We start from the raw sequence: 57,671 nt of genomic DNA on the forward strand, positions 1-57,671 counted from the left end.
ACTCGCCGGCCCGCTACGGTGCACGCCACCCAACGCGCGAGCTATGGCGTAGATCACTGACTGTAAGGCAGCGCAACAGAATCTGTCAACAGCAATGTTGACAGATTCTGTTGCTCCCCCCGCTCCCCCCAACCACTACGCCACCCAGCATCTGCAACACAGCTGCACTCCTCCACAGCACGCCGACGTCGTCCCCGTTGGGACGAAGACCTACGACGCGCTCTCACCCAAGACAAACGACGACCCGACCGGCTCGGACTCGTCTAATCGCCGGTAGGGCTTGACAACTGGTCCTGACGCGATGCCGTGGGCGACCGTCCGACGCTCATTTGCGGCCCGCACGAGCTAGCCCCAATGGTTTCCGGTTGATGGTCAGGCGATGTCTTTTCGGGTCAGCGACCGGTCGAGCACAGTGATGAGGAGAAATCCGGCGCTGACAATGACGAGGAACAGCGCGAGGTGGTGCATGCTGCTGGTGTTGGCCCTGTGGCTGTAGAAGCAGCCCTGCGCGGCGGCGGAGGTGATTGCGCCGAGGTAGCTGAAGGTGCGCAGCAGGCCCGCGCAGGCACCCAGGTTTTCGGGGTTGGCCTGTCGATACACCGCATTCTGCAGGGCAATGCCGTTCAGTCCCAGCGGGATGCCGACGATCAATACGACCACGGTGAGCATCCATACAGGGCTGGCGGGATGCAATGTGAGGAGAATCAGGGAAGCTCCGATCTGCCCAAGTGCTCCGGCAATCAATTTGCCGCGCAGTGCTTCCCGTCGCCCGGTGGCTGCCGATACGGCGATGGCAGTGGCGAACATCGGCAGCGTAACCAAGCCCGCATCCCTGGCGGTTAGACCGCGTGCGTCCTCGAGCCATTGCGGGAAGCCGTACACGAAGCTGTAGGTCACGGCAAAGGCCAGCAGTGCCCGGCAGTAGGTAACCAGCAGCGGGATGTTGCCACCCAACACCCGCAGGTCGATGAACGGGTCGTCGTGGTGCAGTTCACGGGCCGCGAAACCCGCGGCAGCGACACCGGTTATCGCAAGCAGATACCACGAGCCGCGGTGCGGGTTCATCAAGAACAGCAGCAGTGCGACGAGCGCGCCTGCGAAGAAAACCACGCCTATGATGTCCAGATCGAGCTTGCGGGCACCCGTGTCGCGGGCACCTTGACTGGGTTCGTCTTTGGGGAAGCGTCGCCAACCGAGCACGCATGCCACTGCCGACAAGGGGATGTTGATCGCCAGCGTGGTGCGCCATCCACCGAGACCGATCAACAGCCCTCCAAGAAGCGGTCCGACCACTGCGATGGTCTGCGTGGAAATCGCCAGGATGGTGAGCACGCTGGTCGGGCTGTCCTTGCCGGTGCGTTCGGCCTCGGCACGAATCAACCGCATCGCCGCGGGATAGCCCGCGCAGGTGCCGAAGCCAAGTACCACGCGGGCCACGATCAGCACCGCCAAATTCGGAGCCGCGGCACCGATCACTCCCGCAACCCCCACTAGCGCCGTGGCCGGAAGAAACAATCGCCGCGGCCCGTACTCATCGATGAGCCGGCCGACAAGGGGCTGACCGACCGCGGTCGCCAGATACAGCGCCGAGACCAGCCACGCCGTCGCCGAGGGTGGTTCGCCGAACGCAACCCCGATCGGAACCAGCGCAACCGCCACGACCGTGGAATTGATCGGGTTCAATACCGCTCCAGCGACCAGTGGTGCGATCAGCTTGCGGTTGAACCCATCGTCAGAGTCCAGTCGCCCACGCAAGCGCTCGATCCCCCGTTTTACGGCGGACGCCGGCCTGGTCCGTTGCGTGTTCACCGGGCCACCGCAGCGTATGGCATCACTTCGGGTTCGCCCCCCTTGCGTTCGCTGTCCCAGGCGCCACGACAGGAGCCGCGGTGATTACTGCTGGGGGCCGCCCGCCTAGTTCAACTGATAGTTTGAAAACAGATGCTATCTCGGGTACTGGCGGATCGCCGCCCCGGCAGTCCCAGCGGTAGCCGTGCGTGATCTCAACTCGCTTATTGGGAAGAAGGTTAGAAGAAACCGCTACGCCTTGGGATTTCGACGTAGCGTCTCTGCCAGTGCTACGCCCGCCAGCCGTGCGAACCGCGGCAGCCTTTCGCTTTGCTATCTTCTTAACGTCTGTGTTGACGACATCGAGCCCTCCGGAACGTCGACATGGATCCCTGCCCCTCATGACCGGTCGACCCGGTCCACGACCTTGGAGTGACCATGGCAGCCCCCAAGTACGGACCCGAAACCACAGCGGCCGAGATCGTCGCGCAGGTAGATCTACACGGGCGGCACGCGGTCGTTACCGGCGCCAGTTCAGGTATCGGTACCGAGACCGCTCGCGCGCTGGCGTCGACTGGCGCCCACGTGACCTTGGCGGTGCGCAATATCGAAGCCGGCAACAAAATAGCCGACCAGATCGCCGGAGCCCTGCCTGAGGACGGTGGAACGGTGAACGTGGCGGCGCTCGACTTGGCCGACCCTGTCTCGGTGGCAGCCTTCGTGCGCGCCTGGACGGGTCCGTTGCACATCCTGGTCAACAATGCTGGCGTGATGGCCCTACCCCAGTTGACGCGGACCACATCGGGGTACGAAATGCAGTTTGCCACTAACCATCTCGGCCACTTCGCCCTTGCCATGGGCCTGCACGGGTCGCTGGCCGCAGCCGGGAACGCCCGGGTGGTGTCGGTGGCCTCGATCGGGCACCTGTTCTCGCCGGTGGTTTTTGACGATCTGCACTATCGGTTCCGCCCATACGACCAGTGGACGTCCTATGGCCAGTCGAAGTGCGCCAACATCCTGTTCGCGGTCGGCGCCGCGCATCGCTGGGCCGGCGATGGGATTGCGGTCAACTCGCTGATGCCAGGCAACGTGGCGGCGACGGCGCTCGCCCGGCACATGCGCCCCGAGGACTTGGCCGCCTTCGGTGAGACGACCGACCTTGCACTGCCGCCGGTAAAGACGGTCCAGCAAGGCGCGGCAACTTCGGTGCTGTTAGCGGCCAGTCCCGACGTCGAGGGTGTCACCGGCCGCTACTACGAAGACTGCGCCGAGGCTGTGACAGTCAGCGAGCGCGCCAACCATACCGGCGGTGTCGCACCGTATGCCCTCGATCAAGACAACGCCGAACGGCTCTGGCAGATCTCCAGCCAGCTCACCCAATAGCGTCGAACTCCGCTGAGCTGGAATCAATCTCGGTTCCGAACGAACGAATAGCGCGGCGCAAATGCGGGTTGAACACAACAGCCGCCGGGCTGGGCAAGCGCAGGCGGTGGCTCGACTCCATTGGTTTACCTCGTGGGTGTCTGAATCAACAGATGGGTAGTCATCCGCTGCGGTCGCTCGACACGCGTCACACCATGTGACTCATCAAACGCCGAGGTCACACCCGGCTGCCAGCGGGCCGGTACGACTCAGGCGCGCGGACACACGCGAACTTTATCAACATTACTGTTGACGATATTGGAGGCAGCTGACATGATCGTCTGGACCGATCGATAGCTACTGGCAGTTCGATCGCATGGCCGGATTGAGGGCCGAGAAACCAGGACGCATGTGCTTAGCCCGATTCGGGACAACACGCTGAATTGGAACGGAGCATTCACCACATGGACCTACAGCTGACGGACCGAACCTGCCTTGTAACGGGCGGCACCAAGGGAATCGGAAAAGCCACCGCGATGATGCTGGCCGGCGAAGGTTGTCGGGTCGCAGTCGTGGCACGATCGAAGTCCGACCTGGAATCGGTTGCCGAAGACTTCGAGAAGGCGGGGCACGACCGTCCAGCACTCATCGCAGAGGACCTGACGTCAGCCGGCGCCGCAGAGCGAGTCCGTGAACAAGTTGAGCAGTCGATCGGCGTCCTGGACATCCTGATCAATAACGCTGGAGGCGCAAGATACCTCGCCTTAAATGCGTCGGATGAAGAGTGGTCCGAGGCGGCAGCGATCAATCTTGATGCACCACGACGATTGGCCGTCGAGTTCCTCGATGGGATGAAGCGGCGAGGATTCGGGCGCGTGGTGAACATCACCGGAAGTAGCGAGCCGTACGTGGGAAAGAGTGAGCCGTACACGATCAACGCCGCCAGCGCGGCAAAGGCCTCTTTGCACGTATGGTCAAAGTCGATGTCCACGGCCGTCGCCAAATACGGCGTCACCGTCAACTCCGTGGGGCCGGGCTTCACCGAGTCAGAGCAAACGGACCTGTCGTTTCCGCCAGGCGACGCTCGTGATGCCCTCATCGCCGACCTGATCCCCTTAGGACGAGCCGGCCGACCGGAAGAGCTCGCGGCGGTCATCACGTTCCTGGCTTCACCGCTTGCCTCATTTGTCACGGGGGCCGTCATCCAGGTCGACGGAGGCACTCGCGAATACGCGTTCTGACTGCGGTCCGCATCGGGCGCGCCGCTCAAACAGGCGGCTCTTGTCCATAACCCGATTTCCTGCATCCCCGCGCCTTCGTCGGTGTCAGGCGCCGGGGTGCCCCTGACGATGCAGCTCACAAACCCGGTAGTGAGGCCACGGTAGACGCGGGCCGACTGGCTCTGCGAGACAGTTCTGGCCGGTCAGCATCCAGTGCTGGCCGACTGTGTCGGGGGTGGTGGCGTGCGGCTCTACGCCGCGTTTACCTTCGGGCGACCAGCACGTTCTGCGGAGATCGATGATGGACCATCAACCAAGGCAAGCACCGTCGCATGCCAACGAGGTTTCGCCCAGTACCTGTTGCAGCACAACGCGATTGAATGACGCCGGGATTGGGCTTTCGATCGTTCAGTCAGATGTCACCTACACCGAAAGGATCATCGATGTTCGTCGCAACAGTTGTCCTGACCATCGTTCTGGCCGCGGTATTCCTCGGCGCGGGAATCCCGAAAATCCTTGGTACCAAGACGTCGTTGCGGATGCGCGACCAGCTGCAGATCAACCCTCAGCTGTATCGCCTCGTAGGTTTCTTGGAGATCGCGGCGGTGGCCGGGCTGTTGATCGGTCTGGTCGTGCCTGTGCTCGGTGCGGCGGCTGCCGGGGGACTCGCACTGTTGATGATCGGTGCGATCGTCAGTCACATCTCGGCCGGCGACGCCAAGGGTTCGCTGCCGGCGGTGGTCATCTTCGCGGCGACCGTGGCCGCGGCCGTGGTGCGAATCTTGTCGATCTAGGCCGATGACGTGCTCGTCGCGGCGGCCCCACGACGCCTCTCCTACTGCGGCCATTTGTGGATCACCGTCAGCCTCAGGCGGCTCGTCTGGACGCACCCGGCCGCATTAACGTCGGTCGCGGCGCGGTTGGCGCAGTCATCGCCTGGATGACAGGAGCCAGCCGCGCCGTCACCAACGCCGGTCAACCAACCAACCTCGGATACGCAGCCCAGCCTTATCTGGCAGATGATCCTGACGCGCGGCGCAGAAAGACACTGAACACCATGATCTTGACGACACAGGTGCCATGGAACTGAATCTTCCCGACTGGGCCACCGACTGGAAAACAGCGTTCTTCACGGCCGAACGGCGGTTGTCTCCCCGCCTAGAGCAGGCCGTACGCAGCGACGCAGTTCTTGATGCCATGACGGTCGCCAATTCCCTTGGCCGACTTGCACACCGGTCAGTTGACGCCGCACGCTATGCAATCGCAGACGCCCTGGGCCTTCCCACCTCTCGCCAGATTGCCCAGCTGCAGTACAGCATCGACCGGCTCGTTGACGCCCAGCAGTCGAAATGGGCAGCCCGCCCCGAGCGCACACGGCGCTCATGATCGGGACGGCATCACTCACTGGATTGGCGGATGCCCTCGCGGTAGCTGCCGACCGGCAGATCAGACGGATCGTCAACGGACTGCGGTTGGCTGCCGGACTGGACCGACCTGGTGTCGGCTGCACACCACGCACCGTGATCTGGTCACGAGGGCGGGCCAGCCTGATGCATTACACCGCCGGGGCGGACACAGGCCGCCCCGCGATCTTATTGGTCCCCAGCCTGATTAACCGCAGCCATATCTGGGATCTGCGCCATGGCGACAGCTTCGTCGAACATCTCCTCGATGCGGGGTATGACGTGTTGTGCCTGGACTGGGGCGTACCCGACGCGCGCGATGCACATAACACCATGTCGACTTACGTCGATGAGTACATGATGGCCGCCGTCGGCGTTGCGACGCGACGCTGCGCAACAGTGCCGATCGTCATCGGACACTGCTTCGGTGGTCTGATCGCCGTGCTGTGGGCCGCGTCCGCCGAGCAGCAGCCGCCGGCATTGATAACCCTGGCGGCCCCCACCAACTGGGACGAGGTGGGACCGTTGTCCTGGTTGACACGGCAGGGCCGGATCGAACCCGAAGACGTTCTCGATGAAACCGGTAACGTGCCTCCGGCGGCGATGCTTGCAGCGTTCCAGATGATCCGCCCGTTGGGAGATCTCGTCACCTACGTGACCCTGTTGGATCGCTTACATGATCGCGAGGCAACACAGGCGATTTGGGCGCTGATGGCATGGGCCCGCGGGCACATTCCGTTCCCGGGCACCACCTTCGTCGAAATGATCCGCAAGCTCAGTCGCGAGAACAGCCTGACCACCGGCAAGGTGGCATTCGGCGGGCGCATCCGCGAATTGTCCAGCATCACTGCACCGTTCCTGAACATCTACGGCAGCAAAGATCACGTCGCGCCGCCGGATTCGGTCAAGCCGCTGACCGGGCTGGTCGGGTCAAACAACGCCGCGGAGCGCGAACTCAACGCAGGCCATATCGGCTTGCTCGTCGGAAGCGCGATGCGGCGTAAGACCATGCCTACGATCCTCGACTGGCTCGATGCAGTTCTGACCCAAGACCAGATCGGTGGACCGTCTGTCCCCCAGTCGAATAGCCCCGAGTCCACGCGGCCTCGCGTCGGGGCGAACGGTGTTCGCCCAAAGGGGTAAACGGTGATTCCATCGCACGCTGAAGTAATCGCAACTCACCTGGCGAGGGCGCTAGGACCATGCACTGCCAGCGAGTCCGTCGCCGTGGCAATGAAAGTCGGGATCCGCAACGAGGCTGCGGTGCGGCGCGCGTTGGCGACCGCCGGCGAGATCGGCTCGGCGGTAATCAGTCACGCGGCGACCGTCACGACGCCGGGCCGGCGCAGGGTGAACGCGCGATTTTTCGAGAGTGAAAAGGCCACCAAGGCACGACCGGTGGTCCACTGGCGCAAAAGCGGCAACGGTCCCCCACTGCTACTACTCAACGGGTGGACGGCCAGCGGCCTGGCGTGGCCGAGCCAATGGTTGAGTCGCCTGGAGGAAAGCTACGACGTCATCCGGATCGACAACCGCGGGACGGGATGGTCACGTTCAGCGCCTTGGCCCTTCACGATCGAAGACTTGGCCGACGATGCCCGCGATGTGCTCGACGACAGCGCTATCGGGCCGGCCGCGGTGCTTGGCATTTCGATGGGCGGGATGATCGCGCAGGAACTCGCAATTCGCCACAGCGACATTGTGGAAAAGCTCGTCCTCGTCGCAACACGGCCACCCACCCCGGCGCACACCCCGATGAGCAGTGATGCGTTGCGCCTGGCATGGGGCCGACCACCCCGGGGTCACTCGCTGCGGGAATACTTCGTCACGACCTGGGCTCAGACGGCCGGCGATGGTTTCGCTGCCGCGCACCCGCAGGTTCTCGAAGAACTCGGTGACCAGATCATGCGGCGAATCACACCGCGAGGCGGCCTTGTCAACCAGGTGAGGGCGATCATGTCCTGGCATGGGCCGCAGCGGCTGCGCCGCATCAGCGCACCGACGACGATCATCCACGGCGCCCAGGATCCTTTGATCACCGTGGACAACGGCCGACGACTCGCCGAACTGATCCCGACCGCCAGATATGTCGAACTCAGCGGCGTGGGCCACCTCGTTGCCCATGAGGCCGGTGACTCCCTCATCGACGCGCTCACTCAATGAGGCGGTAGGGTCGCAAACTTCGTGTCCTGTTTGGTAGTGAGCGCGCCCGTGGTTCAACCAGCGGTATAGAAGAGGTAGAACGCCGAATACGGGATACTCACCCGAGTTCCGTATGCACATGGTCCCTTCGGCGCCAGCCCGCCCTTGGTAGCGAGGCGCTGAATGTAGGTGACCGAGCCGAACTGCCCGGCACCGTGATTCTCGGTGGCCTTCAACAGCAGCTCTGCTATCGCGTCGTCGTGGTTCACGATGGCGTTGGGTACCGGTGTCGCGCTGACTTCACTACCGTCGACCGTCGAAATCCACACTGGGCCCTTGGAATGCAGGGCAACGGGGTTGCCCTTGTCGCTGATGATCGCCGCGGGCTGTAACAACGCCCACAAGTTGTTGGTGCACTGGTAGATCTGCTCCCCCTGGCCCTCGAACGAACTGGCAAGTTTGTTGCCGGAGGGCACCTTGACCGCGTCGGGGATGTGAACCTGCTGTGGCGCTGCGGTTTTGCCGGAGGTCGGCACACCCTGGTGGGGGGACGAGCACGCCGCCAGACCCGCCCCGATCGCGATCGCACCGAATGCCACCGACCGCGCGATACGTTTCATAAATCGGTTCTTCCTCTGCATCGCGTGACGCCCGCTTGAATCCTTCGTCAAGAATACGTACTTCGACAAACTGCAGGTCACTGGTGTGACCCAATCAGTACGCGGACGGGGTGGTCCCGCACCGAGATGGTCGGCACCAGTGGACCAGCTCAGTACTGCATATTCGGTCACCGCCGAGGGCGATGCACTGTTATTTGGTAGATGACTATCAAATAGTTAACATGTGACCGTGCCCACAGGTCAGCGCCCGTTGCCCGCGGATCCGCCAGCTGCTGGAGGACCGCCCGCACCGACCGGGGAACCCTGGCCCGCGTCGACCGCGCGGCCACCTCAGCCAAGCTGGCCTACGGTTCAGCGATTGTCGGCCGGCGATGTCGACGCCGCCACCGACGCGCTGAGCCAGGCTTACAGCACGGTCACCATCCGGCCTGATCCCCGGGTCAAGAACCTGCGCATGGAAGTAGCCACCTGCAAGCTGCCCAACCTCAGCCTCGGTAGCTTGGAGATTTCGACGTCGACGGTGCGCTCGTCCTGCTATCCGCTCATTGCGGTGTGCCTCCCGGTCGGGGGACAGATTTTGATTACGAGCGCCTGCGGCAGTGCGCGTGTCGCCGACGGATCGGCGGTCGTGGTTTCACCGGGCAACCCGGTGATGGTGGAATATCTCACCGACGAATGCCGCATGGAGACACTGCTTTTCGAGCAGTCCGCGGTTGAATCCGAACTTGCCGGGATGTTGGGGGCGCCTGTCACCAAGCCGTTGCGCTTCGACCTGCAATTCAGCGCGTCCCGCTCATCGCCGTTCTCGCGAGCGCTGACGCTGCTGCACAGCGAGCTGAAAGATCCCACCGGGCTGACTACGGTGCCCGCGATGTCCAGACAGCTGGGTCGCTTGATCATGACGGGTCTTCTGGTCAGCCAGACACATAACTACACCGAGGCACTCACCCGCCCCCGGGCCGTGCCGGGCTCCAAACCGATCCGCAACGCGCTGGAGCTGATCGAGAGTCAGCCCACCGAGATCGAGACGGTCACCGACATCGCGGCTTCGGTGGGTTTGAGTGTCCGCGCACTCGACAAGGGGTTTCACCGCTACGTGGGCACACCTCCGATGGCCTACCTGCGTCAGGTGCGCATGGCGCGGGCCCACGACGAACTCCTGGGCGCAGACCCCGAGCGGACCACCGCAAGCACCGTCGCACGCAAATGGGGCTTCGGCCACTACGGTCGGTTCGCCGCTGACTACGCCCGCCGGTTCGGCCGCAAACCCTCCGAAACGCTACGCACCCAGCGCTGACATCCTCAACTCGGATCCAGGACTAATCACGCTGCAGGACAGCGATTTAACGATGCGTCAACACAGCTATACAAGCCTCGCCCAAAACGCCTATGCCGGATCGAGGTTGGCTACCGCCTCAAACGCGTCAAGAGCGGTCGATGTCTGGACTTCGATGTCCAGCACCGTGCAGAACCGGCCGAAGCCCCAGTAGAAGCCGATTAGCTGAAGGATCTCCACGATCTGGCGTGGTGGGTAGAAGCGCTGTACGGCGGCAAGACGCCGCGCGCTTACCCGGGGTCGGTTCAACACATCGGTCACAAACTCGATCAATACCCGTTCGGCCTCAGCCAATCCGGCCGTATCGAGCGTGCCATCCCAGATGGCGCGTCGCAAAGCGGGCTCAACGCCGGCGGCCACTGAGATCGGGATGTGCTGCTGGTATTCGAAATCGCATCTACCCTTGGCGGCCACGCTGAGGATGAGCAATTCTCGGGCACGCTCGGGCAGTTCCAAAGCGGTGAACTGGGCCTGGGCGAGCCGCAGAAAGTGCTCGGTGAGCACCGGTGAGTGGGCCAGCATATCGATGGCGGCAACACTGGGCATCGCGGCGAGTATGCCCGCCAGCGGCTCGGGAATCTCGGCTGGATCGGGATAGCTAATCTTGGCCATCGTTGTTTCGATTCAGTGCAGTCCGGCCATCAGCTCAGCCAGGTCATCTGGCTTGATCATTGACGGCGGCATCGGCGGACCCCAATGGTTGGGTGATTTGTCCAACCCCCAGACACCTGGTTCCCAGATCTGATCGTCGATGATTTCGTCCATGTCGGAGTAGTACTCGGTCATGTTGCCCGCTGGATCACGGAAGTACCAGAAGAAGTTAGACCCGATCCAGTGGCGCCCGATCCCCCAGACGTGCCGCTCGGGATGCTCAGCGAGCAGGTCTTGTGCGCCACGACCGATCTCGTCGATGTCGTCGACTTCCCAGGATGTGTGGTGCAGATGTGGTACGGGCGCGGCCTGCACCAAAACGTTGTGGTGATCAGGCGAGCATCGCATGAACGCGCCGATGTCTTGGACTTCGTCGCTGATCCGAAACCCTAAGCCTTCCATGAAGAATCGTTTGGACGTCTGGTAGTCGGTGGACCCGAACACCACGTGCCCCAGCTTGCGAGGGCGCACTTTTGCCTCGCGGTACAGCGCCGGTGCCCGCACGTCGGGGCGGCGGATGTCTGCGGGGTAGTTCTGTTCGGCGATCTGACACTTCTGCTGCAGCGGCTCGGCCACCGCAATCTTGATCCCGATGCCGGTCGCGGGCTCAACGGTGGCCAGTTCCGAGCCGTCCACGCGCGCATCAACTTCCAGGCCGGCCAGTCGCGACTGGATGCTGTGCAGATCGTCGTGGTCCTGGGCGGCCACCCCGATTTCGACGAGCCGGCGAATCGGTGAGTGCACGAGGGTCAGCTGTTCCCCGCCGTCCACAGTGCTGAACCGCCGTTCGTGGGCCGTGTCGGCACCTTGTACCGCGGTCAACCCGAAGTCGGTGTAAAACGTCGCGGCGTCGTCGAGGTTCGGCACGCCGATCTTGAGGTGGGTGAGCCGGTGTAGTGACACGTCACGCGTCCTTTCGTGATGAGGGGGTCGGTAGGTTGGCGGCCACGAACGTGTGGCGCATCTCCCCCACGCCCTCCAGCCGGCTGACCAGCACGTCGCCGGGCTGTATGTAGCGTGGGGGTTTGCGGGTGGTGCCCACACCCTCGGGCGTTCCGGTGAAGATGACGTCGCCGGGGCTCAACGGAAGCACCGAGGACAACTCGCAGATCAGCTTGGGAACCGAATGGACCAAGTCGGCGGTGGACGCCTTCTGCATGACGTCGTCGTTGAGAAGGCAGCTGATCTGCAGGTCACCGGGGTCGTCGAATTCGTCCGGGGTGACCAGGTAGGGGCCGGTGGGGCTGAATCCGGGGAACGACTTGCCCATACTCATCTGCGGCAACTGTCCCAGCAGTTGGGTCGTGCGTTCGGAGAGGTCTTGGCCCAGCGTCAGCCCCGCGACATAGTCCCAGCCCCGTTCGGGGCGGACGTGAAACGCAGTGCGGGCCACCACGACTACCAGCTCGACCTCCCAATCCACGGTGTCAGTGGGAAGTTCGACCACGCCGGCGGGTGCGGCGAACGACGAGACATACTTGGTGAACACCATGGGCCATTCCGGCACCTCCAGACCGCCCTCGGCGGCGTGGCCGCGGTAGTTCGCCCCGATGCCGAAGACTTGTTCAGGCCGCGGCGCCGGCGGCCCCAGCTTGTCGGCTGAGTATGGCTGCGGTACGCCCGGCTGCTGGGCCGCCCACTGGCTGAATTCGTCCCAGCGCCGGTACACCGCTTGCGGGTCGTGGGAAAACACTCCGCCGCTGGCCTGCTCGACGTCGACGGCGCCGCCATCGCGGAATAGGGTCAATCGGCCGTCGAGATTTCCAATGCGCATATTTCACTTCACCTTTCGTTCGTGGCAAGAATCTGATCGAACACGGCGTTGAGGGCCGCCGCGGGATCGCTGACCGCCTCTGGGGAGCGAAACGCGATGAACCTGTCGGGGCGGACCAGCACCACGCCGGCCGAGCTCACCCCGCGATGTTTGAGCCACGCGCAACGAACGTCAACATGGTCCACATCGACGAACCCCACTCGCGTGGTCCGCAGCGGAATATTGCGCTCAGCGGCGATCTTCGATGCGGCTTCCACCCAATCCAGACCGTCTTCACCTGTGATCAGCACGAAATGGCCGCCATGCACCAGCGATCCCAGGGCCAGGCGCCGGCCTTCGCGTTCAACCCAAGCGTGCGGCAGCGAACTTCCCGGTCGAGTGCTTGGTTGGTAGATCCGAACCGGGTCAATTCGGGCCGGCTCGGGGGACGAGTCGTCAACGATGGCCGCCGAACGGTACGTATATCCGAAATCGACGCCGTGCTGACGGAATTCGTAACTATGGGATGCCACGGCCTGGCTGAGCTTATGTCGGCGGCGCGGGGCATCGGGCAGGTCGTCCCACAACGGACGCAGCGCTTCCCAGTTCTCCTCGACAGATTTGGCCGGCGACAATCCCAGCGCGTTGACCACCGTGTCGTGGTTCATCGCTGCGGAGACCGCCGTCAGGATGTTGACGAAATCAACGGGCCGGCGTTCGGCCTCGTAGGTATCCAGCAGCGCGGCGCCCGCGCGTCCCTGCAACACGGCGGCCAGCTTCCAGCACAGGTTGTACGCGTCGTGGAAGGCGCTGTTGAGGCCCAGTCCTCCGGTGGGCGGGTGGCGGTGCGCGGCGTCGCCGAGCAGAAACACTCGTCCCGCTGAGAAGCGTTCCGCTAGCACACCTTCCATTACCCATTTGTTGACGTTGTGCACGGTCGGGGCGAAATCGGGTATTCCCAGCGACTCGCCGACGCGTTTGATCACCTTGGCCGGGTCAGAGGCGTCGGGATGTTCATAGGGGTAGGGCAGCACGGTCAGCCACTCTTCGGACCGCGATCCCCAATGGTCGGGACCCACGCCGATGAGCACACAGCCGTAATCGAGGTGTTCGGGTACATCGGGGTTGTAAACCCAGCGGATCATCGCGTCGTCGTCGCTGAAGTAACCCGACAGGTCGGCCGAAATGTGGGCGTTCACGACGTGGCGCAGGTTGGTGATTCCCTCCATCGGGATCCCGACGAGGTCCCCGATGGTGCGCCCGCCGTCGGCGCCGAGCAGATAAGAACACCGCACCCGGTACTGCTCGTTGGTGGAGCGGTCCAGGATCGTGGCGGTGACACCATCACTGTCCTGCTCGAGGTCGATCAGCTCATGAAAGAACCGAACGATTCCCTCGGGGCGGGATTCGGCGAATTCCTTGAGGATGGGTTCTAGCCGTATCAAGGGCAGGTTCGCCGACGGACACGGGCTCGCGGCGATGTAGTCGGGGTCGGTATAGCCGCCGCCCCATCCTTCGGCAGAGGCCAACCGGCGTCCGTGGCGCTCGGGCGGGCCGTCACCGGCCAGACCCGAGTACCAGGCGACCGTGCGGATGTTCTCCACGGGCGAGCTGCGGGCCAGGATGTTGGGCGCCACTCCGATGTCGGTGAAAATCTCCATGCTGCGTTGGTTGAGCACGTGAGCCTTGGGCAGCCGCGACGTCTCGGCGTAGCGCGACACCAGCAGTGTTTCAACGCCTAGCTGCGACAACAGCATTGACGCCGCGAGTCCCGCTCCGCCACCTCCGACGATGAGCACCGGGACGGTGATGTCGTTGGTCACCATGTTCTCCTTAAAGCGGTCGTGCAGCGGACCGCCCGCTGCAGTAGTTAGAGCTGACCGGCGAACCCGCGGACGTCGCGGATCGTGGCGGCGTACACATCGGGCATGGCAGCAGCAAAGAACACGTCACCGGCGTGCACGGTGCCGGCCACCACGCGCCCGACAGCGCTGACACCATTGCGCAGTAGGCGGCGCTGGTAGCTCAGCCCCTCATCGCGCAGTGGATCTAGTTCGTTGACCGAGATCACGTGTGCAGGCAGCCCGGCAAGGTCGGCGTCGCCGGCGCGCTGAGGCCAGCACAGCGCCTCGTCGCCGTGGGCCGCCAGTGGGTCGTAGAGTGCGCCCATCACCGACAACAGCCCGCAGGAGATCAGATAGCCGTCGTTTTCGGTTTGCGACGGCAGGTCGGCGGGTTTGGCCCAGGGGCTGGCGATCATCGGGGCGATCGCGTACACGCCGGCGGGTCGGCGGCTCCATTGATGGCGGTTGGCCGTCAAAGCCACCGCCAGCGCCAGGTTCCCACCGCCGGACTCCCCTGACACCACGACGGCGTCAACGCTCAGGTCGGCGCGGTGCTCCAGCGCCCACCTGGTGGCCGCTGCGCAGTCATTGAGGCCGGCCGGGTAAGGGTGATTGCCGAGTTTGCCTGCGGCGTTGCGAAACTCCACCCCGATAACCACGGCCCCCTGGGCGGCCAGTTCGTCGCGCCAGCGTTCATAACACGGGTCCGTGGCGCTGAGGATGACCCCACCACCGCCGTGAAAATGCAGCACACACGGCAGCGTTCGGTTGCCGGGCTGGACGGTGGGTCGATGGATGCGCAACGCAATGTCGTTGCCGTCGGGGCCGGCGATGATGGCGGTCTCCTGCGAGACCCCTGCAACGGGGGCCAGGCCCGCCAGCAGCGCGTCGAACAGTGCGCCGAAGCCCGCCTCGGTTTGGGCCGCGTAATCCAATAGCGCCTCGCGTGGCGAATCCGCCGCGACGGGTAGTGGTGGTGATTGGCGGTCGAGACCGAATGCGGCCAACGCGGCAACCATGCGTGGATCAGCCCGTGGATCGTCGCGCAGATCGCCCGGCGCCAGCTGTCGCGTCGCCGCAGCATCGTCGCTGGCGTGCGCGGCCATCGTGTCGGTCGGTGATTCAGACATCGCGGCCGCGGCTGGGGTCGGTGGGGGCGGCGAATCCGAATTCCAGGTCGCGTGTCATCCCGTCGGACCGCCAGGCCTCCAGCACGCCTCCGTACTCGATGGGGCCGCCACCATAGGCAGTCGCGAACACGCTGGGTTGTTGGTTGGTATCGGCGTTTTCATTGTTGTACGCCCCGGGGGTGCAGTTGCGGCTGGCTTCGGGATTGAACGTGGACATCTCGGTGATCACGTCACCCCAACGCTTTTGCGCCTCAGGTCGCACTTCCACGGTGGTCGCGCCGCGGCGCAGCGCGTGGTCGATCACGTGCGCGACATGTGCGGCCTGGTCGCCGAAGACCAGCGGCTGGTTGATCGAAACAGCCGCCTGGTGCAGCCCGCCGATGATGAACAGGTTCGGAAACCCGTTGGCGTAGATTCCGTGCAGCGAACGCACAGCCTCGGCGCGATGCTCCGACAGCGTCTGGCCGGTGGGCGAGTGGACTTCGAATCCGCCCGATCGGGTTGCGGCCACGGCGAATTCGAAGCCGGTGGCGTAGATGATGCAATCGACGTCGTATTCGCATCCGTCGAACACAATTGCGCTCTCGGTGATCCGGTCAAGACCCCTGCCTTCGGTGTTGATAAGGGTGACGTTGGGGCGGTTGAACGTCGGCAGGTAATCGTCGTTAAATCCGGGTCGTTTGCAAAACCGGCCGTAGTAGGGCTTGAGCGCCGCCGCGGTCGCGGGGTCCTCGACCACTTCATCCACGCGTGCTCGGATGCGCTCCATCTGAGCGAAATCCATCGTTTCCAACAGCGCCGCGGCGGCTTCGGGCGAACCGGCGGTACGGGCCTGGGCGCCCCCGCCCCAGATCGTGGTCCATTGGTCGCCGATCAGATCGACGTCCTGGGGCATGCCGGCGAGGATGGCGTCGAAGTTCTCCATCCGTTGGCGCTGCCACCCCGGGTCCTGGCGCGCCGCCCAGCCCGGTTCGATGGGGCCGTTGTCGCGGCTGTCGATGATTGACGGGGTGCGCTGAACGACGTAGAGGTGAGCGGCGTCTCGGGCCACCACCGGCACGATCTGAATCCCGCTGGAGCCGGTTCCGACCACGGCGACGCGTTTGCCGCGCAGCCGGTCAAGCCCACCGCTGGGGCCGCCGCCGGTGTAGTCGTAGTCCCATCTGCTGCTGTGGAACTGTTTGCCCTTGAAATCGCGAATCCCCGGGATCCCAGGCAGCTTGGGCCGGTGCAGCGGTCCACTGCCCAGCACCACGAACTTCGCCCGGATCTGGTCACCGCGGTCAGTGGACACCACCCATCGCGAGTCGTGATCCGACCAGCGGACATCGCTGACCTGCGTTTGCAGGTAGGCGTTTTCGTACAGGCGGTACTTCTCGGCGATGCGCCGCAGGTGCTCGGCGATCTCGGCGCCCGGCGCGTACTTGACCGACGGCGTGTAGTCGAACTCCTCCAACAGCGGCAGGTAGATCAAGGATTCGCAATCGCACGCGATTCCCGGATAGCGGTTCCAGTACCAGGTGCCACCGAAATCTGCGCCTTTTTCGATGAGCCGGAAACTGCCGATCCCGGCACGTCGCAGTTGCACCGATGTCAGGAGTCCCGCAATGCCGCCGCCGACGATGAGCACGTCGACCAACTCGACCGATGCGCTGCGGGTGATGGTGTCGGTGGCGTTGGGGTCGCGGGCGAAATCTTCAAACTGGCCTTCGATAGCGATGTATTGGGCGTTGCCTTGGGCATTGAGCCTTTTGCTCCGCTCCAGTTCGTACCGCGCGGCGAGCTGACGATTGCGGTCGTCCTCGACCGCGCTTGCTGAGCTATCGACAATGCTGGACAAGTGTCATCCTGACTGAGTGGAACGTGGCTCACCCCGTGGGTGAATGTTCGATAGAACTCAACATAAGGGGCTAAAGGTCAGGCGGGACAGCCAGTTCGCGCAACGAGTAGTCCACCGCTGGCCGGACTTGACGTCGCAGTGCGCTGTCATAGGTCGGCGGTCAGCTTCTGTGCGCGGCGGCGGGCGCCAGATATACCGTCTTGGGCTCCAGGTAGGCATGCAGTCCTTCGGGACCTAGCTCACGGCCAATGCCGCTGGCTTTGATTCCGCCGAATGGTGCAGCTACGTCGAGCTCATAGCAGTTAACACCGACCGTGCCGCTCTCGAGCCGCTGGGCCAAAGTGATACCCGCGGCCTCATCGGCTGTCCACACGGTGGCTGCTAACCCGTAGTCGGAGTCATTGGCCAGCGCCAGCGCGTCATCGATGTGGTCATAGGCCGTGATGCACAGAACGGGCCCAAAGATCTCCTGGCGCGCAATCACCGAAGAATTGTCCACGTCGGCGAATACTGTTGGCGCCACGTAGAAACCGCGGTCCTGATTGGCCGGTACCGATCCGCCGGTGGTGATCCGCGCCGCGGTTCGTCGGCCAGCTTCGATGAAGCCCAGGACGCGGTCGCGGTGGGCGGCACTGACCAACGGACCGATCTGGGTGTCCTCCTGTAGGGGGTCGCCGACCCGTAAGGCCCGCACGGTGTCGGTGATCGCGTCGACGATCTGGCGATAGCGGACCCGGGGTGCCAGGATGCGGGTGCTGGCGTGGCAGGTCTGCCCGTTGTTGGGCAGGCACACCGCCGGCAGTTGCTGCAGGAAATCCCCCAGATCTGCGCTGTCGGTCAAGATCGCCGCCGACTTCCCGCCGAGCTCGAGGGTGACCGGCCGTAACAGCCCGCCGCACGCCGCCCCGATTTCGCGACCTGCATTCGTCGAGCCGGTGAACGCGACCTTGTCCACGCCGTGGTGCGCTACCAAGTCCGCGCCGGTCTGGCGCCCGCCGGGCACGATATTCAGCACCCCCGCGGGCAGTTCTGCCTCTATCGCAGCTTCTGCGAAAGCGTAAGCATCCAAGGCGGTTTCGGGTGCCGGCTTGAGGACAACGGTGCAACCGGCGGCCAACGCCGGGGCCAACTTCATCGCGGCGAGCCCCTGCGGATAGTTCCACGGGGTGATCGCCGCGACCACGCCCACCGGGTCGCGCAGCACCAGCGTGCGGCGACCGGTTTTGCCGATCCGGACGTCGCGTGCCGGCTGTGTCTGCGCCAGGCGTGCGTAGTAGCGGAAGATCGCAGCCGGACTGAGCCCGTTGGCAACCCGTGACAACGCGATCGGCATGCCGTTCTCACGGCTGACCAATTCGGCGGTCTGCTGTGCGCGCGACCTGAGAGCGTCGGCGAATCGGTCCAGCAGCGCGCAGCGTTCCTGCACGTCGATTGAGCCCCACGGGCCTCGCAGCGCCCTGCGGGCGGCGCCTACCGCAGCATCCACGTCGTGGGCCTCAGCAAGCGTCGCGGAGCCCAAAAGTTCTTCGGAGGCCGCCTCGAGTACCGGACTCGACGGTCCGGTCGTGTCATGCCAGCGGCCGTCGATGAACAACCGCGGCCGCTCCAGCAGCCCGGAGGTCGTCATGCGCTGCGCCCGTGTGTGGGGCCTCCGTAGAGGTCGTCGAGCAGCCGACGGTGGCGGGTCACGATCACCTCGCGCCGAAGCTTGAGGGTTGGCGTGAGCTGCCCGCCCTGCGGTGTCCACTGCTCGGGCAACAGTGCGAACTTCTTCACCTGCTCGGGGCGTGACACGCGGGCGTTGGCGCTATCGACGGCCTGCTGGATGAGAGTCCAAACCCGAGTGCTGGCGATCAGATCGTCAATGTCGGGGGCCGCAGACCCTCCAACCGTGGCGGCATGCACCACCGTGGCGTCGATGGTGATCAGCGCGACCAGAAAGGGTCGTTGGTCGCCGTAGACTATTACGTTGCTGATGAATTCGGATTCCAGCAAGAGCTGTTCCAGCGCGGCGGGCGCGATGTTCTTGCCCGACGATGTGATGATCATTTCCTTCTTGCGACCCACGATGTAGAGGAACCCGTCGGCGTCGCGGCGCCCCAGATCGCCAGTGGGCAGCCACCGCTCGCCCGTGCACCGGTCAACACCGGCCTCGATCTGCCCGTAATACCCCGGCGACACCGTCGGCCCTTGGAGCAAGATCTCGCCGTCGTCGGCGAGATCGACGCGAACTCCGGGCAGCGGTAGCCCGACGCTGCCCAGGCGGTATGCGTCCTCGGTGTTCGTCGTGGCCGTCCCGGAGGTCTCGGTCATTCCGTACGCGTCGTAGATGCGGATTCCCAACCCGGCGAAGAACTTCAACGTCTGTTCCGGCATGGGCGCGGCAGCGGTGGTGGCCCACACCAATCGGTCCAGACCCGCGTGCGACCGTAAGCCCGACAAGACCTGTGCATCTGCGCGTGCGAACTCCTCGAGCAGCCCGCCAGGTGTGACCGAACCACTTTCCCGCGAGGTGACGTAACGACGGCCGGTGTCCAGTGCCGCTTGCACTTCGGCGGTGTTGAATTCGTCAGCTGCGCCAAGGCCCGCAGTAACCCAGGTTTGAATTTTCTCCCAGATCCGGGGCACGCCGAAGAACCGGGTGGGACGCAGTTCGGGCAATGTCTCGGCAAGTTCGGATGCGTCGGCAAGCAGCCGTACGTGGCCGCCAGCCACGTACGGCAGATACATGCTCAACATCCGCTCGGCGATATGAGCAAACGGTAGGTAGGACACCGAGGTGCCCGCGTCGGTCAGGTTGTTGACGGCCCGCAGGGCGTTGGCCTCATAGACCACGTTGCGGTGGGTGAGCACCACGCCTTTGGGGGCCCCGGTGGTTCCGGATGTGAACACCACCGTGGCTGCCTGGTCAGGAGACAGTGCACGCCAGCGTGATTCGCACTGATCCGGCCGATCGCCGAGGTAGTCGGCGCCCCCATCAACCAACGTCTGCCAACTTTGGCTGCCTGCCTCCTCGGAGGCATCCAAACCGAAGATCAGCCCGGGCCGATCCACATGTCTCAGAGCCTGCTCCCACCGGGCGAGCTGATCAGCGGTTTCGGCGACCAACACCGTGGGGGTGCATTGCGCGGCGATCGCAGCGATCTGCTCAGCTGCGGCGGTCAGGTAGATCGGAACCGGTATCGCCCCGGCGTGCAGGGCCGCGGCGTCGGCGACGATATGTTCGATGCGGTTGGACGCCATAATGGCAACGCGATCGCCCTCGGAGACGCCGCGAGCGATCAACCCGGCGGCGGCCCTGCGCGTGGTCTCGCGAAATTGTCGCCAGGTCAGGGTCCGTAGCCGCCCTCCCGGACCCAGCCGATCGGAGTAGGCGAGGTGGTCACCGTACAACTCCGCTGTGTTGGCGAGCGCACTGCATAAGGTGCCGTGGCCGATGTCGACCCCGCCGGGCCCCGTCCCTAGCTGTATCACATTGCTGCTCAGCATGTTCCACGTTCGCGACCAAGGCCGGTGAAACTCGTCCGTGCTCGCGGTGAGGCGCCGCAGACGTGAAGGCCTGGCGCGTCGGGCACCGACAGCGAATGTCGACCGCCATCAGGGCATCCGCCCGGCCGGGGTTGCGGCCGCTCAACACGTCGGTTCACGCCTCGAGGTTAAGGGCCGGTGCAGTCGTTCAACACGGTGCGCCGGGAACGCAGCCAGATGTGGACGTCAATCGGCGCGAAGCGGATGGCACGGCCTGCAGGGGCTTTCTACAGTCGGACGAGCCGGGGCCAACGGGCGACGCCCGGCACGATCAGGCGGTGCCGCCGGGTCGTCCGTCACCATCGGTGGAGGCACCATGAATGACCCTGTTGCAGCGACGTCCGACGCCCGTGGCCTGGCCACCGCGTTGGGGCCCATCCCTGCGATGCGGCAGGCAGTGATCATGGACGTCTTCGCGACCATGGACGCCGGCGACGTCGACGCGATGGTCGCGCACATGACCGATGACGTAAGCACCCAATTCGGTAACCTGCCCGAGGTCTGCGGGAAGCCTGCGTTCCGCGCGCTGTTCCAGCAGGTCGGCCAGGCTATAAAGGGGCTGCGTCACGAGGTGCTCGACCTTTGGCATGCCGTCGAGGATTTCGACATATGGGTTGTGCGGCTCAATGTCGCCTACCAGCTACTGGACGGCAACACAGTAACCTTGCCGTGTTGCAATGTCTTTCGGATGCGCGGTGACCTTATCTGTGACTACCGGGTGTACATGGACATCGGTCCGGTCCTGAACGGAGCCGCGGCCCAAGGTGTCTGACCCGATCTCCCGACGCGCCGCCGGCCCGGGTGTCGCCGGATTCGTGTGACCAACATGCAGATTACCGCCGCTGTGCTACGCGATCGCACCGGACGCTACGAGCTAGAAGAGGTGAGTCTGGCTGAGCCTGGTCCGGGGCAGATCCTGGTGCGCATTGTCGGTGTGGGCCACTGTCACACCGACCTGCTGGCCCGCGCCGCGCACCCCCCCAGCGCACTGCCTGTGGTGGTCGGGCACGAGGGATCCGGGATTGTTGAGACCGTCGGCGCCAATACCGACGGAATAGCGGTAGGCGATCATGTTGTGCTGTCCTACGACTCGTGCCGTCGATGCATCAACTGCCAGTCCGGTCACCCTGCCTACTGTGAGAGTTTCGTGCGCCGCAACTTTGGTGATGCCCGCGCCCAGGCGCCCGCCGTGATGCACGACAAGCACGGGGAACCGGTATCAGCGCGCTGGTTCGGGCAGTCCTCATTTGCCACGCATGCACTGGTCGCGGCCCGCAACGTCACCACGGTCGACGCGGACCTGCCGCTGGAACTGCTCGGCCCGCTGGGATGCGGAATCCAGACCGGTGCCGGCGCAGTGATTCAGTCGCTGGGAGTCGAGGCCGGCGCAAGCATCGTGATCGTGGGTGTGGGGGCGGTGGGCCTGAGCGCAGTGATGGCCGCGCGGCTATCCGGCGCGGATCCGATCATCGCCGTCGATCTGAGCGAGGGGCGTCTGCATTTGGCGCGGGAACTCGGTGCGACGCATACGATTATCGGTACAGGCGGTGACGCGCCGGCCCAGGTACGCGCGCTTACCGACGGCGGCGCCCAGTACACCCTGGACACCACCGGGGCCTCCGCGGCGATCACAGCTGCGATCGGGTTCCTCAGGCCGACCGGCGTGTGTGGGCTGGTCGGCCTTTCGACCGACGCGTTGGTGCTGCCGCCAGGAGCGCTGGCAGTAGGCCGCACCGTGACGGGCATCGTTGAGGGAGACGCTGTACCTCAGACGTTCATCCCCAAGCTGCTGCGGCTATGGCGGCAAGGCAGATTCCCGTTTGACAGGCTGATCACCACCTTTGGCTTCGATCAGATCAACGAGGCCGAAAAGGCCGCGATCAGCGGTGACGTCATCAAACCCGTATTGCTTCCCGGCTTTTAGGTGCCATAGCCCGTAAACCCTTGGGCTGTCGCCGTCTTCGGCTACATACCGGCCCCAACCGCCACGCGGCAGCGTTGCCGTCTTGTCTTGCAGCGCAACGAACCGATCGGCAGCCGATGGGATCTGACCGTGAGCGCCGGCGGGACAGAATTAGCCGGGCGCTTCGGGCACCTCCAAGACTTCGGCGTCGATCAACGCATCGATTGCCGCGTCGCTCATCGCGAAGATCTCGCGGCAGATATCGCGCGTGTCAGCGCCCAACAGCGGGGCGGGCCGCAGCAGCGGCTCGGGGATCGTGTCGAACAGCGCTGGGCCCCTGGTGACAGTTAGGGGCTTGTCGTGGCCGGGCTGGCCAAGGGTGGCGAGCTGGTGTCGGGCTGCCAGGTGCGGGTCGGTCAGGAGGTCGTTCACATGAGTGGCGGCACCAGCGGCCACACCCAGACCTTGCAGTGCGTCCTGGACTTGGGCCGGTGTGCGCTCGATGAGCCATCGCTGCAGCGCCGCGTCGAGCTCGTGACGGCCGGCAACGCGCCCTGCCGCGTTGTCGTAGTCAGGATTGCCGGCCAGGTCAGGGCGCTCGATGGCCGCGGCCAACAAAGCCCAGTCGCGGTCGCCGTCGATGCTCACCGCGCAGTAGCCGTCCTCACCAGCGCACCGGTAGACCCCCGAGGGCGCATCGAATTCGTCAGAATTACCTGCAGCGAGCAGGCTTTCGGGCACCAGTGATTCGCGCAAGTACTCCGTGGCCATCTGCATGAACACGGTGTCCATCTGGGACAGTTCGATACGACAACCCGTGCCAGTGCGCTCACGCTGGATCAGCGCGGCCAACACGGCTGCTGCGCCCGCCCGGGCGGCAGCGTGATCGGGGTAGACGGTGCTGTCGTCCCCGAAGCCGTCCGGCGCGTCGGGGTGGCGCCACAGTGAGGTCAGTCCGACCGCTGCACGCACCAGCGGTCCGTAGCCCATCCGGGTGGCCCATGGGCCGGTGGCGCCGAAAGCGCTGCTTTCCACCACGATGATCCGTGGGTTAATGGCGCGTAGCCGCTCATAACCTACACCGAGGGATTCCATGGTGCCGGGCCGGAAATTCGTCAGTACCACATCCGATTTGGCGACAAGCTCGCCGAACAGATTCTTGCCTGCCTCAGTGCGCAAGTTCAGGCCCAGACTGCGTTTGCCTCGATTGCCGACGGCGAAGTTGTATCCACAACGACCAGGTCGATCGCCCTGACGCATGCCATCGAGAAATGCCCGGTTTTCGACCTTGATGACGTCGGCGCCCTGATCGGCTAATTCCCGTCCGCTTTCGCCGCCGACGACGATGACCCCCAGGTCCAACACGCGTATGCCCTCCAGCGGGCGGCGAGCAGACCCGACCGGGCCGCGGGAGGCTCGGCGAGGTGTGTGGGTCCCGACCTGGGCACTGTGCTCGCCCAGGCGCGGGGCGCGATGCCGAAATCCCATCCGCGCGCCGTCGAATACAACGCAGCCGTTAGCCACTGCGCCATGCAGGTTGGGCGCCACCTCCACGTGGGTAAATGACCCTCGTTGACGGACATGATCATTGTCAAGCATCTCGGCAGCGGTATGCAGCGCAGCGACAGCGATGCCTAGTTCTGCACTGCGGGAAGCGATCTCGTCTCGTGTCTTGTCCGCGAACAGTTTCTCAATGCTGCTGCGGATCGCGGCCCAGTCGCGAAACCGCGTCGCCATCTGGTCGTAGGATGCGTCGGTGAACTCCCCAGGGCTGCCCATCCAGCCGACCAGGGCCCGCCACTGCTTGGCCGAGCCGATGAACATACGTACGTAGCCGTCAGCGCAGGCAATGATCGGATACAGGAACCGTAGGTCGGGCCGTCCCGGCGGTTGCTCGGAAAGCCGCCGACCCCCGCTGGCCGACCCACCCATCCCGAAGCCGGGGTCAAGATCTTGCACCACCAGGTCCAGCAGGGAGCAGTCGACATACTGACCGTGCCCGGTTCGGCGCGCGTGGTAATAAGCCAGCAACGCCGCGAAGGCGCAGTGGATGGCCGCAGTTTGCCCGCCCAACTCGCCCGGGGGGACCAGCGGCTCGCGGTGGGCCGCTCCCGAGCGACTCAACGCGGAGGACATCGCCACCAGCACCGACTCGCTGGCGCGCCATCGGTGGTAGGGGCCGGTCTGCCCGAAACCGGTGACGGACACCACAACGAGTGCGGAGTTGCGTTGGCGCATGACATTTGGCCCCACACCCAGCGCGTCTAACTCACCGACGGGTCGGGATTCCAGCACCACATCGGCAGCATCGGTCAGACGCAGCAGCGCGCTGCGCTGCTCAGCGCTACTGAGGTCCAGCACGATGCCGCGCTTGTTGAAGTGCCCGGTCGCAAAACGCAGGCCGTGCCCGTCGTGCCGGGGATGAGCACGCCGTGAGGCCAACCCCTCGGGCGGTTCGACGAGCACCACATCCGCACCCAGGTCGGCCAGAAATCTCCCGGCCACCGCGGCGACGCCGTCGGTGAGGTCGACCACCCGCACGCCGTCGAGCGGAAGGCTCCCGTCTGACATCGGCTCTGTCACCCCCAAGCTAGCGACACGCCTGTTGCGTCCATTGGCAGCAGAACATGTGGGTCAGCGAACTCGTGGTCACGTTACCGGCCCAACGCCGACTGGCCCTCGAGAAGCGTCGTGGGTGATCCGGCTCCTTGACGTGCCGACACAGTTTCCCGCGTCGAGTGCGCTCACGTAAATTGGCTGCCCCACAGGCTCATCTGCGTACTGCAGCATCCCCAGCAGCTCATCGTCACCTTCTGCCACTTTGGCGACGAATCGGCTGTCGTCAGATTTCAGCCGCCCGATCACTATCCCGGTGGTCCCCTTGCGGCCGTAGACGACGGTATAGCTCTCAATGGTGGCCCAGCCGGTCGCACGCTCGGTCACCGCCGGCGCATCGGCGTCGTCGATCTCGCGCTGCAACAGCGCACTGCGATCAGGGCGCCACGGTGTGGGAGTGGTGCTGTAGACACCGACAGAGGTTTTCGACAGCATGCCGCCGTTCGCCGAAACCAGCGCGAAACTGCCGGCACGGCTTCGTACCCGGGCTACGGCCTCGGCGATGGCGTGCATCGAATAGTTGTTGCCGGCTCCGCCGAAAAACGGTAGCCCGCCGGTGAGGGTCAGGCCGCGCGGATCAGACGCCGACATGCCCAGGGCGTCGATGATGTTGGAAACAGCGATGGGGAAACAGCTGTAGAGGTCAAAGAAGTCGATGTCGTCGACACCCACCCGGGCGACCTCCAGCGCATGGCGCACCGCGGCGACCGCCGAAGGGGCCTGGCCGAGCACGCTACGCTGCAGCAGGGGGCGTTCGACCAGATCGGCGTGCCCGTGCAGAAATACCCATTTATCCTGCGCCACCCCCAAGCGGTGGGCGGCATCCGCCGAGGCAAGCAGCACCGCCGCGCCTTGGTTCACTTGGTCGCGCGCGACCAAAAACCGGGGGTAGGGGTCAGCGATCATCCGGTTGCGCTCGGTGGCGGTGACCAGCTCGTCTGCGCTGCGCCGCAGCGGGGCAGCCGAAAACGGGTTGCGGGCGGCTACCTCGGTGAACGGGGCAAACAACGCGCCCATCGCTGCGGCGTACTCGCCGCGGCCCCGGCCCTGCGCGGCCCGGCGCGCATTCTCCAGCAGCGCATACTGGGTTGACGGCGCGCCGATACCGTGAGCTACCAGTGCCGGTGTGACCAAACCGGTCAACCCGAACCCGCGGTCCTCCATGGACCCGGCGGGATCATCGGAAAAGTCTGCTTTGTCCTCGGTACCGGCGTAGTGGCGAATCGTGGAAATTGCCTCGGCGCCCACTAGCAGCACCACATCCGCCGATCCTGCCTCGATGGCACGACTGAACTCGCTGACCAGGTGCTGCGGGGACTGTCCGCCGACGACATCCAGGACCGCTCGTTTGGGCGCCACACCGAGCCGATGCGCCACCGACAGTGGGAACTTCGTCGACTTACCCAGCGGGGCCACCGCGCGGGCCGAGGAGTTCTCGAACTGGCGGGTGGCGGCGATCGTGTCGACCGCGGCTATCACGGCGTCAGCATTTGCTTGCGAGTCGGCGACCGCGGCGCGGGCCGCCTGGACCGCCAACGCGATTGGCGACAGGCCAGCATAGCCGGGGTCCTCGAGCCGCTCAGCGGCCTGCCCGACTCCGATCAGCACAGGTGTCCGCGGGTTCAGCCCGGCAGTTGTCATGTCAGCGGCACCCGGTGCCTGATGGGCCGCCCGACATGCCAATGCCCAACTCCACGCGCACTCCTATAGGCTAATGATTGCTAGCCTAATGAGATCGCAACGGACTCAGTATAGTCAACCCAGAACCACTGTGCGTATGGTCACTCAGGCTAATTGCTGTTAGCCGACTGGAGGCAGGTCATGAGCGGCAAGGGCAGCGCGCGTGCCGAGGAGATTCGCCGCGCGGCACTCGAGCTGTTCACACGACAGGGCTACGAGGCCACCACCATGACCGACATCGGTAATCGGGTGGGCATCCGCGGCCCCAGCTTGTACAAGCACGTCACCTGCAAACAGGAGTTGCTCGTTCAGATCATGGCGGGCACCATGACAGCGCTTCTCACCGAGCATGACCGCGCCATCGCCGGCACCGCCGACCCCACCGAACGGCTGCGCCGAGCCGTCGAGGCGCACGTGCGCTATCACGCCCGCCACCGACTTGAGGCGTTCGTCGGCAACCGCGAAATCCGCAGTCTGGAAGAGCCACACCGAGATTCCATCCTGGCGCAGCGCGCCAAATACGAGGCCAGATTCCGCAAGCTGATCACCGACGGTGCGGCCGTCGGGAAATTTCACGTGGCATCGCCACGACTTGCCTCCTACGCGATCCTGGATCTCGGTATGGGCCTGGCGGTGTGGTTCCGCGAAGATGGTGAACTCAGCGAAAACGAAATCGTATGGCAGTACGTCGATTTTGCGCTCCGTCTGGTCGGTGCCGGATGAACCAACCCGGCCCGTGCACAACAATGCGACCGCGGTGTGCTTGGCCAACGCCTACCCTGCACCAGCGCAAATCAGGGCGACAGATGAAACCTGACGTCCCCTAAATCGTCGAAAGATGCCACGATCGAATTCTCCGCCGAAACACGCACCAGGGTGGTAAACGAGCCTGACATCACAATGTGGCCCTCCTCCATGGTCACGCCGAACTCCGCCAGTTTGTTCGCAAGCCACACAACAGCCAGCACCGGGTTACCCATCACCGCCGACGAGACTCCGTGGGCGCGTGGCTGGCCGTTAATCGTCAGCGTCCCGCCGACGCCGCGGACATCAACCTGGTTGAGCTTACGGGGCGTCGACCCGAGAACGACACCGCCGCACCACGCGCCATCGGCGACGCTGTCGACGATCAACGGGCCAGGTCCTCGTCGCGAGTAGCGTCTGTCGACGATTTCGATCGCGGGCAGAACGAAATCGGTTGCCCGCATGACATCGACAGCGGTGACGTGCGGTCCGCGCAGCGACTTGCCCAGTACGAAAGCGATCTCGATCTCCACAGCCACGCCAGCGTTGAACCGCGAGCGCGAGACCGTGGAGTCCTCCGGGATCAACATGTCGTCGAACAGCGTCCCGAAGTCGGGTCCTTCACCGCCGGCGAGATCACGCGTCACTTGCGACGTCAGGCCGATCTTGTGTCCTTTCACGACTTGTCCCGACGCGATCTTGAGATCGTTGACGGCATTGGCTATCGCGTACGCGCCGGCGAGGTCACAATCGGGATGCGTCTCGGTGATCGGCGGCACATAGATCCGATCGCAGCAGGCGCGGTGTAGGTCTCGTGCCAGTTGAGCGCAAACATCGTCTGACAGTTTGCCTTTCGCAGGCGTAGTCGCATTATCAATCATCTTGGAAATCCGTGTGGCTCACCGTTGCAATGCCGCGGTCGCGCGGGGTCGCATAGCGCCCAGCACCGGCCAAACTCGGCAAGTCGTCAGTATCGATCACGTTGACCGACTGCGGAAGAAGACGTTCGATAAGAACGTCATGTAGCTGTGGGTCGTGGTCGGCGATGGCATCGGCGAGCACGTAGATTTCGTAATCGCGATCCAGCGCATCCCGTACGGTTGACAGCACAACACCGCTCGTTGAGATGCCCGCCAGGATGAGCATATCGACGCCCGACTCCTGCAGCAGGCGATGCAGCTCAGAGGTGCTGAATGCACCGAACCGCGTCTTGCGTACCACAAGTTCACGCCCTTGGGGGGCAACGCGGGAATGGATCGCCGCCTCGCGGCTGCCATCTGCAAATTTCCGGCTCTCGACTACCTGCCGGAGAGCTTTGTTGTGAGCCGGCACCCTGACGAAGTCTTCTTCTGTGAAGGCCACGCGCACATGGGCCACCTGGACTCGCTGCTGGCGTGCCCAGCACAGCGCCACTTCCGCCCGCGACAAGACATCGGCCGAATTCCTTATGGTGTCAAGGACCCCGTACTGAAAGTCCAGCAGAAGCAGCGCCAGCCGGCTCGCGGCGACCGGGACTACGGCACTATTCACCATCGTCTCCGACGAGGATGCCGGCACAGTCGGCCAAGACGGTGACGGCTTGGGTGTCAACGCCGATGGGACCGAGTGGCGACGCACCTCGCGGTGTTCCAAGTGCCGCGCTGCGTCCCGGCAAAGGGTGCGCGAAAAACGCAGCATTGTCAGCGATATTCCATTCTCCCGATGTGCCAAGCAGTATGCGGGCTGGCAATGCCGCCTCCACCGGGCAGGCCTGCTCGCACGCTCCGCAGTTGATGCATTCGACCGGGTTGATATACATCTTGCGGTCGCCTTGGTAGATACAGTCCGCCGGGCAATCCTCTAGGCACGACCGGTCGAGTACGTCCATGCATGCTTCGGTGACGACATAGGTCATAACGGCCAGCTTCCCAAGTCAGAAATCGATTGGCCTCGCATATCCAGCCTTCGCGGCGAGCCATGTCGGAATACATTGTCAATCCGCTGAATTGGCGATCGCGCGGCGGCGAGCGCGATTACCAAGATACGGGTCACGTCCACCGCCGCCGATCGCGAGGCCACCCTGTCGAATCCAGAACGTAGGGACCTCGTTGATGAGGTTGGTCAGAATTCGCTGAAGGGCATCCCGTTTGCCCCCTTCGCGCACAGGTGAACGACCAGCATTTGAGTGTCTTCTTCTGCATGGACGCTGGCTCGGTGTGCGCCCGGCGAGACATAGAGCAATGATCGACTGCCGTACGTCTTTCCGTCGTAGGTAATCGCACCGTTGATGACGTCCCAGACCTGCTGGCTCTGCGCCAGCGCCTCCGGCAGCTTCGCCCCAGCCGCGAATTGCAGCAACTTCACGTTGGGACCGCGTTCGGTGAAAAAGCCTAGGTGCTTAATGCTCACTCCCGGCGCGCCGTCGACGTCAGCGGCGTCGATCGCGGCACTTTTGACGTGCACCTGATTGTCGAAACGTTGGGGGCTATAGGTGAGCGGGCCACCATTCATGAACTCGGCGATAGCCTCGTATCCCTCCTGCACACGGCCGTCTGGGTGTACGAATACCCCGCCCTTGGACTTGTCGAATTGACCGCCGCCCTTGACGATTTCCTTAGCCGCCGCCTGCATTTCGTGGATGGCGATGAACTTGCCGTTCACGCTCGGTCCGGGCCACTGAAGCACGAACATATGACCGTCGCGGTACTGCACGGGTCCATAGGGAACACTTTCGGGGAAATACACAAGATCGCCGGCTTCGGCTCGCTGGTGACGCCCGTAGGACATCGATCCTGTGGTCACGAACCGGATCTGGTCCATCGCGTGGAAATGGCGCGGCTGCAGAGCGTCGTCATGCATCACTACCTGCGCGGCACCGAGATTGAGTTCGGTATCGGAGCCGGGGTAGTACCAGTTTCGCGTCGGCTCAACGATGCGTCGCCAGTCGGCGGTTATCGGCTCCTGCTCATCGAGTGGCACAGCGCGGGCGCTGAGAAGTTGTGCGGTCATTCTCGTCCTGCCTATCGAAGTGGACAACTCAACACGGGCACCCCGGATTCGCGTGATGTGCGGACCAACTACGGCCCGCGTGCTGCCGTGGCGCCTGTTGACCGATCGTAGCCACAGGGCTACAGTACGGTCAAGACCCATGGACGACATGCCCTGCACTTTTGGGAGGCAAGAAGCGTTTCTGCGCCACACGCCAATACCGAACGTGCTCCTGCGTTAGCCTTTGGGCGCAGGAGCGGCATTCCTTACCTAGGCTGCGGCGGCGTACGGCGTTTTCTCCGAACATCTTTGGATGCGACTTTCACGATCTGTCTATGCTTCTCGATCTGACCCACATACCGCGTCGACCGATGTCGTAGCCGCGAACGTCTCTGGTGCACCGGCTATTTCGTCAGTTGCTTGCGTAACTCGTTGTCTACTGCCATCATTCAGAGATGTCTGCGGATTCGGTTAACCTGCTCGCGCATTGGATTGGCGGCATGGCCATTGCCGGTGACGCGGAAACAATCGAAGTTGTCAATCCCGCCAATGGCGCTATTGTCGGCCGGGTCCCTGCGGGTACCGCTCGCGACGTGGACGGTGCGGTACGAGCCGCGCGGTCGGCACTGCCAGGATGGTCCGGCACGCCTGTGGCGGAGCGCGTCGCCATCGTTAAACGGATCTCCAATGGGCTAGCGGCCCGCTCCTGTGAGATCGCCGAAGGCATTACCGCCGAAATGGGTTCGCCGATTTCGTTTTCCCGGACCGTCCAGGTCGGCTTACCCATCCGCTCGTCGGACACGGCTGCCAGTGCGGCCGAAACCTTCAGCTGGACCCAGCAAATCGGCAACTCATTAGTCATCCGTGAGCCCTTCGGCGTCGTCGGTGCGATAACCCCTTGGAACTACCCACTGCACCAAATCGTTGCGAAGGTCGCGCCTGCGCTGCTCGCCGGTAACACAGTCGTTCTCAAGCCCAGTGAGGTCGCACCGTCGAGTGCCGGGATCCTCGCGGACGTCGCCCAAGACTCGGGGCTGCCAGCCGGAGTTCTCAACATCGTGTACGGCAAGGGGCCCGTGGTCGGTGAAGCCATCGCCGCCCACCCCGGCGTCGATATGGTGTCTTTCACCGGATCCACCCGAGCGGGCAAGCTGGTGTCTGCGGTGGCGGCTGGCACGGTCAAACGCGTCTCGCTAGAACTAGGTGGCAAGTCAGCCAACATCGTTTTGGAGGACGCCGACATACCGACGGCTGTCGAGATCGGACTCGCCAACGCCTGGACGAATGCGGGCCAGACGTGCACAGCGTGGACGCGGATGTTGGTGCCCTCATCTCGGCACGGCGACATCCTTGACCAGTTGGTGGCTGCCGCCACGGACTTTGTGGTGGGTGATCCCACCGACGTGAATACGCGTATCGGCCCACTGGCCTCGGCCGTCCAGCAGGAGCGAGTGAAGCACTACATCGCGATGGGCGTCGCCGAGAACGCCACCCTCGTGTTTGGCGGTGAAGGATCCGTGGAAGAGCTCGAGCACGGCGCCTTTGTGAAGCCGACCATCTTCGGCAACGTCGCCCCCGACGCGGTAATCGCTCAGGATGAAATCTTTGGCCCGGTCCTGTCGGTGATCCCCTACCACACCGAGGACCAAGCGGTCGACATTGCCAATGAGTCCATCTACGGGCTGTCCGGCGCGGTGTTTGGCGAGCCGGATCACGCACTGGCGGTCGCCAAGCGGATGCGCACTGGACAGGTTCATATCAACGGCGGGCAGTTCAACATTGCCGCTCCGTTCGGTGGCTACAAACAGAGTGGTAATGGCCGCGAGCTCGGCAAATTCGGCCTCGAAGAATTCCTGGAAGTGAAGTCGATCCAACGTTAGCGATCAACGGCGCGTCCGCGCGCAGGGCAGAACGCCGCTACCACCAGGTTCGCCGACGAGCAGCAATGCACCGGGTCTGGCCCCCACATACGCCGCCTCGAGGACGGAACACCCTAGATCAGCAATGACCGCGACCGTGCAAAAATACATCGTGCTCTGTCCGTCGTGCGTCGCGATTCAAGCCCGTGCTCGTGCCAGCGCCACCCGTCCAGGATCGAGCCATGAGTAGAACACGCGCGGCCGGGGTTGACGGCGCAGACAGTGGGGCCAAAGAACCGCCTCGCGCTAGGCCGGTGCCTCGGGGCCGAGCCGCCCGAAAGCGAACGGCAACAGTTGCTCCCAGTCCTCGAGGACGCGACCAGATCATCGAGGCGGTCATCGAGGCCACGATCGAGCTGTGCAAGATGGGCGGGCCAGACAAAGTCACGCTTCGCCGTGTGGCGGAGCAGGCGAACGTCAACTACGGACTCGTCCATCGCCACTTCGGCACCAAGGCCGCCGTGATCACGGCGGCGATGCGGCGCGCGCATGAACGCAGCTTCCACGATCTTGTGGAGTCGTCCGAGGATCTGGCGACAGCGTTGAGCCGGATCCTGCTTGAAGGTTCTAACACCTTGTCCAGAGTTATGGCCTGGGGAATCTTGCAGGACGAACTCGACAATGTGCTTCCAGCCGAGGAATCATCACTGGTCCTTACCGGCCTGAGCGACCTCGCTGGTGCCAACCACACGGCAGCTTCAGATGCGGAATCCCTTTCGCAGCGGGCATTTGTCGGGACGCTAGTCGCCGCTCTACTCGGCTGGCGCCTGTTCGAGCCCTACCTCATCCACGGGCTGAACTTAGAAGAATACGATCGCACCGAAATCTATAAGGCGATCCTTCCAGTACTGCAGCGTCTCGCAGACCAGCAGTCCCAGTGATAAATTCGCGACAGCAGCGATCGCCGATCGACACCGGCCCTAGCTGCGTTCGTGGCTGTTAGAGCACCGCATCAATGAGTCGGGGGCCCGGATCGTCGAGTCCGCGGCGCAAGGCAGCGATGAACTGCTCTGCCGTGGTAGCTAGTTCAGCCTGCACGCCCATTCCTTCGGCCAATGACACAAAGTTGATATCCGGCCTGGATAGATCCAGCATGTCGTGAGCCTGCTGTCCGGCCGGAACGCCGAGGCGTGCCAGCTCACCCCGGAGGATGCCGTACGAGCGGTTATTGAAGATCACGACGGTGATGTCAAGCCGCTCACGGGCCGCGGTCCACAGGGACTGAATCGTGTACATTGCGCTGCCGTCGGCCTGCAGCGCAACAACCTTTCGATCTGGAACGGCAACTGCCGCGCCAACCGCTGCGGGCAGTCCCCAGCCAATCGCTCCGCCGGTGATCTTTAACCAGTCGTGCGGTGGCGCGCCGGCCGTGGCGGTTGGCACCAGGCCCCCGGCCGTGCCGGCCTCATCGATCACGACTGCGCCTTCGGGCAGAAGTGCTCCGACCGCATCGGCAGCCGCCGCTTTCGACAGCCGCCCGGTAGGCAGGGGTGGGCGCGCGAGCGCACGGAGGCGGGGATGACGCTCGGCCGCCGTGCGATCGGCCAGCTCGGCCAATGCGCTCGCCGAATCCTGCCCGTGGCTGGTCAAAACATGTACCTGGCAGTCTGGGGAGACCAGTTCGCTGGACATACCCGGGTAGGCGAAGAACGAGACCGGCGTTTGGGCCTCCACCAAAATCACCTGGCGGTACCCGGCGAGTTGGGCTCTGGCGGCGTCGATGTCGTAGAGCAGACGGTCAATCTCGGGTCGCCCGGCGCCCCGCTCCACGCGGGAAGGAAATGTTTCGCTCAACAGGCCTGCGCCGGTCGCATCGGCGATGCGACGAGCGTGGGCCAGCGCCGTGCCGCGAAGAGCCCGACCGCCCAGCAGCAACAAGCACCTCTCGCCGGAGTCGAGCACCTTGGCTGCATTGGCAACGGCCAGATCGTCAACACCAAACGCTGCGGGCGCGCCGGGCGGCGGGGCAGGCACGGCGCCCTCGTTCCAGGAAACATCGGCCGGAAGAATCAGAGTTGCGACCACCGCTGGCGGCCCACAGGCGGCCGCGACCGCTGCGGCAGCCGAGTTCCCGACGTCTTCGGCGCGGACGGGGCGGTCAACCCATCCCGAGAAAGTACTCGCGGCGGCGTCGATGTCAAATTCCAGTGGCGCGTCGTACTGCTTGTGATACGTCGCGTGATCGCCCACGATGTTCAGCAGCGGGACGTTGGCGCGACGCGCGTTGTGCAGGTTTGCTATTCCGTTAGCCATGCCCGGCCCGAGATGGAGAAGTGTCGCGGCCGGCCGATCGGCCATTCGTGCGTATCCGTCGGCTGCACCCGTGGCGACGCCCTCGAACAAACCTAGGATCGTGCGCATTTCGGGCACATCATCGACGGCGGCCACAAAGTGCATCTCCGAAGTTCCTGGATTCGCAAAGCAAACCGTCACACCTGAGCCAACCAGCGTGTGCAGCAACGCGTGTGCGCCGTTCATCAAGCTCCTCCAGACGATGAGTCAGGCACCAGTTTCGGTGCGCCCTTCAGATGACTGTAGCCTGGTGGCTACAGTAGGGCTACGGGTACCGTGTCGGTGCCAGCGAGTGATACGTCATTACGGGCTTCGTCGACTATGGGCACCGTCGCCGGGCTAGGTTGGATTGCCCGGCTCCTCCTCATCGCTGCTTCGCGGCTGGGGGTACCCCCACCTCATCGCTTCGCTCTGCACCGTCGCCGGGCTAGCCTGGCAGGCATGCCGAGCACCGTGCAGATTCGGCGAGCCGCCGACCGAGCGGTCACCACGACGTCGTGGTTGACCTCCAGGCACTCATTCTCCTTCGGCGATCGCTACGACCCGGCAAACACTCATCACGGCGTGCTGCTGGTCAACAACGACGATGTGGTGCAGCCGGCGACCGGTTTTGACACCCACCCGCACCGCGACATGGAGATCGTGACCTGGGTGTTGGACGGCGCGTTGGCGCATCGCGACTCCGCCGGAAATAGTGGAGTCGTCTATCCCGGTCTGGCCCAACGGATGTCGGCGGGCACCGGCATTTTGCACTCCGAGAAGAATGATTCGGACACCGAGCCGGTCCGCTTCGTGCAGATGTGGGTGCTGCCCGATGTGTTGGGAATCGCCCCGGGCTACCAGCAGCACGAAATCGGCGACGACGTTCTCGACGGCCGTCTGGCGACGATCGCGTCGGGCATGCCCGGGCACGACGCCGCTATCGTCATCCACAACCGATCGGCGGCATTGCACGCCGCGCGGCTGCGCAGCGGCGACGGTGTCGCGCTACCGGCGGTACCCTACCTGCATCTGTTCGTCGCACGCGGCCTGTTGACCTTGCCGGGCCCGGACACGGCGGTCGAGCTGGCCGAAGGCGACGCCGTGCGGTTCACTGCCTCGGACGGCATCCGCGTCACTGCCCGCGAGGCGTGCGAGATTTTGGTCTGGGAGATGCACGCGACGCTCGGCAATATCGCAACGTAAGCACCAACACTGCGACCGGCGTCATAGGGTGGGCCCGGAACGAAAGGGGCCCCGAATGCCTGGATTTGAAGGCCATCACGCAGCACCCGACACCACGCCTCCGCGCCCGGATGGCGCGCGCCGGTTCGGCCTGGCCGGCTCGAGAACGACGCGCTCGGTGTGGTTCTGGACCATTCCGATCGTCGCCACGCTGGCGTTGTTGGGGGCACTGGCCGCCTTCTACCTCGGCGGAATCTTGACGCCGATGACCAACCTGCGGCACTTCCCCGTCGCCGTGTTGAACGAGGACGCCGGACCGACCGGCGCACAGGTGGTCAAGGGAATGCTGTCCGGATTCGACAACGACGCATACGACGTCCGGGTGTTATCCCACGATGACGCCAAACACCAACTGGATACCGCACAGATATACGGCGTCGCGGTAATACCGCCCAACTTCTCTTCCAAGCTGCAGACATTTGCCAAGAGCGCGGTCAACGCCGGCCGCGTCGAGCGGCCGGTCATCATTGTCTCGACGAATCCACGAGCGGGCACTCTCGGGGCCAGCATCGCCGGCCAGACGCTGACGCGTTCCGTCACGATGGTGGATCGCCGCGTGGGCCAACGGCTTTCGCAAGAGATAGCACGGCAGACCAATCGAGCGCCGATGCCTGCTGCTGTGACGCTGCTCCTCGACAACCCGATCGAAGTCGAGTCCACCGTGCACAGTGCGCTACCGGACGGGACCGGCAATGGACTGTCCGCGTTCTACTATGCGCTGTTGCTGCTGCTGGCCGGCTTTACCGGCAGCTTCGTGGTCAGCATGCTGGTGGACTCGATGCTCGGCTTTGTACCGGCCGAATTCGGACCGGTCTATCGGTTCGCCGAACAGGTCAAGATCTCGCGATTCCACACGCTGTTGATCAAATGGGCGTTCATGGTGGTGTTGGCGTTGCTGACCTCGGGCGGCTACATGTTGATTGCCGGCCAGCTGGGTATGCCGATCCCACATAGCCTGCCGCTGTGGCTGTTTGGGACATTCGCGATCGCGGCGGTCGGTATCACCTCCACGTCGCTGATCGCGGTACTCGGTGCGCTCGGCCTGCTGGTCAGCATGTTCGTGTTCGTGATCCTCGGGTTGCCCTCGGCGGGCGCCACGGTGCCATTACAGGCCGCACCGCCGCTATTCGGGTGGCTGGCAAAGTTCGAGCCGATGCACCAGGTGTTCCTGGGCACCCGGGCGCTGCTGTACCTCAACGGCCAGGCCGATGCCGGATTGTCGCAAGCGCTCACGATGACCGCCATCGGGCTGGCGATCGGTTTGCTGCTCGGCGGCATCGTCACCGTCATCTACGACCGCCGCGGTTATCACCGGATTCCGCCGGGGTTCGAGGCGACGAGTTGGCCCGAATCGGCTGCGGGCACCGAATTGACGACGTAACCGGCGCCCACCGTCGAGACGACGAAGAACGCCGAGTAGCCGAGTTCGTTCGCCCTCTGGGTCGTAGCCGCAAAGTGCCAGTGGCCGAACGTCATTGGACTGCGCCTAAACCGTCACGCGACTGTTATGCAAGTTCCCTGTGATAACCCTGTGCTTAATGCTGTGCTATTTCTACCTATTTCCGCGCCGAAAGGGCAACCGTGCCGTCTCTCGCCGCCGGCCTCCGGCGCATCGCAGCCTGCTGCGTCGGGGTGACGCTGTGCCTGGCGCTGGCGACCAGCACCGGACAACCGGTCGCCCGGGCCGAGGCCCGCGAGCTACTGGCCAATGCCATTGCGAGCACCCAGGGTTCTTACCTGGTGTACAACTTCGGCGGTGGGCATCCGGCACCGATGCTCAACGCGGGCGGTAGCTGGTACGACGGGAGCAGCGGCGGCCACCTGATGATCATCAAAGGTGCTTCGCAACGGCTTTCACCGCATCTGCTGGTGGACAGCCACCGAGGTTTCCAGGCACGCTGTGAACGCAACCCCGGGGCGCGCACCGGCGACGGGTTGATGCAAGCCTCGGAGACCTACGCGCCGGTGCAGGCTTGGCAAGTGATGGGCCAACCGACGATCGCCATCAACGCCAACTTCTTCGACATCCGGGGACAGAAGGCCGGCTCGTGGCGGTCCACCGGGTGTAGTTCACCGTTGGGTGCCTACGTCGACAACACCCACGGTCAAGGCCGGGCTAACCAGGCGGTCACCGGCACGATTCCCTACGCGGGTAAGCAGGGCCTCTCCGGCGGCAACGAGAATTGGAGTGCGTTGGCGACGATGATCCTGCCGACCCAAGGCGCGCCATCGGTGTTGTGGCCCAGGGGCGGCCGGGACGGCCATGACTACGACGCCGCCACGGCGGTCGTCAACGGGTTGGTAGACCGGGGCGATTCGTTCGTCGCGGTGAGCGGGCTCGGACTGTTGTCCCCGGGAAATACCGGGCAGCTCCACGACGGCGGTCCCAGCGCAGCACGAACGGCGCTGGCGTATTCGAAGCCTCGCGACGAGATGTATGTGTTCCAAGGTGGCAGCTACACGCCGGACAACATTCAGGATCTCTTCCGCGGCTTGGGCAGCGACACCGCCGTCCTGCTCGACGGCGGCGGGTCATCGGCGATCGTGCTGCGCCGCGACACCGGGGGCATGTGGGCCGGGGCCGGCGTCCCGAAGGGGAATTGTGATACCCGCCAGGTGCTGTGCGACTCGCACGAGCGCTCACTTCCCAGTTGGCTTGCCTTCAACTAGTTTCGGCGGCACTGCGGGTCGCCGCCGTTAGGTCTGGGGCGTGAGATCCAGTGAGGTGATCGTCGTCATCCTGGTGACCAGCCATCGCGCATGGTCGCGTTTCATGACCAGCCGATAAGACAAGTATTTCAGCGACGGCATCTCTTTGGTGGCCGGAGTGGTAGATGTGGTGTTGGTGTAGACGATGGCGGTGGCATCCGGGCCGTTCAGTGATTCCACTGCCGCCCCGGTGATTTCCGTGCTGTTGGTGACCTTCGCCTGTTTGTTGGGCGCTGCGATCGCATCGATGAACTTGCGGTACTCGGCCTCGAAATCGCCGCTGAGATATTTCGCCGACCGGTCGGCGAGCGTATCCATATTTTCCGGTGTGTAGGTCCACAGCGTTGTGATGGCGTTGGCCGCGGTCCGCGCGATCTGCAGCTTGGTGTTCACGGTGGCGCGATCGGCCAGGTACGGCTGCACCATCGCCGCTGCGAAAGCCGTGGCGCCGACGAACAATGCGGCCGCGACGGCAACCGCGATGACCAGCCGCCTGCCGGCCGATCGCCCTGCCGGCACGCCGGGGTCGTCTTCGGCAGTGTCAGCGCCGATCTCGTCGTCTGCGACCGAGTCGATCGTGGAGTCGTCCTCGGGCACTTCCGGTTCGGTCTGCTCGACTTCGGTTTCGGCAGAATCGGTTTCGACGGTCGCGTCGTCCCCCGATCCGTTATCGGGGCTTTCGTCAGTCAGATCACTTGCTGGAGGCTGCTGATCTTCCACTGGTGGCCTTCCCGCTGAGCGGTTAACACCCAACGATTTGTGCTTTCGATTGTTTGCTTTCGGTCGGGAGACTTGTATGTGACTTCGGTTGCCACCAGCACGTTTGCGCTGCCGTCGTCGTTCCACCTTTCCACCCCGGCGTCGAGCGCGGTGCCCTTGGTCGGCTCAGCTTGCGCGACGTTGAGGATGACCTCATTCACCTTGTCCCGGTACTGCCGAGAGAAATCGCCGGTGGCCTGCGCTAGCAATCGGTCTACATAGTCGTTGGCGTGAAACGGATCCAGCGTCGTGAAGGCCGTCATGAACGATCGAGCGAAGCCGAGAACGTCGACTTCCTTCATCGCCTGTTCGTGATGCGATCTCTGATCGACCAGAACGAGAGAGGACGTCGTGATCGCCCCGGCCGTCAGCAGCGTGGCGCCGGCCACGGCCGAGGGCACTGCCCAACTCCGCGAAGGTTTCCACCACTGCCGCGGCGGCTTCCACCGGAGCGGCAACCTCGACCACAGCGTTGACTTCGGCGGCAGCTCAATGAGGAGCGGCTCCTCGCCGGGCTGAATTCGGCGCCGCGGGCTCATTTTTCACCTCTAGGCGGTTTGGGTTTCGTCACGACGGTCAGGTCGTCGACGAGCCAACGCCCGCCCGCGACCTTGACGAAAGAAACCCGAACGGTGGCAGTGATCATGCGTTCCTCATTGCCGCCGCCGCGGTGACCCTGCAGAAACAGCAGCATCCTCGCCCGATCCGGTGCCGCAGAAAGAACTGCGCTGTTGGTCACCCAATACTCGTTGAGGAGGGGGTGGCCCCTTTCCACTGAGTCCTGCTGTGGGACCAACTGCGCCCGGTATTTTTCGGTCGTCAATGATTGCGCCCGGGCGAAATCCTGGTGCAGCGATTTCGGATCGTAGGTCAGCATCTCGGAGACGATCTTCGGTCCCTGTGCCTGGATCGCAGCACGTGTCTGGTCGCACCGTCGATCCTGCAGGTAGACCACCGTTAAGCTCAACGCGGCCCCGCCGACACACAGCAACGCCGCGGTCGAAACGACGATTGCGATGAGCCGGCGGATATTGTCGGGCCGCTGATCAGGCTCGACGCGACGGACCTCGGTGTCAAGCAGCAAATCGGCGAAGGTACGCCGGCGCGCATCCCACAGCGGCCACAGCCACCCCACAAATAGCGAGGTGGTGTCCAGCAGGTGGGCGAGGTCTCTCAACAACAGCCGGCCCAGTCCCGCGGAGCTCCCATCGGGACGAACGACCACGATCCCCATCAGGGCACGACCCAGGCTCCAACCGCGGTTGGCCGGCCACACCACCCGGTTAATCAGGGTCAGCAGGATCACGGTCGCCAAGAGATAAACGCATAGCCACCACCACGTGCTCTGCAGCGGCACAGAAAACCAGAACAACAACATCGTCGCTATCACGGCAACGCTGGGCAGCACATCAACGACGAACGCAGCCGCCCGGATGTGCCAGCGTGCCAGGTTATTCGGCGCTGCCGCTTCGACTTCCGGTGTGGTCTCGGTCTGCTCGACCAGCGCCGTCACTTCGCCACCTGGTCAATGCTGGCAATCCGGTATTGGCCGTCAGCGGGTGCCATCTTCACCCGCAATCGGTATCCGACTTCTCGGTCTTGCGATTGACTGTTGGACACCTTGACGCGGAATGCCACCAGCACATCGACCGAACCGTCGTTGTTGTTGCGCTCCGCCCCCGCACGCATATCGGACACCTGGGTGCGAACGTTGGCAACCTGATACGCCTGGACGAACAAGCTGCTATACAGCACCGCCTGGGCACGGAAACTTCCCGTGCTGCAATCGATGATCTTCTGAGCGCCAGCGGTCATCGCCTCGACGTCGGGTGCCTGGGTAGCCACGACACAATCCTTCGCGGCGCGTACTGCGTCCGCGTCGTGGCGCGCGATGGCTTGACTCTCTTGGTTGGCGCGCAGCGCGAAATAGCCACCGGTACCGACACCGCCGGCCAGTACGAGAAGCGCCGCGGTAATGCCGATCAACCACCCACGGCCCAGGCGCGAGGGGTTCCGCTCAACAACGGGGGTGTTCGGCCCTTCGGATAGGTCCTCGGCTTCCGTACCGGCGTCTAAGTCGACTTCAGCCTCGGACACATCCTCGGCTTCCGTCTCTGTGTCTAAGTCGACTTCAGCCTCGGATACATCCTCGGCTTCCGTCTCCACGAGACCCTCGGCGGTTGTCTCGGTGCTGGTCTCCTCGGCCGTCACTTCCGAAGACGACGAATCGTCGGCATCGGCGGGGTTCAGCCGGCTGGCGCCAGCATCTCCTTCCATCCGTCGTCTCCTGTGTGGCTCGAGTTATCGACGGAGTATTTCAATCCGTCGGGGCCGGTAACCTGACCGCTCTGCGGACTATAGACCGCAGTGGGAGGCCCGCCTGGAGTGTAGATGCACGGGTTCGGCTGCTGCCCGTTGCACTGGACCGTACCCGAGCCCGGCCGCTGCAGCGGATCGCTCTTCGGCGGCGGCGTCAATCCTTCCGGTGGCAGCCGATTGGCGGGCATCGGGTTCAGGCCGTTGTTGATCGACGGCGCCGGTATCACGTGGCCGGGGTCTACCGGCTGATCACAGCGAGCACCGGGCGCGGGGCAGTTGAGGATCTGGTTCGGGTCGCCGTACCACGGGTTGGTGCCGAGCGGAACGTACGGTTTGCCGCTGCGACATTCCTTCGGCGTTGCCGCTCTCTTACCCGGGACGTCGACGCATGGAATGTTGCGTGCCCCGCGCACCACGTTGGCAGGGGTGTCCTGGGGGATCTTGCAGTACGCACCTTCCGGCAAAGGGATCAAGCTGGTGTCCGCCGGGGACCGCCACTCGGCGGCCGAGGGCCACCCGGTCAAACATGGCGGCGGGTACATGCCGAGCGGCCCGAGATCCAGTACAGCCTTGTGATCTTTCTGGTACGGCGCGGCAATCGTCTGGACGATCGAACCCGCCTGCGGCAACACCACCAGCACCTCCTCGACGCCGGCGTTGTAGCGCTTGAGCATGTCGATCACGACCGCGAGATTGGCCAGGGTCTCCGGGAGGGAGTCCCGGAGGCCGGAGAACACCGAGTTGAGGTCATCGGCGGTCGGCGCGGCCTTCGACAGCAGGTCTTTGAGGTTCTGGTCCTGTCCCGCGGCCTGTGCGCCCAAGACGTTCAAGTTGCGCGCCCAATGTTCGATCGCACTGCTGGAGTCGGCCTGGCTGTCCAGGATCGGCGCGGAGTTCTGGATGATGTCATCGACGTCGTGGAGGTTCGTTTTGAAATCGCCGGCGATCGCCTGAGTGGAGTCGACCAGCCGCTGCAACGCCGGCCCCAACCCGCCGACCGACTTAGCGGTCTCGTCGAGCAATAGACTGATCTTCTCCTTGGGCAACACTTCCAACCCCCGGTTGGCCGTGTCCAGCGCCGGTCCGATCTGGCTGGGCACCGTCCCCGTGGTGATGGTCTGGCCGGGCGAGAAGAACTTGCCCGGGTTGCCCACTGACACCAGGTCCAGGTACTGCTCACCGACCGCGGACACCGAATGCACGTTCGCCGACGCATCGGCCGGGATCTTGTAGCGGCTATCGATACTCATCGTCGCCTGCGCGCCCTTTTCGGTCGGCTCGACGTCGGTGATCTTGCCGATGGTGATACCGCGATAGGTCACGTTGGCCGTCGGGTACAAACCACCCGACGACGGCAGATCGGCCTTCAACTGGTACTGGCCGATGCCCATCAAGGTCGGAACGCGCAAGTAATACCAGCCCAGCACAAGAAGCGCGACCGTCGTGATGATGCTGAAAAGGATCAGCTGGCGTTTGATGAAACGGGTCAGCATGTCGCCCTCTCCACCAGTGGTCCGCCTGGAGCGTCGTTGGGGTTCGGCGTGTAGCGGACGTCGGGGATCATCGTTTCGGGATCGCGGCCATACGACTGCTCAAGCGCCCGCAACGCGCCCGACAGCCCGGTCCCGGTAAGGAACGCGTTGTCGACGGTCGACAACGTCGTGTCTAGATTCAGCGACGAGTTCATGAAGTCGCCTCGAATCAGCTTCGGAGCGGTATCGATGTCGAACGGGATGGTGCCAAGGATCTTCAGCGTGCCCAGCAGATAAGGCGCAGCGCGGACGAGTTCCTTCAACGGGCACTGCAGTTGCTCCAGGTTCGAATGGAGCGGTCCCCGCGTTTCGGACAGGTATTTGTCGGCGCCTTGGCTGAGCCGGCCCAGCGCATTGGTGGCGTCGATCAGGAGTTGTTGCTTCTCGGCGAAATGCTTGATCAACGGCGGGAAGTCGGTCAGCACCCGATCCAGGACGTCCGACCGGTTGGCCACATATGCCAGCAGCCGGTTGGTGGAATCGATGGCGTGGGTGATGTCGTCGCGTTGTTGGTTGAGCTCGGCGGTGAAGGTGTCCAACTTGCCCAGGAACGCGCGGATTTGGGGCCCTCGGCCGGCCAGGATGTTGTTGACTTCGTTCTGGATCACCTCGAGGTTCGAGATGCCTCCGCCGCGCAGAATCATTGCCAGACCGGCCAGCGTGCGCTCGATGGTCGGATAGGCCGCGGAGTTCTTCAGCGGGATGGTGTCGCCATCCTTCAGTAGTTGCGGCGATGGGTCTTGCGGCGCGGCCAACTCAATGTGCTGAGACCCCAGCAGGCTGGTCTGCCCGATCTTGGCGGTGGCGTTCTTCGGCAGCTTGACGCTCTTGTCCATGCCCAAGGTCAGCGTGGCGATCCAGTTCTTGAGCTGGATGTCTCGGATCGTGCCGACGAAAACGTCGGCCACCATCACCTTGCTGTTGCCGTTGATCGCCAGCGTGTCCGGCATCTGCACGTAGATGGTGTAGGAGCCGGATCCGGTGCCCGGGCCGCCGGGAATCTCCACGTTCGAGATGCCCCGCCACCCGCATGAGCTCAACATCAACGCAGCCACCAGCAAAGCCAGCACCTGCCAGGCCCGGCGGCGGGCCAGGCGCAGCACCCTCGCCGCGCTCACTGGCCCGGTCCTGTCGATCCGGCCGATTCAGCGGGCAGCGGCGGCCCAGCGGGCGCCGGCCCAGGAGGCGGCCCGGCGACCGGCGCCGGCGTCGGGGCGACCGGACCCGGGATCACCTCTGGTCCTGGCGGTGGCGGCGGTATCGGCGCCGGGTGGCCCGGCACGCCGACGAACGGCAGCGGACCGGGCTCCTCGTTGTACGCATTCGGCGGTCCCGGCGGTGTCTGCAGGTTGGATTGAACCGGTGCGATGTCCGGCCCGCCCATGAGTTCGGCAAGCGAATCTGGGGTCAGCAAGCCTTCGGTGATCGGGCCCACCTTGACGCCCTGCATACCCGGCGCGGTAATCCAGCCATGCTGAGTGTTGCGGTGTGACAACGGTGTATCGGGCACCCAGATCCCGGGAACCGTGGTGTCCTTATAACCCGGTGGGGGCTGCAGCCGTGGCTCGGAGTAGCCGATCTCCTTCGGCAACGTCGTGGCGGTCATGAACAGGTTCAACCCGATCGGCGTGTAGTTGAACTTGATCGCGTCGAGAATCGGTGCGAGGTACTGCGCACAGAGTTCGGCGGATTCTTGATAGCCCAGTCGGGCGGAGGCCTGGATCGAGCTGCAAACCAACTGCATCGGGTTCGCGAAGCCTATGTCGCCCAGCAGTGACACCGGCTGACCGAGGACAGCACCGATCGCCGGATGGTAGATCTGATTGAGATTGGACAACGCGGTCGGCGCCACGTGCAGGACGGTTTCCAAACCGTTCAGCGGCTCGGGCTGGAGCAGCGTGTTGGTCGCATTGGCGAGGTTGTCGATGTCGTGCGTAAGCACCTCGCGGTTTTTGGCGAGGAACGGGCGAAGCGTCGTGACCAAACCGTCGAACTGCTGTATGGCGTTGGACAGGTCATGGTCGGAGCCGGTCAAGCTGTTGGTGAACTGGACCAGATTCTTGTTGAGCGCGACGAACTTTCGGTCGTCCTGGTGCAGCGCGTTGACGAACAGCGCCAGGCTGCGCACCACGGCGAAGAAGTCGCCGCGGCCCTGGTTGAGCGCGGTCAACGACCGCGAGAGGCTGTCGAGCGTGGTGTTGATCTGCTGACCTTTACCGGCCAGCCCGTCGGCGAACGATTCGATGACCTCGCCGAAGGGTCCCCTGGGCTGCTCCTTGCTGGGGCCGAGTTTGGAGATGATATTGGTGACCGTGTTGCGCAGCTGGTCCCACTCGGTGGGTACCTGGGTGCGCTCTTCCGGGATCACCGCGTTGTCGGCCAGCACCGGACCACCCTTATAGGGCGGATCTAACTGGATGAATCGCGACGCCACCAGCGTGGGGTTCAGGATCGACGCGGAGGCGTTGGCAGGCACCTTGTATTTGTTGCTGTAGTGGAAGGTCACCTTCATCTTGTCGCCGGCCGGCTCGATCTTGTCGATCGCGCCCACGGGCACGCCCATGATCCGGACATCGTCACCGGAATAGAGTGCGTTGGCTTCCGGGAAGTACGCGACCACCGAGTTGTTGGTCAGCTTCTTGTAGAGCTGAATCCCCACGAGTGCCGCCACCAGGGCGAGCGCAACCGCGAGCGCGCCGATGATGATCGATGCCCGGGAGACCCTCGGCAGTCGCAGGTTGCGGATATCAAAGATGGTGCTCAACCTTGATTACCTCCCAAGCTTCCTCCCCCTCCGCCTGGCTGGCTGTTTCCTCCTTGGCCCGGCGGGATGAACTGAGCCGGAAGCTGGTTTCCAGGCCCCGGCGGCGCAGCCGGCCCGGGGGGTAGCCCCGGCGCGAACGCCGACGGTGGCGGGGTCGGCCCAGCCGGCCCTAACGGTTCGCTGCGCGCCCCAAACGGTCCCGGCGCGATCGGTACCGGTGTGCCCGGAACGTCCGGGGGCGCAATTCCCGGCCGCCCGGCGATCGGGATCCCCGGTGTCGGGGGCAAACCGTTCGGGTTCGGCGGTGACGACATGACATCGGGCAACGATGGGTAAGGACCGTTGGGCCCGAACGGACCCTGCCCTTGGTTGACGCCCGCACAGGGCATCGGGTTGCCCGGACGCGGCAGCAGCTCCGGCGGCGGTGCATACGAGCACGGCGACCCAGGCGCCACGGCCGGTCCCGGATGATCCGGGGTGCCTTCCAGCACCGGTGGCGCCGGAGGCGGCGCGCCGTTGGGGAATCGGGTGCCGTTGGGGTCGGGGAACCGGAACGCCGGCAATCCCGCGCTGCGCCAGAAGTCCTCCGGGTTGAGGCCGCGCTTCTTGAATGCCGCATCCACCCACGGCTGCAAGACCCAGTAGGGCGTCAGCAACCAGTTGGCCAGCGACACCTTGAAGTACGGCCCCGACGCGACAGTTTCGTTGAAGGCGCCGATGGTCTTACCGAGCATGGTGACCGCGTTCGCCAGGTCGTCCTTGCGCGCGACCAGCAAGTCGCTGATTGTGCGCAGCTGCTCCAGCACATGGTTCAGGTTGGGGTTGTCGTTGATGACCCCCTGCAGCTGGGCTGAGAGGGCGGACACGTTGCCCAGCAGCGCACTGATAGCCCGGCTGCGTTCGTTGAACGCGGCCAGCAGCGTGTCCGAGTTCACCAACAGGTGGTCGACCTGTTCGCTGCGGTTACCCAGCACGCTGGCCACCTGGTTGGCCTGCGCCAGCAGATGCGTGATCTGCTCATCGCGCTTGCCGATGGTGTCGGAGAACTTGGCCACCCCGTCGAGCGCCGCACTCAGATGCGGATAGGTCTCGTCGACGGTCTGCGACAACACATGCAACGACTGTTTGACGGTGTCGATATTCCAGCCGGAGGCGGCCTTGCTGACATCGAAAAACGCGTCGTAAATCTGATACGGGGTGGTGCTTTGACCCACCGGCAACGTGCCGTTGGGACGTAGCGTCTGGCTGCCCCGCGGCTCGATCTCGAGCACCTTTTTGCCCAGGATGGTGTCGGTCTTGATCGCCAACCGGCTCTCGCTGCCGATGGTGTTGGAGCCGGTCGAGAACTTCATCACGACGTGATCGCCGTCGATCTTGATCCCCTCCACGTCCCCGACACTCACGCCGGCAATACGCACCTTGTCACCCTTGCTCAATCCGCCTGCGTCGGTGAACTGGCCGTAATAAACCGGCTTGGCGAACAACATCGGCACGCTCGTGATGGTTTGGCCCACACCGACGACCAGCAACGTCACCACCAGGCCCATCAGGCCGATGCGTTTGCGGTTGGCGGGTTCCAGAGTTCTCATTGCGGCGTGCACCTACCCGACGGCTGCTGCCAGATCTTGACAATGCGGACCGGGCCGCCGGGCTGCAGCCCGTTGGTCTTGAGCGTGAGATCGCACAGGTAGAAGTTGACCCAGTCGCCGTAGCTGCCGACGGCGCGGCCCACTGTGTTCAACCCGGTCGGTGTCCGGTGCAGAAAATCGTCGTACTGGTCACGCCGATCGACGATCGCCTGCTGGATCGGATCGAGGTAGTTCAGGGTGTCGTGCAGCAGGGCGCGGTTGTCGGCCAGTAGGTCGGCCACCGTTCCGGACGCGTTGCTGATGTTGGCGGTGCTGGCAGCCAGCGAGTCGGCGTGGTTGTTCAGTCCGGTGATCAGTTTCTCGAAATTGTCGACCGTCTGGTCGAACTGCTGGCGGTGTCTGACGGTGGTGTCGAGCACGATGTTGAGGTTTTTGACCACCTCGCCGATCGCCTGGTCACGCTCGGCGATGTGTGAGGTCAGCTGCGCGGTCTGGTCGAGGATGTCGTTGATGGTGCCGCCTTCGCCCTGAAAGACGGTGACGAGGGCCGACGCGATGTTGTTGACCTTCTCCGGGTCCAGCGCCCGAAACAGCGGCTTGAAACCACCGATCAGGGCGTCGAGATCCAAGGCCGGCTCAGTGCGCGACATCGGGATGAATCCGCCGGGGGGGAGAACCCGATCCGAGCCCTCGCCCTCGCCGCGCTTCAGCTCGACGTAGCGGTCCCCGATCAGGTTGAAATAGCGGATCTGGGCGCTCGTGGACTGGTACAGCGGCACCGAGCGGTCGACGTCGAAGTCCACCCGCACTCGACGGCCGTTGTCGATCAGCTTCACCTCTTTGACCTTGCCGATCTCGACCCCAGAGGCGCGGACGAACTGGCCGTTTCGCAACCCGCTGGCATTGCTGAACTCCGCGGAGTAGCTGTTGGTCCGGTCGAAGCGCATCTGACCGAACACCACGACGATGAGCGCCGTGAAGAGGAGCAGCACCATCCCGATGATGCTGAGCTTGATCACAGTACCGGTGATTTTCATGGGTTGATCGTGTTGTCCCCCATTTGGCGGCCCCACACGTACTCGATTGCGTACGGTGAACCGGTATCGACGTGGTTGTACGGTGCCTCGCTGACGCCGGTGTCCATCACCAGATATGGCGCCGGCCATAGATCACGGGTGATCTTCTGCCAGCAGCCCGGCGCACCGCCCGGGCCACCGTGAGCATTGATCCGCGGCAGATTCTCGGGGTAGATATAGGGATTTGGCGAGCCACCGACGAGTCCGGCTAACCCAGCCAGTCCCTGCGTCGCCAAGGTGAGACCCAGCCCTGGAGCCGACGCGATCAGTCCCAACCCGGAGAGAAGTGCGACGTTGGTTCGCAGCTCGTAGCCGCCGAAGCCGCCGGTAAACGCGGCGACGTCCGGTTCGCTGTCGCTGATGTTGCGGATGGAGCAGAAAAGCTCTGGAGCGTAGGTGTGCAACAGGTGGGCACCAGGCTGCAGATCGGCGGCGCCACGTGCCAGGTACGGCCCGCCGCGATTGACGATGTCGGCGCCGGTGTTGGCGAAGCCGGTGGCCGCCAACAAGGCCTGATCCAGCTGGTTCTCCTGCTGGTGCACTGTGCGCGCCGTGGTGACCGCATTGTTGAGGAAGTCGAATAAATCGGGTGACGCGTTGGCATAGGTGTCGCCAAGCGTCGCTAACTGTTGAATGTCGTGGCGGATCGTTGGCATCCGTGGGTTGACATCGTCGAGGATGGCGCTGCCGTTGATGATCGACTGACCGAACTTGTCGCCTAACCCATTCAGCGCTTCTGCCGTCGCACTCAACGTCAGGTTCACCTTGACGGGGTCGACCTTCTCGGAGATCGATGTGAGCGTCTGGAAAAGAGTATTGATCTCCGTCGTCACATGCGTCGCGTCGATTACGTTGTGTGGCGTGATCCGTTGCGGCGTCGGATCTTTCGGCGAAGTGAATGACACATACTTACCGCCGAATACCGTGGTCGCCTCGAGTTTTGCATCCACGTTGGCCGGAATCAACTTCATGTAGCGCGGGTTTATGTCCAGGGTGAACTTCGCGGCCGGCCTGCCGTCGTGCTGCACCTCCGCGATGTTGGACACCCGGCCGATCTGCACCCCGTTGTAGGTGACTTTCGCGCCGGGATCCATCACCAGACCCGCCCGATCGGACAACATCGTCAGCTGTGTCTTCGGCGTGAAATCCCCGCTGTACTGCAGGTACACCAACCACAACACCAATGCGGCGGCCAACAAGACCACCACGCCGGCCACCCGGAAGGGCTCGAATGGCGGCTTGTTTACCTTTGCTTGCGGCGCTGTCATTCCGCTTACACCGTGAAGTTGAAGTTGGGATTGACGCCGTAGAGCGCCATTTCGGCCAGCAAGACAATGACATTCACCGAAACCAGTGAGAAGCGCATCGATCGTCCGACAGCCTCACCGACGCCGACGGGCCCGCCGCTGGCGTTGTAGCCGTAGTAGCAGTGGGTGAGCATCACAACCCCGGCCATGAGGATGACCTCGGCGAACGACCAGAAGACGTCGTTGGGGCGCAGGAATGTTCGGAAATAGTGCTCGTAGGTGCCGGAAGCCTGTCCATACACCACCGTCGTGATGACTTGCGGGGACAGGAACGACATGATCAAGCCCAATGAGTAGAGCGGGATGATCACCACCAGCCCGGCCACCGCCCGAGTCGAAACCAGGTACGCCATCGAGTTGATGCCCATGACTTCCAGCGCGTCGATCTCTTCGCTGATTCGCATGGCGCCCAGTTCGGCGGTGGCGCCGGCGCCGACCGTGGCCGCCAGCACGACGCCGGAGACGACGGGAGCAACCAGACGCACGTTAATCAGTGCGGCGACGAAGCCGAGCAGTGTCTGGAGTCCGATGTGGCCTAGTGACGCAAGGCCCTGGATGGCGACCAGCGAGCCGGACGACAGCGTCACGAAGGCGATGATCACCGCGGTGCCTCCGACGACAGCCATAGCACCGGTGCCCATGCCGACTTCGGCGATCAGCCGCAAAACTTCCTTGCGGTAGCGAGTCAGCGCCCAGAAAATATCGCGGCCGCCGACGAGCCCGAACCAGCCCAGCCGCCCGGCCTCGTCAAGCGGTCGGGCCGCGGTGGCACCGTAGCGACGAAGGTTCGCCGAGGCCCGCGGGAACCGCGTGCGAAGTACTTGAGTCGTACTCATCCCAAGGCCCCCGTTCCGAACCGCACACCGATGGTCGTCAGCACCACATTGACCGCGTAAAGCGCTACCACACACAGCACGACCGTCTCGTTCACGGCGGTGCCGAGACCCTTGGAACCGCCGCGCACCGTCAGCCCCCGGTAGCACCCGACCAGGCCGGCGATCAGTCCGAAAGTCAAAGCCTTAACCGTCGCGATGACCACTTCAGGCAGGCCGGTCAGCTGCGTCAGCGTGGCGAGGTAGGCGCCGCCGGACACGTTCTGCAGGTAGACCCCGAAAAGGTAGCCGCCGACCAGGCCGACCATGCTCACCAAAGCGTTGAGCAGCATCGCGACCAGGGCGCAGGCCAAAACCCGCGGCAGCACCAAGCGGTGGATGGGGTCGATGCCGAGCACCTCCATCGCGTCGATCTCCTCGCGGATGGTCCGCGCGCCCAAGTCGGCACAGATGGCGGTGGCCGCCGCGCCGGCGATCACCAGCACAGTCACGATCGGGCCGATCTGGGTGACCACAGCGATTCCGGCGCCCGCCCCCGAGATGTCGGCGGCGCCGAACTGGATCAGAAGGATGTTGAACGTGAAGATGAAAAGCACCGTGACGGGGATCGAGACCGCCATGGTTGGCAGGATCGCGACTCTGATGATGAACCAGCACTGCAGGATGAACTCGCGCCATTGAAACGGCGGGCGGAACAACGCCTTTCCGGTGAGGACACACATCCGGAAGAAGCCACCGATGAGGACCAGCGGGGGACCTAGCTGGTCGCGAACGTAATCCGTTAGCCGTGGCTGCGTCGTCGTCACCGGAGCCCCCCTAAGACGGAACCGCGTGACTCGCGGCGCTGCGGCGGATGATGTCGCACGCCTCCTCCTTGCCCCGTCCCTAGGTGTGTGACGTCCGTCTCCCTACTGGTAGGTAGTAAGACAGACCACAGGACTGTACCCGATGGGCTCACGGGCTTGCATAGCATCCGCGTTATTAGCCTTTCGTCAATTTGACCTGCGAGTTCTTCGTTATGTCAGCTTCACTCCACCCTTGTTGGATCTGTTGAGGCGTAAGCGCTTTGAGGGGCATCGGGAGCACCGTAGCGTGCCCGCAATTCGGTCTTCAGCACCTTCCCCGCGGGGTTGCGCGGCAGCGCGTCGACGATCTCCAGGCCCTTGGGGTGCTTGTAGCGCGCCAGTCGCTCGTTGAGGAACTCGTCGAGATCTTCGAGGCTGAGTTTGTTCTCCTGGCCGCTGGCCGCGACCGCCGCGATGGCGATCGGAACCTCCCCCCACTTCTGGTGTGGACGGCCGATGACGGCGACTTCGACGATCTCGGGGTGGCCGGCGAGGACGTTTTCGACTTCGGCGCAGTAGATGTTCTCTCCGCCGGAGATGATCATGTCCTTCTTGCGGTCGACCACCCAGACGTAACCGTCCTCGTCCATCCGGACCAGGTCACCGGAGTGGAACCAGCCGCCCTCGAACGCCTCGGCGGTGGCCGCCGGGTTGTTCCAGTAGCCACTCATCAATGTCGGCGCGCGATAGACGATTTCACCGACCTCGCCGACGGGCACGTCGTTCATGTTCTCGTCGACCACGCGGGCGGCCACCGTCGGAATCACCTTGCCGACCGAGCCGCGCTTTCTGATCGCGTCTTCGCCGAGCAACATGCAAGTGACCGGCGACATTTCTGTCTGGCCGAAGGCGGCCAGGATCTGCGTGCCGGGGAAGGTTTCCGACATCTGTCGCAGCAGCGTGTCCGATGCCGGCGCCGCACCCCACGACATCACCCGCAGTTTCACGTCGCGCGGATTAGCCTGCTGCGCATTGCATACCGCCTGCCACTGCGCGGGCACCAGAAAGATCCCGGTGACCTTCTCCGCGGCCAGCACGTCGAGCAGGTGCCCGGGGTCGAATGCGCCCAGCGGATGGATGACCGTGGGGATCCCGAGCAACATTCCGGGCAGCAGGTTGCCGACTCCGGCGATGTGGAAGAACGGGACGCCGATGAAGCCGACGTCGTCGACGTCGACGCCATGCGTATAAAGACCCGTCATCGTCTGGCCGGTCAGGTTGGTGTGGGTCAGCACGGCGCCCTTCGGCCGCCCGGTGGTGCCCGAGGTGTACATGATCAAGGCCGGCGAGTCGTCGGGGACATCCACCGATTCGGCTGGATCACCGGGCTCGTGCACCAGGTCCTCGTAGCCGAGCAGATCCTCGTCGGCAGCGTCGCCGGCGACCACGACGGTGTTCAGCACCGAGGTGATTTTGCGGGCACCGCGGCCCACGCCGGCCAGGACGGATTCAGTGATCATCACCCGGGCCTCGCAGTCGTCGACCAGGAAGGCGATCTCGGCCGGTGTCAGCCGGAAGTTGATCGGAACGGCAATGGCCCCGATCATGTTGGCCGCCAGCACCGACTCGACGAACTCAGTCCGGTTCAGCATCAGGATCATCACCCGGTCGCCAAAACCGACTCCTCGTCGGCTCAGGGCACCGGCCAGCGCGGCGACGCGACGGCGAAGCTCGGCCCAGGTGACGGTGCTGCCCAGGAATCGCAACGCCGGACCATCCGGCTGCATTAATGCGTGCCGTTCGAGTTGATTGACCCAGTTCTGCCGACGCGCCAGATACGGCTGCTGCGGAGCGCCGGCGCCATCATGAGGCTGGTAGGCCTGGTGGCCTGTCAACTCTGCGGTCAACTAGTCGATTCCTTTCTCGCCGCTACCTCTTGCCTCGAGTTGATATTTGATAAAACTTGGTGTTGTCTAGATCACATTATGGTCTTGGCGGCGCGAAGACAACCCCGGTGACTTTCCTGAGTTCACCTGCTTCTGCGCGGCTTTCCGCCCAACGCGAGTCCCGGTTGCCGCTGCGCCGCGCGCAGCTGTCCGACGAGGTCGCGGGTCATTTGCGGGCCGCCATCATGTCGGGCGCGCTGCGACCGGGGACGTTCATCCGGCTCGACGAAACCGCGGCCAAACTCGGCGTCAGCGTCACGCCGGTGCGCGAGGCCTTGCTGAAGTTGCGTGGCGAGGGCATGGTGCAACTCGAGCCGCACCGAGGCCACGTGGTCCTGGCACTGACCCGGCAGGACATCGACGACATCTTCTGGCTGCAGGCGACCATCGCCAAGGAGCTTGCCGCCACGGCGGCCCAGCACATCACCGATGCCGAGATCGACGATCTCGAAGGCGTCACCGAGGCGATGGCTGCCGCCGTTGCCGCCGCGGACACCGAGGCGATCGCGGCGACCGAGTTCGCATTTCACCGGGCCTTCAACCAGGCCGCGGGGCGAATCAAACTGGCCTGGTTCTTGCTGCACGTGGCCCGTTACATGCCGTTGATGGTCTACGCCGCCGATCCGGAATGGGGTGCGGCGGCCATCGAGAATCACCGCCAGTTGATCGCCGCGCTGCGCTGCCGCGACACCGCCGCGGTCGTCGAGCACACCCACTGGCAATTCACCGACGGCGCGCGCCGGCTCACCGAGACGCTGGACCACAGCGGGATCTGGGGCTAGACCTGATCGCCCGCTGACAACTCCTCGGCACGCTTCTTTACGTTTTCGGCGAGGTACTCCAAGACGTTGCCAACCAGCGTCTTGACCATTGGAGCGGGTATCGGCATCGACGGCTCCACGTCCATGTCGACCGTCAACAGCGATGTCGCCCCGGTCTCCACGACGCTGAACAACTGCTCCTGCTTTTTGAACAAATTGCCCTGCTGCATCACGGTCTGAATTTGATTCGGGTTCGGGTAGTAGACCGCTTGGATCAACGAGTCCTCGATCGCTTCATATTTAGCATCGAGCCGTAACTGGCTGGGACGTCCGTCGTCGTAGCGGGCCAGCACCCACAGTCCTTTTATCTCTTGGTTCCACTGCGGGTAGGACTCGAAGTCGGCGACGATGGCCAGAATCGAGGCCGCGTCGGCGGCAACCTCAACGGTCTTGCTCACAAACGGCATTGGCCGAGCATATCGAGGGCCGCGCGGCGCCCTAACCGACGCAGGCCGTCGACAGCAGCTCCCGGATGGCCTCCGGGATCGGTACTGGCCGGCGGCCGGTGCGATCAATATAGACGTGCACCCAGTGCCCGAGCGCCGCGATCTTCTGCTCTTCTGCGTCTTCTGGGGCGGCCGATCCTTCGGCCGCCCGGAAGATGCCGAGGCGATAGGTGACGCTGCTGCGCCCCAACCTGGTGATTGCCAGCCCGACGACCAGCCGTTCCGGGAAATGCAGTTCGGAGAAGTAGCGGCAGCCCGATTCGGCGACGATGCCCTGCGCCGCCATGGTGACCGGGTCGATGGCGACATTCGTGTTGATCCAGCCGTTGATCGCGGTGTCGAAAAGCTGGTAATAAACCGCATTGTTCAAGTGCCCGAACATGTCGTTGTCGGCCCATCGAGTGAGCACCGGCCAGAGCACCGGAAAGTCGCGGCTGGTGAGCCCGTCCGAGTCGGGCGGACCCGCAGAAAACGGAGTCATGGTGGTATTCGACCACGCGAGACTCGTTTGACTACCAGTAGCGCATGGCATGCCGAAACAGATCCGCCAGAACCGGTTTGCTCATCTCTCGCGGAGCGTTCTGTAACAGGCGCTGCTGAGGGTGGGCGCCCTCGGTCAGGGCGACCACGTCATCTTCGGTGTAGCCCACGCCACCGAGTCCATTCGGCATGCCCACCGCCCGCATGATGCGGATGAGTTCGTTGGCGAGCACCTCGCCCGCATCATTCGCGCTGGCGCCTTGGGTGTCGGCGCCGAGCAGCCGTGCGCCCTCCAAGTGCCGCTCCGGACTCGCCTCCGCTGTGAAGTGAAACGACGACGGTGCATTGAGGATGACGGCCATGCCATGCGGCACGAGCGGCTCGTTGGTCGGGTAGCCCGAGGGGCGGAAGTCACGTACCAGCCCCGCCACCGCGTAGGCCATGCCGTGTGGGGCGTGAACGCCCGCGTTGCCGAAGGCGATGCCGGCAAGCGTTGCAGCCCACATCATCTGCTCGCGGGCCTCGGTGTCGGCGGCGTCGTGCACCGCACGCTCCAAAAACTGCCCCAGCAGGCGCAGCGCCTCACGGCAGCCCAAATCGCTCCACGGGTTAGCACCCTGACTCATGGGCCGCAGGCTCGGCCGTTCGGGAGCGCGCCGCCGGACGTAGGGCCGCGCGGTGTAGGACTCCAAAGCATGCGACAGCACATCGAGTCCTGCCGCGGCGACGACCTCGGGGGGCAGACTCGCGGTGCAGTCGGGGTCGACGAGCGCTTCGGTGGGACGCAGCGCGTGCGACGCGATGCCCGTCTTCGCCTTCAACGACAGCAGGTCGAAGATCGTGATGCCGGTTACCTCGCTGCCGGTGCCCGCCGTGGTGGGGCATGCGATATGCGGCTTGAGCGGACCCGGTACGGGTTTGCCCTCGCCGATGGGCGCGTTGACGTAGGTCAGGAAGTCAGCGGGATAGGTGGCGTACAGATTGGCGGCCTTGCACGTGTCGATGACAGAGCCGCCACCCAGCGAGACGTAGCCATCCGGGTTCAACTCTTGCGCGAAACGGGCCCCGTCCCGGAAAGATTCATCGGTGGGCTCCACATGCACGTCGGAATAGGCGATTACGTCCAGTCCGGCCGCGACAAGCGAGTTGTGTGTCTTGGCGAAGATGGGCAGTTTGGCCACGCCGGCGTCGGTGAACAACGCCACCCGCCGCAGCCCGAGCGCGCGGGCTCTGTCTCCCACCTCCGCCAGGCAACCGCGCCCGAAGGTGACCCGCGACGCGTCGACAGTGAAGGCTCCGTCGCAGTCCTCTGCACCAATTGGGAGATCGCAGCACGCCATTCGTCCTCCTGAGCCGGTCGCGACGGCAATCTACCGCACGCGGCCAAAAGTGGCCGCGCAGTTACCGGCACCGCTCACGCACCGTCCCAAACGCGGCGGAGTGCGCGCCCCTGCAGGGCGAACAATTCCTCGGAAACCGACCAATCCGGCAGCAGCGAATCGAAGCCGTGGCAGGTGCGTGGAAACACGTGTAGCTCGGTGGAAACCCCGGCGCGAATCAGCCGTAGCGCATAGTCGAGCGCTTCGTCGCGAAACGGATCGATCTCCGCGCACGTGATCAAAGCAGTTGGCAGACCACCCAATCGGTCTCGCCGGGCCGGCACGGCGGCCGCTGAGCCAGCGTCGGGGCCCAGGTAATAACGCCACATCAGATCCGCTGCCTCGCCGTCGAATGCGGGGCTGGTGCAGAACTCGGCCTTCGACGCGGTTTCCCGATCGTCCAGCACCGGCTGGTGCAGAAGCTGGAAGACAACCGCCGGCAGTGAGCCGTCGGCGGCACCGTGACCCAGGCACGCCGCCAGGGTCGCACCGGCGCTGCTGCCCCCCACCGCCAAGCGCGCCGGGTCGACGCCCAATTCCGTCGCATTGGCCGTCACCCATCGCAGCACGGCACTCGCGTCGTCAAGGGCGGCCGGATATCGATGCTCCGGGGCCAGCCGGTAGTCGACCGACACCACGGTGCAGCGGCCGCGTCGGGCGAGCTCCACGCACTGCCGATGATCGGTGTCCAGGTTTCCCAGAGCGAAGCCGCCGGCGTGGCAGTAGACGATCGCCGGCGCCGAATCCGCTTCGGCGCCAGAGTAGAGGCGCACTGCCACGCCGCCGGATTCGGCCACCACGGTGTCCTCGACGATCCGCACGCCTTGCAGGTCAGTGTGTTCGGCGGCCTCCCGGCGGCGCTGGTTGAACGGTTCGCGCATGAGTTGAATCGAGTCGAGCGAAAAGTCGGTCCGCGCCGTGGCAATTACGCGCAGGGCGGGATCCAACCGCTCAAAGCCATCCA

Annotated in this window: 50 protein-coding genes (1 of these 50 running past the window's edge); 16 read left to right on the forward strand and 34 right to left on the reverse strand. The window is 64.2% G+C overall.

Going from position 1 to position 57,671, the window contains the following annotated elements:
* Positions 1-372: 372 nt before the first annotated feature.
* Complete coding sequence (locus tag VNW74_RS22875; protein ID WP_325681043.1) at positions 373-1,755, reverse strand: MFS transporter; 1,383 nt, start codon at positions 1,753-1,755, stop codon at positions 373-375.
* 471 nt (positions 1,756-2,226) lie between these two features.
* Here VNW74_RS22875 and VNW74_RS22880 point away from each other — a divergent pair, with 471 nt between their 5' ends.
* The 6 genes from VNW74_RS22880 (at position 2,227) to VNW74_RS22905 (ending at position 7,936) form a co-directional block, all read left to right on the forward strand.
* Positions 2,227-3,171 carry an SDR family NAD(P)-dependent oxidoreductase gene (locus VNW74_RS22880; RefSeq protein ID WP_325681045.1) on the forward strand — a complete coding sequence of 315 codons (945 nt, stop codon included), beginning with the start codon at positions 2,227-2,229 and terminating at the stop codon, positions 3,169-3,171.
* 443 nt (positions 3,172-3,614) lie between these two features.
* Positions 3,615-4,391 carry an SDR family NAD(P)-dependent oxidoreductase gene (locus tag VNW74_RS22885; RefSeq protein WP_325681047.1) on the forward strand — a complete coding sequence of 259 codons (777 nt, stop codon included), beginning with the start codon at positions 3,615-3,617 and terminating at the stop codon, positions 4,389-4,391.
* A 422-nt stretch (positions 4,392-4,813) separates the two neighbouring features.
* Positions 4,814-5,164 carry a DoxX family protein gene (locus tag VNW74_RS22890; RefSeq protein WP_325681049.1) on the forward strand — a complete coding sequence of 117 codons (351 nt, stop codon included), beginning with the start codon at positions 4,814-4,816 and terminating at the stop codon, positions 5,162-5,164.
* A 286-nt stretch (positions 5,165-5,450) separates the two neighbouring features.
* Positions 5,451-5,756: a hypothetical protein gene (locus VNW74_RS22895; protein WP_325681051.1), complete on the forward strand. Its 306-nt coding sequence runs from the start codon at positions 5,451-5,453 to the stop codon at positions 5,754-5,756.
* Positions 5,753-6,916 (forward strand): alpha/beta fold hydrolase, encoded by a 1,164-nt coding sequence (locus VNW74_RS22900; RefSeq protein ID WP_325681053.1) that lies wholly within the window; start codon positions 5,753-5,755, stop codon positions 6,914-6,916. Before VNW74_RS22895 ends, VNW74_RS22900 begins: the two co-directional genes overlap by 4 nt.
* A gap of 90 nt (positions 6,917-7,006) precedes the next feature.
* Positions 7,007-7,936, forward strand: coding sequence for an alpha/beta hydrolase (locus VNW74_RS22905; RefSeq protein ID WP_325681140.1), 930 nt, complete (start codon positions 7,007-7,009; stop codon positions 7,934-7,936).
* Between the two features lie 53 nt (positions 7,937-7,989).
* On the opposite strand, the gene VNW74_RS22910 is transcribed toward VNW74_RS22905, so the two are convergent.
* Positions 7,990-8,535 (reverse strand): DUF3455 domain-containing protein, encoded by a 546-nt coding sequence (locus tag VNW74_RS22910; RefSeq protein WP_325681055.1) that lies wholly within the window; start codon positions 8,533-8,535, stop codon positions 7,990-7,992.
* Positions 8,536-8,893: 358 nt separating this feature from the next.
* Here VNW74_RS22910 and VNW74_RS22915 point away from each other — a divergent pair, with 358 nt between their 5' ends.
* Positions 8,894-9,832 carry a helix-turn-helix transcriptional regulator gene (locus VNW74_RS22915; protein WP_325681057.1) on the forward strand — a complete coding sequence of 313 codons (939 nt, stop codon included), beginning with the start codon at positions 8,894-8,896 and terminating at the stop codon, positions 9,830-9,832.
* Between the two features lie 90 nt (positions 9,833-9,922).
* Here the strand turns inward: VNW74_RS22915 and VNW74_RS22920 are convergent, their stop codons facing one another.
* The 8 genes from VNW74_RS22920 to VNW74_RS22955 all read right to left on the reverse strand — a co-directional run bounded on the left by VNW74_RS22920 (position 9,923) and on the right by VNW74_RS22955 (position 20,578).
* Positions 9,923-10,483, reverse strand: a complete 561-nt coding sequence (locus VNW74_RS22920; protein WP_325681059.1) for a hypothetical protein — start codon at positions 10,481-10,483, stop codon at positions 9,923-9,925.
* A gap of 12 nt (positions 10,484-10,495) precedes the next feature.
* Entirely contained in the window at positions 10,496-11,425 is a 930-nt protein-coding gene (locus VNW74_RS22925; RefSeq protein WP_325681061.1) for a VOC family protein, read from the reverse strand.
* 1 nt (position 11,426) lies between these two features.
* Positions 11,427-12,296 (reverse strand): fumarylacetoacetate hydrolase family protein, encoded by an 870-nt coding sequence (locus VNW74_RS22930; protein WP_325681063.1) that lies wholly within the window; start codon positions 12,294-12,296, stop codon positions 11,427-11,429.
* An 8-nt stretch (positions 12,297-12,304) separates the two neighbouring features.
* The gene (locus VNW74_RS22935) at positions 12,305-14,098 is read right to left on the reverse strand and encodes an FAD-dependent monooxygenase (RefSeq protein ID WP_325681065.1); all 1,794 of its coding nucleotides are present in this window, start codon (positions 14,096-14,098) and stop codon (positions 12,305-12,307) included.
* Between the two features lie 47 nt (positions 14,099-14,145).
* Positions 14,146-15,249, reverse strand: coding sequence for an alpha/beta hydrolase fold domain-containing protein (locus VNW74_RS22940; protein WP_325681066.1), 1,104 nt, complete (start codon positions 15,247-15,249; stop codon positions 14,146-14,148).
* Positions 15,242-17,089 carry an NAD(P)/FAD-dependent oxidoreductase gene (locus VNW74_RS22945; RefSeq protein WP_325681067.1) on the reverse strand — a complete coding sequence of 616 codons (1,848 nt, stop codon included), beginning with the start codon at positions 17,087-17,089 and terminating at the stop codon, positions 15,242-15,244. The genes VNW74_RS22940 and VNW74_RS22945 overlap by 8 nt, the downstream gene beginning before the upstream one ends.
* A 160-nt stretch (positions 17,090-17,249) precedes the next feature.
* On the reverse strand, positions 17,250-18,716 hold the full coding sequence (locus VNW74_RS22950) for an aldehyde dehydrogenase (RefSeq protein WP_325681069.1): 1,467 nt from the start codon (positions 18,714-18,716) through the stop codon (positions 17,250-17,252).
* Positions 18,713-20,578, reverse strand: coding sequence for an AMP-dependent synthetase/ligase (locus VNW74_RS22955; protein ID WP_325681070.1), 1,866 nt, complete (start codon positions 20,576-20,578; stop codon positions 18,713-18,715). The genes VNW74_RS22950 and VNW74_RS22955 overlap by 4 nt, the downstream gene beginning before the upstream one ends.
* 355 nt (positions 20,579-20,933) lie before the next feature.
* Between VNW74_RS22955 and VNW74_RS22960 the strand changes: the two genes are divergently transcribed.
* Both VNW74_RS22960 and VNW74_RS22965 read left to right on the forward strand, forming a co-directional pair.
* Positions 20,934-21,389 carry a nuclear transport factor 2 family protein gene (locus VNW74_RS22960; RefSeq protein WP_325681072.1) on the forward strand — a complete coding sequence of 152 codons (456 nt, stop codon included), beginning with the start codon at positions 20,934-20,936 and terminating at the stop codon, positions 21,387-21,389.
* A 54-nt stretch (positions 21,390-21,443) separates the two neighbouring features.
* Positions 21,444-22,541 carry an NAD(P)-dependent alcohol dehydrogenase gene (locus VNW74_RS22965; protein WP_325681074.1) on the forward strand — a complete coding sequence of 366 codons (1,098 nt, stop codon included), beginning with the start codon at positions 21,444-21,446 and terminating at the stop codon, positions 22,539-22,541.
* Between the two features lie 150 nt (positions 22,542-22,691).
* Here the strand turns inward: VNW74_RS22965 and VNW74_RS22970 are convergent, their stop codons facing one another.
* Positions 22,692-25,091 carry a CoA transferase gene (locus tag VNW74_RS22970; protein ID WP_325681076.1) on the reverse strand — a complete coding sequence of 800 codons (2,400 nt, stop codon included), beginning with the start codon at positions 25,089-25,091 and terminating at the stop codon, positions 22,692-22,694.
* Positions 25,092-25,169: 78 nt separating this feature from the next.
* On the reverse strand, positions 25,170-26,777 hold the full coding sequence (locus tag VNW74_RS22975) for an acetyl-CoA acetyltransferase (RefSeq protein ID WP_325681078.1): 1,608 nt from the start codon (positions 26,775-26,777) through the stop codon (positions 25,170-25,172).
* 180 nt (positions 26,778-26,957) lie between these two features.
* Here VNW74_RS22975 and VNW74_RS22980 point away from each other — a divergent pair, with 180 nt between their 5' ends.
* Entirely contained in the window at positions 26,958-27,539 is a 582-nt protein-coding gene (locus tag VNW74_RS22980) for a TetR/AcrR family transcriptional regulator (protein WP_325681080.1), read from the forward strand.
* Between the two features lie 71 nt (positions 27,540-27,610).
* Here the strand turns inward: VNW74_RS22980 and VNW74_RS22985 are convergent, their stop codons facing one another.
* The 4 genes from VNW74_RS22985 to VNW74_RS23000 form a co-directional block, all read right to left on the reverse strand.
* Positions 27,611-28,441: a 2-keto-4-pentenoate hydratase gene (locus tag VNW74_RS22985; protein WP_325681082.1), complete on the reverse strand. Its 831-nt coding sequence runs from the start codon at positions 28,439-28,441 to the stop codon at positions 27,611-27,613.
* Positions 28,434-29,090: a cysteine hydrolase gene (locus VNW74_RS22990; protein ID WP_325681084.1), complete on the reverse strand. Its 657-nt coding sequence runs from the start codon at positions 29,088-29,090 to the stop codon at positions 28,434-28,436. Before VNW74_RS22990 ends, VNW74_RS22985 begins: the two co-directional genes overlap by 8 nt.
* A complete protein-coding gene (locus tag VNW74_RS22995) occupies positions 29,083-29,454 on the reverse strand; it encodes a ferredoxin family protein (RefSeq protein ID WP_325681086.1) in 372 nt (123 codons plus the stop codon). Before VNW74_RS22995 ends, VNW74_RS22990 begins: the two co-directional genes overlap by 8 nt.
* Before the next feature lie 206 nt (positions 29,455-29,660).
* Positions 29,661-30,548, reverse strand: a complete 888-nt coding sequence (locus VNW74_RS23000) for a hypothetical protein (RefSeq protein ID WP_325681088.1) — start codon at positions 30,546-30,548, stop codon at positions 29,661-29,663.
* A gap of 434 nt (positions 30,549-30,982) precedes the next feature.
* On the opposite strand from VNW74_RS23000, the gene VNW74_RS23005 reads away from it, so the two are divergent.
* Both VNW74_RS23005 and VNW74_RS23010 read left to right on the forward strand, forming a co-directional pair.
* Complete coding sequence (locus VNW74_RS23005; RefSeq protein ID WP_325681090.1) at positions 30,983-32,407, forward strand: aldehyde dehydrogenase family protein; 1,425 nt, start codon at positions 30,983-30,985, stop codon at positions 32,405-32,407.
* A 221-nt stretch (positions 32,408-32,628) separates the two neighbouring features.
* On the forward strand, positions 32,629-33,327 hold the full coding sequence (locus VNW74_RS23010) for a TetR/AcrR family transcriptional regulator (RefSeq protein WP_325681092.1): 699 nt from the start codon (positions 32,629-32,631) through the stop codon (positions 33,325-33,327).
* A gap of 58 nt (positions 33,328-33,385) precedes the next feature.
* Here VNW74_RS23010 and VNW74_RS23015 read toward each other — a convergent pair whose 3' ends face one another.
* Positions 33,386-34,924, reverse strand: coding sequence for an acetolactate synthase large subunit (locus VNW74_RS23015; protein ID WP_325681094.1), 1,539 nt, complete (start codon positions 34,922-34,924; stop codon positions 33,386-33,388).
* Between the two features lie 255 nt (positions 34,925-35,179).
* Here VNW74_RS23015 and VNW74_RS23020 point away from each other — a divergent pair, with 255 nt between their 5' ends.
* The 3 genes from VNW74_RS23020 to VNW74_RS23030 all read left to right on the forward strand — a co-directional run bounded on the left by VNW74_RS23020 (position 35,180) and on the right by VNW74_RS23030 (position 38,632).
* Positions 35,180-35,923: a pirin family protein gene (locus tag VNW74_RS23020; protein WP_325681096.1), complete on the forward strand. Its 744-nt coding sequence runs from the start codon at positions 35,180-35,182 to the stop codon at positions 35,921-35,923.
* Between the two features lie 55 nt (positions 35,924-35,978).
* The gene (locus VNW74_RS23025; protein ID WP_325681098.1) at positions 35,979-37,343 is read left to right on the forward strand and encodes an ABC transporter permease; all 1,365 of its coding nucleotides are present in this window, start codon (positions 35,979-35,981) and stop codon (positions 37,341-37,343) included.
* A gap of 167 nt (positions 37,344-37,510) precedes the next feature.
* Complete coding sequence (locus VNW74_RS23030) at positions 37,511-38,632, forward strand: phosphodiester glycosidase family protein (RefSeq protein WP_325681142.1); 1,122 nt, start codon at positions 37,511-37,513, stop codon at positions 38,630-38,632.
* A 27-nt stretch (positions 38,633-38,659) separates the two neighbouring features.
* Here VNW74_RS23030 and VNW74_RS23035 read toward each other — a convergent pair whose 3' ends face one another.
* The 13 genes from VNW74_RS23035 to fadD5 form a co-directional block, all read right to left on the reverse strand.
* On the reverse strand, positions 38,660-39,391 hold the full coding sequence (locus VNW74_RS23035; RefSeq protein ID WP_325681100.1) for a mammalian cell entry protein: 732 nt from the start codon (positions 39,389-39,391) through the stop codon (positions 38,660-38,662).
* Complete coding sequence (locus tag VNW74_RS23040; RefSeq protein ID WP_325681102.1) at positions 39,358-39,969, reverse strand: mammalian cell entry protein; 612 nt, start codon at positions 39,967-39,969, stop codon at positions 39,358-39,360. The genes VNW74_RS23035 and VNW74_RS23040 overlap by 34 nt, the downstream gene beginning before the upstream one ends.
* On the reverse strand, positions 39,966-40,943 hold the full coding sequence (locus VNW74_RS23045; protein ID WP_325681104.1) for an RDD family protein: 978 nt from the start codon (positions 40,941-40,943) through the stop codon (positions 39,966-39,968). Before VNW74_RS23045 ends, VNW74_RS23040 begins: the two co-directional genes overlap by 4 nt.
* Positions 40,940-41,707 carry an Mce protein gene (locus tag VNW74_RS23050; RefSeq protein ID WP_325681106.1) on the reverse strand — a complete coding sequence of 256 codons (768 nt, stop codon included), beginning with the start codon at positions 41,705-41,707 and terminating at the stop codon, positions 40,940-40,942. The genes VNW74_RS23045 and VNW74_RS23050 overlap by 4 nt, the downstream gene beginning before the upstream one ends.
* On the reverse strand, positions 41,677-43,242 hold the full coding sequence (locus VNW74_RS23055) for an MCE family protein (RefSeq protein ID WP_325681108.1): 1,566 nt from the start codon (positions 43,240-43,242) through the stop codon (positions 41,677-41,679). Before VNW74_RS23055 ends, VNW74_RS23050 begins: the two co-directional genes overlap by 31 nt.
* Positions 43,236-44,399 carry a virulence factor Mce family protein gene (locus VNW74_RS23060; protein ID WP_325681110.1) on the reverse strand — a complete coding sequence of 388 codons (1,164 nt, stop codon included), beginning with the start codon at positions 44,397-44,399 and terminating at the stop codon, positions 43,236-43,238. Before VNW74_RS23060 ends, VNW74_RS23055 begins: the two co-directional genes overlap by 7 nt.
* Positions 44,396-46,045: a virulence factor Mce family protein gene (locus VNW74_RS23065; RefSeq protein ID WP_325681112.1), complete on the reverse strand. Its 1,650-nt coding sequence runs from the start codon at positions 46,043-46,045 to the stop codon at positions 44,396-44,398. The genes VNW74_RS23060 and VNW74_RS23065 overlap by 4 nt, the downstream gene beginning before the upstream one ends.
* Positions 46,042-47,634, reverse strand: a complete 1,593-nt coding sequence (locus VNW74_RS23070; protein WP_325681114.1) for an MCE family protein — start codon at positions 47,632-47,634, stop codon at positions 46,042-46,044. Before VNW74_RS23070 ends, VNW74_RS23065 begins: the two co-directional genes overlap by 4 nt.
* Complete coding sequence (locus tag VNW74_RS23075) at positions 47,631-48,671, reverse strand: virulence factor Mce family protein (RefSeq protein WP_325681116.1); 1,041 nt, start codon at positions 48,669-48,671, stop codon at positions 47,631-47,633. Before VNW74_RS23075 ends, VNW74_RS23070 begins: the two co-directional genes overlap by 4 nt.
* Positions 48,668-49,978 carry an MCE family protein gene (locus tag VNW74_RS23080; protein WP_325681118.1) on the reverse strand — a complete coding sequence of 437 codons (1,311 nt, stop codon included), beginning with the start codon at positions 49,976-49,978 and terminating at the stop codon, positions 48,668-48,670. The genes VNW74_RS23075 and VNW74_RS23080 overlap by 4 nt, the downstream gene beginning before the upstream one ends.
* A 5-nt stretch (positions 49,979-49,983) precedes the next feature.
* The gene (locus VNW74_RS23085) at positions 49,984-50,853 is read right to left on the reverse strand and encodes an ABC transporter permease (protein ID WP_325681120.1); all 870 of its coding nucleotides are present in this window, start codon (positions 50,851-50,853) and stop codon (positions 49,984-49,986) included.
* Positions 50,850-51,656, reverse strand: a complete 807-nt coding sequence (locus tag VNW74_RS23090) for an ABC transporter permease (protein WP_325681122.1) — start codon at positions 51,654-51,656, stop codon at positions 50,850-50,852. Before VNW74_RS23090 ends, VNW74_RS23085 begins: the two co-directional genes overlap by 4 nt.
* Before the next feature lie 221 nt (positions 51,657-51,877).
* Positions 51,878-53,530, reverse strand: coding sequence for a fatty-acid--CoA ligase FadD5 (gene fadD5 / locus VNW74_RS23095; protein ID WP_325681144.1), 1,653 nt, complete (start codon positions 53,528-53,530; stop codon positions 51,878-51,880).
* A gap of 128 nt (positions 53,531-53,658) precedes the next feature.
* On the opposite strand from fadD5, the gene VNW74_RS23100 reads away from it, so the two are divergent.
* On the forward strand, positions 53,659-54,363 hold the full coding sequence (locus tag VNW74_RS23100; RefSeq protein WP_325681146.1) for a GntR family transcriptional regulator: 705 nt from the start codon (positions 53,659-53,661) through the stop codon (positions 54,361-54,363).
* On the opposite strand, the gene VNW74_RS23105 is transcribed toward VNW74_RS23100, so the two are convergent.
* The 4 genes from VNW74_RS23105 to VNW74_RS23120 form a co-directional block, all read right to left on the reverse strand.
* Positions 54,360-54,809, reverse strand: a complete 450-nt coding sequence (locus VNW74_RS23105; protein ID WP_325681124.1) for an SRPBCC family protein — start codon at positions 54,807-54,809, stop codon at positions 54,360-54,362. The genes VNW74_RS23100 and VNW74_RS23105 overlap by 4 nt on opposite strands.
* Positions 54,810-54,840: 31 nt before the next feature.
* On the reverse strand, positions 54,841-55,329 hold the full coding sequence (locus tag VNW74_RS23110) for a thioesterase family protein (RefSeq protein WP_325681126.1): 489 nt from the start codon (positions 55,327-55,329) through the stop codon (positions 54,841-54,843).
* A 31-nt stretch (positions 55,330-55,360) separates the two neighbouring features.
* Complete coding sequence (locus VNW74_RS23115) at positions 55,361-56,668, reverse strand: hydroxyacid-oxoacid transhydrogenase (protein WP_325681128.1); 1,308 nt, start codon at positions 56,666-56,668, stop codon at positions 55,361-55,363.
* Between the two features lie 74 nt (positions 56,669-56,742).
* Positions 56,743-57,671, reverse strand: the 3' portion of a protein-coding gene (locus tag VNW74_RS23120) for an alpha/beta hydrolase (RefSeq protein ID WP_325681130.1). The gene runs 19 nt beyond the window's last position; only the last 929 of its 948 coding nucleotides appear in the window; its start codon lies beyond the right edge, outside the window; the stop codon is at positions 56,743-56,745.

Origin of the sequence: Mycobacterium sp. (assembly GCF_035570115.1) — a bacterium.
Classification (GTDB): Bacteria; Actinomycetota; Actinomycetes; order Mycobacteriales; family Mycobacteriaceae; genus Mycobacterium.

Coding starts and splice junctions, on each gene's coding strand:
- VNW74_RS22880 (WP_325681045.1), top strand. CDS start 2,227: ATGGCAGCCCCCAAGTACGGACCCGAAACCACAGCGGCCGAGATCGTC.
- VNW74_RS22885 (WP_325681047.1), top strand. CDS start 3,615: ATGGACCTACAGCTGACGGACCGAACCTGCCTTGTAACGGGCGGCACC.
- VNW74_RS22890 (WP_325681049.1), top strand. CDS start 4,814: ATGTTCGTCGCAACAGTTGTCCTGACCATCGTTCTGGCCGCGGTATTC.
- VNW74_RS22895 (WP_325681051.1), top strand. CDS start 5,451: ATGGAACTGAATCTTCCCGACTGGGCCACCGACTGGAAAACAGCGTTC.
- VNW74_RS22900 (WP_325681053.1), top strand. CDS start 5,753: ATGATCGGGACGGCATCACTCACTGGATTGGCGGATGCCCTCGCGGTA.
- VNW74_RS22905 (WP_325681140.1), top strand. CDS start 7,007: ATGAAAGTCGGGATCCGCAACGAGGCTGCGGTGCGGCGCGCGTTGGCG.
- VNW74_RS22910 (WP_325681055.1), bottom strand. CDS start 8,535: ATGAAACGTATCGCGCGGTCGGTGGCATTCGGTGCGATCGCGATCGGG.
- VNW74_RS22920 (WP_325681059.1), bottom strand. CDS start 10,483: ATGGCCAAGATTAGCTATCCCGATCCAGCCGAGATTCCCGAGCCGCTG.
- VNW74_RS22930 (WP_325681063.1), bottom strand. CDS start 12,296: ATGCGCATTGGAAATCTCGACGGCCGATTGACCCTATTCCGCGATGGC.
- VNW74_RS22940 (WP_325681066.1), bottom strand. CDS start 15,249: ATGTCTGAATCACCGACCGACACGATGGCCGCGCACGCCAGCGACGAT.
- VNW74_RS22950 (WP_325681069.1), bottom strand. CDS start 18,716: ATGACGACCTCCGGGCTGCTGGAGCGGCCGCGGTTGTTCATCGACGGC.
- VNW74_RS22955 (WP_325681070.1), bottom strand. CDS start 20,578: ATGCTGAGCAGCAATGTGATACAGCTAGGGACGGGGCCCGGCGGGGTC.
- VNW74_RS22960 (WP_325681072.1), top strand. CDS start 20,934: ATGAATGACCCTGTTGCAGCGACGTCCGACGCCCGTGGCCTGGCCACC.
- VNW74_RS22965 (WP_325681074.1), top strand. CDS start 21,444: ATGCAGATTACCGCCGCTGTGCTACGCGATCGCACCGGACGCTACGAG.
- VNW74_RS22970 (WP_325681076.1), bottom strand. CDS start 25,091: ATGTCAGACGGGAGCCTTCCGCTCGACGGCGTGCGGGTGGTCGACCTC.
- VNW74_RS22975 (WP_325681078.1), bottom strand. CDS start 26,777: ATGACAACTGCCGGGCTGAACCCGCGGACACCTGTGCTGATCGGAGTC.
- VNW74_RS22980 (WP_325681080.1), top strand. CDS start 26,958: ATGAGCGGCAAGGGCAGCGCGCGTGCCGAGGAGATTCGCCGCGCGGCA.
- VNW74_RS22985 (WP_325681082.1), bottom strand. CDS start 28,441: ATGATTGATAATGCGACTACGCCTGCGAAAGGCAAACTGTCAGACGAT.
- VNW74_RS22995 (WP_325681086.1), bottom strand. CDS start 29,454: ATGACCTATGTCGTCACCGAAGCATGCATGGACGTACTCGACCGGTCG.
- VNW74_RS23000 (WP_325681088.1), bottom strand. CDS start 30,548: ATGACCGCACAACTTCTCAGCGCCCGCGCTGTGCCACTCGATGAGCAG.
- VNW74_RS23005 (WP_325681090.1), top strand. CDS start 30,983: ATGTCTGCGGATTCGGTTAACCTGCTCGCGCATTGGATTGGCGGCATG.
- VNW74_RS23010 (WP_325681092.1), top strand. CDS start 32,629: ATGAGTAGAACACGCGCGGCCGGGGTTGACGGCGCAGACAGTGGGGCC.
- VNW74_RS23015 (WP_325681094.1), bottom strand. CDS start 34,924: ATGAACGGCGCACACGCGTTGCTGCACACGCTGGTTGGCTCAGGTGTG.
- VNW74_RS23020 (WP_325681096.1), top strand. CDS start 35,180: ATGCCGAGCACCGTGCAGATTCGGCGAGCCGCCGACCGAGCGGTCACC.
- VNW74_RS23025 (WP_325681098.1), top strand. CDS start 35,979: ATGCCTGGATTTGAAGGCCATCACGCAGCACCCGACACCACGCCTCCG.
- VNW74_RS23040 (WP_325681102.1), bottom strand. CDS start 39,969: ATGAGCCCGCGGCGCCGAATTCAGCCCGGCGAGGAGCCGCTCCTCATT.
- VNW74_RS23050 (WP_325681106.1), bottom strand. CDS start 41,707: ATGGAAGGAGATGCTGGCGCCAGCCGGCTGAACCCCGCCGATGCCGAC.
- VNW74_RS23055 (WP_325681108.1), bottom strand. CDS start 43,242: ATGCTGACCCGTTTCATCAAACGCCAGCTGATCCTTTTCAGCATCATC.
- VNW74_RS23070 (WP_325681114.1), bottom strand. CDS start 47,634: ATGAGAACTCTGGAACCCGCCAACCGCAAACGCATCGGCCTGATGGGC.
- VNW74_RS23075 (WP_325681116.1), bottom strand. CDS start 48,671: ATGAAAATCACCGGTACTGTGATCAAGCTCAGCATCATCGGGATGGTG.
- VNW74_RS23080 (WP_325681118.1), bottom strand. CDS start 49,978: ATGACAGCGCCGCAAGCAAAGGTAAACAAGCCGCCATTCGAGCCCTTC.
- VNW74_RS23085 (WP_325681120.1), bottom strand. CDS start 50,853: ATGAGTACGACTCAAGTACTTCGCACGCGGTTCCCGCGGGCCTCGGCG.
- VNW74_RS23105 (WP_325681124.1), bottom strand. CDS start 54,809: ATGCCGTTTGTGAGCAAGACCGTTGAGGTTGCCGCCGACGCGGCCTCG.
- VNW74_RS23110 (WP_325681126.1), bottom strand. CDS start 55,329: ATGACTCCGTTTTCTGCGGGTCCGCCCGACTCGGACGGGCTCACCAGC.
- VNW74_RS23115 (WP_325681128.1), bottom strand. CDS start 56,668: ATGGCGTGCTGCGATCTCCCAATTGGTGCAGAGGACTGCGACGGAGCC.